The sequence below is a fragment of the Flavobacterium sp. ZT3R18 genome (genome assembly GCF_007097385.1).
Lineage (GTDB): Bacteria > Bacteroidota > Bacteroidia > Flavobacteriales > Flavobacteriaceae > Flavobacterium.
In genome coordinates this window covers 115,344-173,014 of record NZ_VJZS01000001.1, presented here as the reverse complement: position 1 = coordinate 173,014, position 57,671 = coordinate 115,344, and the positions used below count along the sequence as shown (strand labels likewise).

The following is a 57,671-nucleotide window of genomic DNA, read 5'->3' as shown; positions in this document are numbered from 1 at the left end:
CATTACCAAAAGATGCAGGTCAAATGGATATGGGAAGAATTGACTCCGAAAACATGTACGCCAAAGTGATGAAATGGGATTGGGGTAATAGCGAAAGTGACAAAATTTATCATGATCCAGAGACAAGAAGAGAAAGCTTAACCTACAGAATGAATCTATCTCGCTTGATGAACAAACTAATTGCCGAAGGAAAGATAGACAAAGCGAAAAACATCATTGAATTGTCCATGACAAAAATGCCTTTGGATAAATTTGGCTATTATTCTTTGGTTGAACCTTTCGCAAAAGGATATTATGATGTAGGCGAAAAAGCAAAAGCGCATGCTTTGCTTGAAAAATTGATTGGCAAATACACCGACAATCTTAATTATTATTCAAAATTAAGTCCGTCTGAGCAATCAGGCATCACGATGGAGATCATAACAGATCTGGAGCGTTATAGAGGATTGTTGCAAGTAATGAAAGACAGCGGAGATACAGCGTATTACAATAAAAGCAAAAAAACTTTTAATACCTATATCGAAATATTTGCTCGTTTTGGACGCGAAAAAGAATGATATAGTCATTAGCGAATAGCCATTAGTGATTAGCAACAGTTGCGTTTTATACACCAAAACAACATTGAAGTAATTTTTTTAAAAAAAATCTCGATCCCTATTTTTCGAGATTTTTTTTTGTCAACCAAAACTAATCACTAACGGCTAACTGCTAATGACTAATTTTTGTTTAAACTGTATTTAATCGTAGTATTGAAAGATGAATTTCTATTGGATCAAAACGAATTCCCTCATCAAACGAATTTTCTCCAATTACATTTGGGACATTCCCAATATGGAGAATAAAATCTACTTAACTTTTGATGATGGCCCAACGCCCGAAATAACAGAATGGGTTTTGGAAGTACTAAAAGAACACCAAATAAAAGCCACTTTTTTCTGTATTGGAAAAAATATCCAAAAACATCCAGCGATTTTTAATAAGATAATTGATAATGGACATGCAATAGGAAATCACACTTTTAACCATCTGAATGGCTGGAGGACTTTAACTGGAGAATATCTAGAGAACATCGACTTATGTAAATCCGGGCTTCGACTTCGCTCAGCCCCCGTTCGACTTCGCTCAGCCCCCGTTCGACTTCGCTCAGCCCCCGTTCGACTTCGCTCAGTTCCCGAAAATCTTAAATCTGAAATCTTAAATCTAAAATCCCCTCTCTTCCGTCCTCCTTACGGCAAAATAAAAACAACGCAGTCCAAAAAACTACGCCAATTAGGGTACAAAATAATTATGTGGGATGTTCTGAGTGCCGATTTTGACCAAAGTATTTCGCCTGAAAAATGCTTAGAAAACGTGTTGCAAAATACAAAATCAGGAAGTATAATTGTTTTTCACGACAGTGTAAAAGCATTCAAAAACTTAGAATATGCACTACCTAAAGCCATAGCAAAATTGAAACAAAAAGGATTTGAATTTGATGTAATACGATAAAAAGTGCTGAATTTAGATTTGTTCTTGAACTAGTCCGATAATCGTATTGGCATCCAGTTCTCCAGATTGCCTCCAGACCATAAGCCCCTCTTTATATATCATCAAAGTAGGAAGGCCTTTGATGCGTAGAGCATCAGCCAGTTCTTGATTTTTATCTACATCTATCTTTATTACCTTCACTTTATCGCCAAGTGCCGCCGCCACATCTTTAATAACGGGATGCATAAATACCGAAGGTTCGTTCCAATCTGTGTAAAAATCGATTAACACAGGAACTTGAGCGTTTATAAGTTCTCCAAATTTTGACATAAAACCAAAATGTTTAATTTCTAATACTTTCGAAAAGAGATATTATCCTGCAAATTTAGCATTTAAAACTAATTAAGCTAATTTTTCTCCCTTTATTAGTTTAACAACCGTTATTTCCGGCATAATTCCTACTCTTCCAGGGTAGGCGTGAAACCCAAATCCACGATTTACATACACGTATCTTCCTGCGTTTTCATACAAACCTGCCCATTGTTTGTACACATATTGAGCCAAACTCCATTTAAAATAACCCGGAATTTCTATACCAAATTGCATTCCGTGTGTATGCCCCGACAAAGTCAAGTGAAAATTCTTTTCGTCATGCTGAACTACATGATCCCAATGACTTGGGTCGTGACTCATTAGGATTTTAAAATCTTCTTTTGTTAAATGTTGCGAAGCTTTCTTTAAATCCCCAGCTTGCTTGAAGTTATGCCCCCAGTTTTCTACCCCAACCAAAGCTATTTTGTCGCCATCCTTTTCGATAAAAGTATGCTCATTCAATAATAATTCAAAACCAATTTGTCCATATAAATTCTTTATGGCATCAAAATTTTCTTGTTTAGCAACTTGAGTCGGCCATGTTACATACTCTCCGTAATCGTGATTCCCAAGAACAGAATATTTACCATATTTATGTTTTTTAATTCTATTAAAAGTTTCAATCCATGGATGCATTTCTTTGGCATGCGTATTGACAATATCCCCGGTAAACAAAATCATATCCGAATTTTGTTCATTAACCAAATCAATGGCATAGTTGATTTTCTCACGATTATCAAAACTCCCGCTGTGCACGTCTGAAATTTGTGTAATCGTAAAACCATCAAAAGCATCTGGTAAATCTGGAAAATATATCGCTTGTTTAATCACTTTATAATTATACTTCCCTTCGAAAATCCCATAAATCAAAGACAGAAAAGGAATCGCAGCCAATCCTAAACCAACTTGACTAACGAATTTACGTCTTGAAGGCAAAAAATCAGCATTAGCACTATTATCAATGAAATAATTGATTGATCCTGCAGCCAACCTGAATACATCCTCTCCCAAAAGAATAATTGACATTACAATCTTCGGAACATAAACCAAAAGCATCAATCCCATCGTAAACATAGTTTGCTTAGTTTGTCCTACAGAGCGATCGAATAGCGTAAAAGAATATATAATAAAAACAAAAAGAGCAAAACTAATTATCTGATAAGACACTAATACCCATTTCAACTTAATTAAAGTTCTAAAGGCTTGATAAGCATAAAGCTCAATAACAAATAAAACAATTCCAAAAAAGAATAAACGTAAGATCATTTTAGAAAATTTTTACACAAATTAACAAATTAAAAAAAGGATACTGATTTAAATTAATTAAAATTTAACGCTTATTGGAGTCATTAAATTATGTTTCATTATTTTTACCCCACTAAAAATAACACGCCTATTATATGTCTGCTCAAAAACGACTTTTCCTCCTCGATGCCTATGCATTAATCTTTCGTGGATATTATGCTTTTATCAAAAATCCAAGAATTAATTCCAAAGGAATGGACACCTCGGCTATTATGGGCTTTATGAACGCCTTGATGGATGTTATAAAAAGAGATAAGCCCGATCATTTAGCAGTCGCTTTTGACAAAGGCGGAAGTACATACCGATACGAAATGTACAAAGAGTACAAAGCGCATCGTGACGAAACTCCCGAAGCGATTAAAATTGCCGTTCCATACATTCAAGAATTATTGAAGGCTATGCACATTCCGATTATTGAAGTTCCCGGTTTTGAAGCCGATGACTTAATTGGAACCATTGCCAAACAAGCCGAAAAAGAAAACTACCAAGTATTTATGGTAACTCCGGATAAGGATTTTGCCCAATTGGTATCCGAAAATATATTCATGTACAAACCCGCCCGTATGGGCAATGGCATAGAAATCTGGGGAATTCCAGAAGTACTAGCCAAATTTGAAATTGAACGTCCGGAACAAGTTATCGATTTTCTAGGAATGATGGGCGATGCTGCCGACAACATTCCAGGATTACCCGGGGTTGGAGAAAAAACAGCCAAGAAATTCTTGGCAGAATACGGCTCAATGGAAAATCTTTTGGCCAACACCCATCAATTAAAAGGCGCCATAAAAGATAAAATCGAAGCCAATGCAGAGTTGGGAATTTTGTCTAAAAAATTAGCCACCATCCTACTCGATTGCCCCGTAACATTCAATGAAGCTGACTATGAATTATCAACTCCAGATGTAGAAAAAACCGATGCCTTGTTTCAGGAATTGGAATTTCGCCAGATGAAAGCGCAGTTTGATAAATTGTACAATCCAACAGCAATAGACAATGGTAATAGCAATGGCAATGAAGAAAAGGCTGTCAAAAAAGCCCCTGCTAAAAAATCTAATGAAGACCAATTTGACTTATTTGGTTTTTCCGACGAAGAGAGTGACGAAGTAAAATCGAATTCATATTACGCAACTTTAGAGAATACGGAACATTTTTACCAAAGTATCCATGGAGATTTTGCCGTAAAATTGCTTTTGCAAAACTTAATGAACCAAACTTCGGTTTGCTTTGACACTGAAACCACTGGAATTGATGCCTTGAATGCCGAATTGGTTGGGATGTCATTTGCTTTCGAAAAAGGAAAAGCATTTTACGTTCCGTTTCCAGAAAACCAAGAAGAAGCACAGGTTTTGGCCGATAAATTCAAGCCTTTTTTCGAAAGTGAAACCATCGAAAAAATTGGCCAAAATATCAAATACGATTTAAAGATTCTTTCTCATTATGGTGTTCAAATCAAAGGAAAGTTATTCGATACGATGATTGCCCATTATTTAATCAACCCAGATATGCGTCACAATATGGATGTTTTATCGGAAACGTATTTGAAATATTCGCCAAAATCTATCGAAGCTTTAATTGGCAAAAAAGGTAAAAATCAGAAATCGATGCGCGAGGTGGCTTTGGAAGAAATTAAAGAATACGCTGCCGAAGATGCTGACATTACCTATCAATTGAAGCAAAATTTCAGTCCGATTCTCGACAAAGCCGAAACCAAAAAACTATTTGACGAAATTGAGATTCCGTTAATTCCAGTTTTGGCAGCAATGGAATTAGAAGGAATCAATCTTGACGTTCCTTTTCTAAAATCGATGTCGGTTGAAATGGCTGTCGAAAGCAACGCATTGGAACAAAAAATTTACGAAACCGCTGGCGAGAAATTCAATTTGGCTTCTCCAAAACAGCTTGGCGATGTTTTATTTGACAAATTAAAAATAGGTGGAGCCAAACAAAAGAAAACCAAAACAGGTCAATATGCCACTGGCGAAGAGGTTTTATCCTATTTGGCGAATGACAACGAAATTGTTCGTGATATTCTCGAATGGCGACAAATGGTAAAATTGCAAAGTACTTATATTGATGCTTTACCCAACCAAGTTGACGCAAAAACGGGACGAGTTCACACCGATTATATGCAAACCGTTGCCGCAACTGGACGATTAAGTTCGAACAACCCTAATTTACAAAACATTCCTGTTCGTACCGAAAGAGGACGATTGATTCGAAAAGCTTTTATTCCTAGAGATGAGAACTATACTTTACTTTCTGCGGATTACTCACAAATAGAACTGCGCATCATTGCGGCATTGAGTGGTGAAGAAAATATGATCAAAGCTTTTCAGAACAACGAAGACATTCACAAATCAACGGCTTCAAAAGTGTTCAATGTACCGCTTGAAGAAGTTACAAGAGAACAAAGAAGCCATGCCAAAACGGTGAATTTTGGAATTATTTATGGGGTTTCTGCCTTTGGATTAAGCAATCAAACCTCATTATCAAGAAGTGAAAGTGCCGCTTTGATCGAGGCTTATTATCAAACCTATCCTAGATTGAAATCGTACATACAGGAACAAGTTGAATTTGCAAGAGAAAACGGCTATGTCCAAACCATATTAGGCCGTCGTCGTTATTTGAAAGACATCAATTCAGCCAATGCCATTGTTCGTGGTGGAGCAGAACGTAATGCCGTAAATGCCCCTATTCAAGGAAGCGCTGCCGATGTGATTAAAATCGCCATGATTAACATTCATAAAAAACTAACTTCAGAGAACTGGAAAAGTAAAATGTTATTGCAGGTTCATGATGAGCTTGTGTTTGACGTACACAACTCCGAATTAGAAAAAATTCAGCCCATGATTAAATATGAGATGGAAAATGCTTTTACAATGGCGGTACCATTAAATATTGAAATTGGTTTAGGTAAAAACTGGCTGGAAGCGCATTAGAAAATAGTCTTTTTACAATTTAAAATATAGATTTTGTAACTTTGTTTAAAAGTAAAAATTATGCCTGTAATAAGTTTGTTTTATGGCTTAATAATTTCAATGTACTATTTGGTAATAAGCAACATAATTTGCCCCATATTCATGTGAAATATAATGAATTTGAGGCGGTATTTTCTATACCCGACGGGGAATTATTAGAAGGAAAACTGCCTAATAATAAGACCAAACTTGTAAAAGCGTGGATTGAAATTCGACAAGAAGATTTAATGGCTGACTGGAGTCTAGCCATCAAAGGCGAGCCTGTTTTTAAAATTGAACCCTTAAGATAAATGATATGTTTCCAAAAATCACAACTGCTATACCAAAACCAGATTATAAATTAGAGATCGAATTTGACAATAAAATCTGGAAGGAATTCTCTGTCTTACCCTATCTTAATTATCCTGTTTTTCAACCCTTGAAAGACACTTCGTTTTTCAACAAAATTATTGTGAAATATGATACAGTAGTTTGGGGAAAAGAAGAGATAATAGATTTTGATCCTTTTACACTTTGGACAGAAAGTACAGAAATATCAAAAAAAAGTGCTACTACATGAAACATCTGACATAAAAAAGGCAATCTAGATAAAATATCGATTGCCTTTTTTAGTATTTTCTTTTATATTTTAATCAGAATCGTTAAACAATATAAAAAGGAATTACAATCTTCTCGTAGACTCTCGTTCCTTAAGTTTGGTTCTAATCACTAACGTTTCATACGGACTTTCCTCTTCTTCTTCAGACTCTAGTCTTTTGATAAGCAATTTAGCCGCTACTTCACCAATTTCAATTCCGTGTTGACTTACTGTGGTTAAGCTTGGCGACAAACGTCTGGAAGCAAGAATACCATCGGCAAAACCGATAATTTTAAGATCCTTTGGGATTTTATATCCTTTTTTAACGCCTATTTTTAAAGCAGCAACCGAATCATTTTCATCCAAAGCAAAAACACCGTCAACAAGATTATTGGAGTACACCTCTTCTATCTGCTCCTTCAAATCAAGTTCTGTATCGGTACGCACAATAATATTTTCATTAACTGCAATATTATTATCTTTCAGCGCTTTAAAATAACCCTCGGCTCTTAACTTACCAACACTTAAATTATCTACCGAAGAGAATAAGGCAATATTTTTACATCCTAAATCAATCAAATGCTGCGTTGCATTTAGTCCCGAATCAAAATCATCAACAATAACTTTATCACAATCTACCTCGTCTGTTGTCCTGTCAAACATAACGATTGGCGTACCATCAATAATGATTTGCTTAAAATGATTATAATCCCCTAATTTCTGAGCTTCTTCGGATATCGACAAAATAAATCCATCAATCGTACCATTGCTCAACATTTCTAGGGTATGCGCTTCTTTTTCGATCGATTCATTAGAGATACACATAATTACGTTGTATCCTTTTTTATCAGCTACTTTTTCTATACCGCTAAATACTTTTGCAAAAAATGAATTTAGAATATTGGGTATAATTACTCCAATGGTTTTGGTTTTTCTGTTTTTCAGGTTCAATCCGATAACATTGGGTTTGTAGTTTTTTAATTTTGCATATTCTTTAATTCTAATTTTTGTTTGTTCACTAATTTCTGGACTGTCATTAAGTGCTTTAGAAACGGTAGAAACCGAAACATTGAGTTCTTTTGCAATTTGTTTTAATGTAGCCTTTGCTTTCATTGGGATGTGGAATTTAGTGGTATTTAAGAAACTTTAAAAAATGAAAAAATCAGAATTTATCAATACTTAGCCATATTATTATAAAAAAACAACAAAAACACAAGCATTTAAACAGATAAAAGCGAAAAGTACAAAAAAATTACTACAACCAAAAGATTTTTGAAGCAAAATATAGCAAATAAAGATTCTTTAATAAAAACAAAAACAGAATACGATAAATATACATTTGATAATCAGCGCAAACCATATTGAAAAATAATCAATTAAGGTATTTGTATTTAAAATAATTAATTGTACTTTTGCAACCCCTTTATTGGGGATGGAATGTTTAATTAAAATATATTATTGTGAACGCATTAAGCTACAAGACAATTTCAACAACAAAAGCCAATTCTGTAAAAGAATGGATAGTTGTAGATGCTGACGGTCATAACTTAGGTCGTCTTGCTTCAAAAGTCGCTATGATTTTAAGAGGTAAGTACAAACCAAGTTACACACCACACGTGGACTGTGGAGATAACGTAATCGTTATCAACTCAGAAAAAATCAACCTAACAGGTAACAAAATGGATGAGAAAACATACATCCGTCACACTGGTTACCCTGGAGGACAAAGAACTTTAACTGCTAAAGTATTGCAAGCAAAAAACCCTGCATTATTAGTAGAGAAAGCTGTAAAAGGGATGTTACCTAAAAACAAATTAGGAGCTGAACTTTTTAGAAATTTAAATGTTGTTGTAGGATCTGAGCACAAACAAGGGGCTCAAAAACCTAGAACAGTTAACCTTAACGATCTTAAGTAATGGGAGTTATTCACAAAATCGGTAGAAGAAAGACCGCTGTTGCACGTGTTTATGTTTCTGAAGGAACAGGAGTTATCGTTGTAAACAAAAAACCATTCGCAACTTATTTCCCAACTGCTACTTTACAGTACAAAGTTATGCAACCAATGTCTATGACAGAGAACGCTACTAACTTTGACGTAAAAGTAAACGTTTACGGAGGTGGTTCAACTGGACAAGCAGAAGCTGTAAGAATGGCATTGGCACGCGTTATGTGTGAAGTAAATGCTGAAAACAGAGCTATCTTGAAACCAGAAGGTTTATTAACTAGAGATCCAAGAATGGTTGAACGTAAGAAATTCGGTCAGAAGAAAGCTCGTAAGAGATTCCAATTCTCTAAACGTTAATATTGCCTGTCTTGTTCAATTAGGACAAGACATCCTAGAATGTATTAAAAATTTTAAAACAATGTTGTTGTTGCCTACCGAGGTAGGAATTAGTTTAGCATCTAAATGGGTTGAAAAAGAGTTTAGAAGTTTAGAAGTTTAAAAGTTTAGTTGAACTAAACCTTATAAACATCCTAAATTTATAACCTTTAAAAGAACACATTGCTAATCAACAGAACGTAAACTAGTACAAAAAATGTCAAACAAAGTAGAAGTAAAAGAATTACTAGAAGCAGGTGTTCATTTTGGACACATGACTAGAAAATGGGATCCAAACATGGCTCCTTACATTTATATGGAGCGTAATGGTATACACATTATCAATCTATATAAAACTGCAGCAAAAATTGAAGAAGCTAATGAAGCTTTGAAAAAAATCGCTGCATCAGGTAGAAAAATATTATTTGTTGCTACCAAAAAACAAGCAAAAGACATCGTTGCTGAAAAAGCAAAAGCTGCAAACATGCCTTACATCACTGAAAGATGGCCTGGTGGAATGCTAACTAACTTCGTTACAATTAGAAAGGCAGTTAAAAAAATGTCTACTATTGATAAAATGAAGAAAGATGGCACATTCATGACCCTTTCTAAAAAAGAGCGTTTACAAGTTGATCGTCTTCGTGCTAAACTAGAGAAAAACTTAGGTTCAATCTCAGATATGTCTAGACTTCCTGCAGCATTGTTCGTAGTAGATATCAAAGCTGAACACATCGCAATAAAAGAAGCTCAAAAATTAAACATTCCAGTTTTTGCAATGGTTGATACTAACTCTGATCCACGTGAAGTAGATTATGTTATCCCTGCAAATGATGATGCTTCTAAATCAATTGATAAAATTTTATCTTTAGTTACTGCTTCAATTATCGACGGTCTTGCAAATAGAACTTCTGATAAAGAAACTGATGCTACTGAAGTTGTTGCTGAAGTTGAAGCTCCAGCAGCTGAAGCTCCAGCAGCTGAAACTCCAGCAGTTGAAGCTCCTGTAGCTCCAGCAACTGAAGAATAAATCAAATTTTAAATTCCAAAATTTAAATTCCAAATTCCATAAAAAATTAGAAACTATATGTTGATAATTTATTAAAATTGGAATTTAGGATTTAGAGCTTGGAATTTTTACTTTTATAACATTAAACACAAAATATTATGGCAACAATTACTGCTGCAGACGTAAATAAATTAAGAACAATCACTGGTGCAGGTATGATGGACTGCAAAAAAGCCTTGGTTGAAGCAGAAGGAGATTTCGATTTAGCAATTGAAAACTTACGTAAAAAAGGACAAAAAGTAGCTGCAAACCGTTCAGATAGAGAATCTACTGAAGGTGCTGCAATTGCTGTTGTTAATGCAGATAAAACTGCTGGTGTTGTTATCACATTAAACTGTGAGACTGACTTCGTAGGTATGAATGAAAACTTTGTAAAAATGGCTACTGAAATGGCTAATTTAGCATTGACCTTCAATACAAAAGAAGAATTTTTGGCTGCTGATTTCAACGGAATCACTGTTGCTGAAAAATTAATCGAGCAAACTGGAGTTATTGGAGAGAAATTAGAAATCAGAACTTTCGAGAAATTAGAAGGTGCTTTTATCGGTTCTTACATCCACTCTGGAAACAAAATCGCTACTTTAGTTTCTTTATCTGCAAACATCGCTGGTGCTGACGAAGTAGCTAGAAACATCGCTATGCAAGCTGCAGCTATGAACCCGATTGCTTTGAACGAAGCTGGTGTTGACGCATCAATCATCGAGAAAGAAATCGAAATTGCAAAAGACTTATTGCGCCAAGAAGGAAAACCAGAAGCTATGTTGGAAAACATTACAAAAGGTAAAATTCAACGTTTCTACAAAGACAACACCTTGGTAAATCAAGATTACATCAAAGATAACGCCTTAAGCGTTGCTGCTTATGCAAAATCTTTAGACAAAGATCTTATCGTAACAGGTTTCAAAAGAGCTGCTTTAGGATAATCTAAATTAGATTTAAAATATAAAAAAACCCATCTTGTTTCATTACGAGATGGGATTTTTGTTTAAAATCATTTCTGGAGTTTTTACAAAATGACTTTCAATTCATCCTCAAACTAGAATCCCTTGCTATAATACTCGTTTCAAGCTCGATTGTTCTAGGAATGAACACCTTCCCTTCTTTGTGGCAAAGCATTTCTTCGAGCAATAAGGCAAAAGCAGCAACTCCCATTTCATAGCTGGGCTGATCAACCGTACTTAATTTTGGTGTTATTACTTGCGACATAAACCAATTACTGAAACCAATTACCGCAATTTGATTGGGCACTTGAATCCCCTTTTCATTAAAATACGCCAAAACGCCAACCGCAACCAAATCAGTAATCACAAAAATTCCGTCCACATCTGGGTGTTCCGCAAGAATTTGTTTAGCAAACTCGACTCCTTCTTCAAAAGTGACATTCTTGCACGTATAAACCAATTTAGAATCGTAAGGAATACCATTGTTTTCCAACGCTTTTTTATAACCCAGAAAACGATCAATCGCATTTTGAGGGTTTTCAGGACCTCGAATATGCGCGATTTTTTTACATCCTTTGTCTATTAAATGCTGTACTGCTTCCATCGCCGCTTTTTGGTCTTTGATAACAACCTTTGAACTCGGAATTAATTTAGAAATTTTATCAAACTGAACGAAAGGAATCTCTTTTCTGAGGATTTCTTTGATATGAGAATCATTATTGGATTCATTAGAAAGCGACATTATAATTCCGTCAACTCTTTTATTAATTAAAAGCGCCACTTGTTTCTTCTCTAATTCCAAGGATTCATTTGATTGCAGAATAATAACCAGATACCCGTTTTTCTCGGCTTCGGCGATAATCCCGTTAATTACATTCGAGAAAAAATGATGGACTACTTCAGGAATAATTAATCCAATGGTTTTAGACTCTTTCGTCCGAAGATTTACAGCAAAACTATTGGGGGTATAATTGAGTTCTTCGGCCAAAGCAAGCACTTTTTCAATAGTTTTTTTACTAACATCGGGCTTGTTTTTTAATGCTTTCGAAACAGTGGTAATAGATATTCCTAAAGTTTCTGCAATTTCTTTTAGAGTTGTCTCTTTCATTTAACAATTATTAGATTTTTTGCAACTATTCAGCACTATAACTTTAGACACTAAGCAACCAAGTTACTAAGATTCTAAGTTAAAGAAAAAATAGCTACAAATAGCTTTATTCCTTTTTTACAAACCTGGTGTATTAATCCTAGATTTTCGAGATAATTATTTTGTTCGCTTTCAAATCCCCTCTTAAAACTGAATACTTTCTGAACACATACAATTTACTATTCAATATAAAATCGCAAACGTTTGCATAGTTTTCGCAAACGTTTGCAATAGGATTTTTGTATTATTTCTATAAGCTAAAACTACATTTACAATAAATTAACGTTAAATTTATTAATCAAACAATTTTAAACCATGAAAAAAACCATTTATTTATTAAAAAAAAGTAAATTGATTATAGCACTATTGCTATTCAATTTGGCTTTTTCCCAAAACTCCACACTATCAGGGGTTGTTACCGACGCGAAAGGTAATCCTATTGCAGGGGTAAATGTCACCATTCAAGATACAGAAAAGACAACTTCAACCAGTTTTGACGGGAAATATGAATTTTCAAATCTACAAAACGGAAACATTGTTGTCATAGCATCCTTTATTGGTTATAAAAGAAAACAAACTTCTGTCAGCGTTAACGGAAATACAACTCAAAATATCTCTATTGACGAAGACGCAAATCAATTAAACGATGTAATTATCACAGGCGTTGTTAGTCCGAGAACTAAAATCAAGTCCAGTGTATCTGTCACTTCATTAGGAGCAAGACAAATAGAACAAGCAGCACCAAGATCTACTGCTGAAATTTTTAGATCAATCCCAGGTATTCGTTCTGAATCATCTGGCGGAGAAGGAAATTCGAATATTTCTGTGCGTGGTGTACCAATTTCCTCTGGAGGATCTAAATATTTACAAATTCAAGAAGATGGACTACCAGTACTTTTGTTTGGAGACATAGCTTTTGCAACTGCCGATATTTTTACTCGATTTGACGGGAATGTAGCAAGAATTGAAGCCATTCGTGGTGGATCTGCTTCTACATTATCCTCTAACTCTCCTGGCGGAATCATCAACTTTATTAGCAAAACCGGAAAAACGGATGGCGGAATGATGAGAACCAGTTTTGGTTTGGATTACAACAATTTTAGAACCGACCTAGACTATGGCGCCAAAATTGGAGAAGGTCTTTATTTTCATGCTGGTGGGTTCTACAGAGCTGGCGAAGGCGTAAGAAAAACGGGTTCTACATCTAATAACGGCGGACAAGTAAAATTCAATATCACAAAAGAATTTCAAAAAGGGTCAGTGACTATTTATGCCAAATTCTTAAACGACAAAGCGGTTGCTTACATGCCTATGCCTGTGCAAGTAACGGGAACAAATGCAAATCCTACTTGGGAAAATGTTAGCGGTTATGATGCTACAACGGGTGCTTTGCAATCCATTTATTTGAACCATAATGTAGGACTTGGTACAGATGGCGAATTAAGAAGAGGAAAAGTTGCTGATGGAATGAACCCTGTTTCAAAATCAATTGGTGTTAGTGCTGCATTCGATTTAGATAATGGTTGGAAAATAAGCGAAAACGGTCGTTATTCTGCTAATAGTGGTGGTTTTATCGCTCCATTTCCAGCAGAAGTTAGCTCGGCTTCAGCAATTGCTACTTCCTTCGGAGCAGGATCTACTTTGACTTATGCAAATTCAGGAGCTCCCTTTGACAATCCAAATGGGTTAGTAAACAGAATACACATGTTTGACACTCAATTAAATGATTTTAATAACTTTATGAATGATTTAAGAGTAATAAAAAAATATGAGAAAATAGGAATCACTGCTGGTTACTTCAAATCTATTCAAAACATTTCGATGTCGTGGTTGTGGAACTCTTACCTTCAGGAGGTTTCGGACAATAATCCACGACTTATAAATGTAACCAATGCTGCTGGAACGCTATTGTCAGAAAACGGCTTGTATGCTTATGGCGTACCTGCTTGGGGCAACTGTTGTACCCGAAATTACGATACTCAATACAATGTTTCGGCTCCATACGTAAATATAACTGTTGATGCAACAGAAAACCTTTCGCTTGAAGGAGGTTTACGTTATGACATGGGTAAAGTTTCGGGTTCATTCGCAGGTAATTCACAAACGATCTACGACATCAACAATGACGGCGTTATTTCTACTCCAGAAAAGAGCGTTTCTGCTATAAATACAGCAAAAGAAACCGCCGTTAATTACGACTATGATTATGTGTCTTATACTTTGGGAGCTAACTATTTATTAACACCAAAACAATCTCTTTTTGCCAGATATAGTAAAGGTGCTTCTGCAAAAGCGGATCGTATTTTGTTTTCAGGATTGGATTATTTAGATGGGAATAAAATCAACGCATTAGACTTTTTGGCACAAGCTGAAATCGGTTATAAACAAAAATTCTCTAAAGGATACGTTTACGCAACTGCTTTTCATTCTAAAACAGACGAACAAGGTGGGTATGAAGCTACCTCAAACAGCATCATCAAAAACAATTATAAATCTTATGGTTTAGAGTTAGAAACATCTTATAGTGTAAATGATAATTTTAGTGTAAACGGAGCTGTAACCTACACAAAAGCAGAAATTACATCCGGCGACAACAAAGGAAACGAAGCCAGAAGACAGCCAAAACTAATGTATAATTTCATGCCGACGTACCGTTTTTTTGACAACAAAAATACAATTGGGTTGAGTTTTATTGGTCAAACCAAAGCTTTTGCTCAAGATTCAAATCTACTTGTAATGAATGGTTTTGTAATCGTAAATGGTTTTGTTGAATTTGAAATCACAAAAGGGTTTTCAATAAATCTTTCAGCAAACAACCTATTTGACACCCTAGCAATTACCGAATCCGAAGAAGGAAGTATCACAGAGAACACGGTAAACAATGTTAGAGCAAGACCTATGCCAGGAAGATCAATATCTATGGCTTTGACTTACAAATTTTAAAAGTATATTTTGTTTTAGTTAGTTGACAATTCCTGTACTTTAAAAATACAGGAATTGTTTTTAATAAAATCCATAATTCTTATGCGAAAAATGTTTTGGATTAATTGATTTACTTATAAACGGTATTATATGACCTTTAAATATATCGAAATGAAAAAAAAAGTCAGTTTGTTTTTGCTGTTTTTTACTCTTTTTCAATTTAATTTGAAAGCTCAAGCTATTGAAAAAATAGGGAAATTGAATGAAGAAACAAAAAAAGTAATCCTTATTTACGGCAGTCCAGATTGCCATTATTGTACCGATACTAAAAATATTTTAATCGAAAATAAAATCGATTTCATCTTTTACGATATCGATACAGATAAAGCAGCACTTAATGAAATGCTGGCTAAATTAAGAAAAGCCAACATAAACACAAATAATCTCGGAATTCCAGTGATTGATAAATATGGAGAAGTGTTTACAAACAACACCGCTTTTGATGATTTTATAAAAAAAATAATCCCCTAAGTTATGTTCAAAAAAGCAAAACTGAATTTTTGGCAAATATGGAATATGAATTTTGGTTTTTTCGGAATCCAGTTCAGTTTCGGATTGCAACAAAGCAATATGAGTGCCATATATAAATATTTAGGTGCAGAGGAAGCAAGCTTACCAATGCTTTGGCTGGCTGGGCCTATCACCGGTCTGATAATCCAACCTATCGTTGGCGCTATTAGTGATGGAACTTGGTCCCCAAAATTTGGTCGTAGAAAACCATTTTTTTTAATTGGGGCGTTAATTTCGAGTGTAGCATTATTGGCAATGCCATTTTCAAACACCCTTTTTATGGCAGCGAGTTTGCTGTGGATTTTAGATGCCGCAAACAATTTGGCTATGGAACCTTATCGCGCTTTTGTTGCCGATAAATTAGACCAAAAACAACAATCTTTAGGTTTTTTGATGCAGAGTTTTTTTACGGGTTTAGGTATTACTTTAGCCAATTTTACTCCGGCTATATTGGTTTCCGTAGGGATTTTGGCCATTACCGATAAACTATCCAATGGAATTCCAACCTACACCTATTGGGCGTTTTTTATTGGTGCCTTTGCGTCTATAACATCTGTTTTGCTCTCCGTAATAACAACCAAAGAATATCCGCCTACAGCTGAAGAATTAGCAGTCATTGCCGAAAAGAAAAAACAAAACATCTTTAAAACCGTTTGGGTAGATATTGCAGAAGCCTTTCGAACAATGCCTATAACGATGAAACAACTGATACCGGTAAAATTTTTCACTTGGTATGCTATGTTCTGTTATTGGCAATACATCACTTCAACGCTTTCAATTTCTATTTTTAACACTACAGATCAGGCTTCGGAAGGATTTTCGAAAGCACAATTACTAACGGGAAGTTTAAACGGAACCTATAACATTGTTTGTTTTATGGTAGCCTTTTTGCTAGTTCCATTGGCATTAAAAATTGGAGCAAAAGGAGTCCATTTTTTCGCACTGCTATTAGGCGGAATTGGCCTTTTGTGCATTCCTTTTTTAAACAATGTCGATGTACTGTTTACTATGCACAACCCGTTTGGAGAAAATGTAGCAGTAACAACTATATTTCTGTATTCATTTGGTTTGGGAATTTCTTGGGCGTCCATGATGGCGATGCCGTACCAACTTTTGGCAGGATCCATACCTAAAGATAAGACGGGAGTTTATATGGGGATTTTCAATATGTTTATTGTTATTCCAATGGCGATTCAAGTCATAACCATGCAATATTTTGTATATGATTTATTAGACAAAAATCCAGTTAACGTAATTAAATTGGCAGGTGTGTTTTTAATAATTGGGGCAGTATTAACCCTTTTTATAACCGTTAAAAACAGAAAAGAAGTAACAAACTGATGAAAGATATAGACTACATAAAAGCAATTGAATTACTCCACAACTGCTCGTCTCCCGAAGGTTTTTTGGCGAGTGCTCAAAACATTTCCAATTACAAGAGAGTTTGGGCTCGTGATGGCGTTATTTGCGGATTGGCAGCTTTGGCTTCGGGTGAGGATGATTTGATTGCTACTTTTCAAAAAACATTGGAAACATTGACAAATAACCAACATTATAACGGAACTATTCCCTCCAATGTAATGACCAATGGCCATGAAACCGAAGTAAGTTATGGTGGTTTGGCAGGAAGAGTCGATGCCGTAACTTGGTTTATCATTGGGATTTGTCAATATGCATTTTATAAAAAAGACAACACTTTCGTAAAAAAACACGAAGGAAACATTCAAAAATGCTTGCAGCTACTAGAGGCTTGGGAATTCAATAACAAGCACTTGTTGTATGTGCCACTTTCAGGAAACTGGGCAGATGAATACATTACGGATGGCTATGTCTTGTACGACCAATTACTGAGAATTTGGGCTTTGAAAAGCTATAACCATTTTGCAAAAGACACTTTTATTACAAGCAAAATTGAAAAAATAACAGAACAAATTGAAATTAATTACACCTCAAATTGTATTGGAGAGAAATACCACGAAAGAGCATATAATGAAATGAAAATTCAAAATTTCATGCCTTGCTCTTTTTCTCCTGCTGGTTATAAAACGCAATTTGATGCTTTTGCGAATTCTTTGGCTTTGTACCTGAATATTGGAAATCAAGATTTTCAAAACAGCATTTTGGATTACACTATAAAACTTACGCGTGAGAGACCATTACAATTGATTCCCGCTTTTTGGCCGCCAATTCAAGAGCAAGATTTAGATTGGAATTTACTCAAAAACAATTGCAAATATGAATTCCGGAATTATCCAAATGAGTTTCATAATGGCGGGAGCTGGCCAATGGTTAACGGTTTCTTCGGCTTGGCTTTGCTTGCCAAAGAAAAAAATGATGAAGCCGCAGCACTATTAAACGCTATAAATGAAGCCAATGCCATAGCGAATTACAGCTTCTATGAAAACTTCAACAGCGAAACAAAAGCACCGAACGGCGTCCCTTTTTGCGCTTGGAGTGGAGCGGCAACCATAATGCTGCATCAAAGTATACATACAAATTTTAAGTTTTTAGTCTAAAATGAAAAAAAAGATAGACATTATAAGTGTTGGTGAGGTACTCATCGACTTTATAGGGCATGAAGTGAATACTTCGATCAACAGGACAAAAGATTACCATCGTTTTTTGGGAGGTTCACCCACAAATGTAGCTGTTAATGCTGCGAGATTAGGATTGAAGTCTGTATTAGTCGCCACTTGCGGACAAGATGGTTTGGGAGAATACATAGTTAGAAAATTAAAAGCCAACAATGTAATTACTTCTCAAGTCAGAAAATCAGAAAATGAACCGACCTCGGTTATTTTTGTGTCAAAGTCTACCGGTACGCCTGATTTTATTCCTTATAGAGAAGCCGATTGTCAGATAGATAAGAGTCAAATTTCGGATGAACTTTTAGAATGCGCCAAGATTTTTCATACTACTTGTTTTGCTTTAAGTAAAAATCCAGCTCGTACCACAATTTTAGAAAGTGCCAAAAAAGCAAAAGTTTTAGGTTTGCAAACCAGTATTGATGTTAATTTTTCTGAAAGGATTTGGCCAGACCGAGAGGAAGCTAAGCTTGTTCTAAAGGAATACTTGTCAACGGATCCTTTAGTAAAATTAAGTACGGACGATTGTTACAGACTTTTTGCCGCGGCAAAAACGGAAGATTATATTTTCGAATATTTTCATGCATTAGGCGCCTCAACCATTTGTTTGACAAAAGGGAAAGATGGTGTTGTATTGTCAAATATCACATGTGGTATATTTCATCAAAAAGCGATACCAATTCCAGATATAAAAGACACAACCGGTGCAGGCGATGCTTTCTGGACGGGGTTTTTATACGCACAATTATTGAAGAAAGATTTTGAAGAAACAATTACTATTGCGCAAAAACTAGCCAGTATAAAGCTGCAAAACGTAGGGCGGTTGCCGGATGATATAAATATAAATGAAGAATTGAAATAAAAGAATCTAATGAAGGCGAGGAAGCATAGTCTATTAAGCAGACTTTGTAAACATAGGAGCCATCGGGAGGAGTGAGGTAACATAAAAAAACAAAAGCATCATCGAAAGTATAACCATTGCACAAAAACTGGCAAGTACAAAACTCCAAAACATTAGAACATTACCCGACCACATTGATTTTGATCGACTCTTAAAACAAGCTACTTTAGGATAGGATTTTTAAAATTAACCAATTCAGGTTTTTTGATTTCAAAGAATGTATTAACCCCATCTCGTTTCATTTACGAGATGGGGTTTTTTATTGAATTACAACTCTCTCTAAAGTCTTTTTTGCTCCTCTGTTTTCTCTTTCTCTGCCTTGTTTTTTAATATTTGATTTCCCAGATTATATTTAAAACTAATTCTAAAACTTTGGGTATCGCTGTAATCATAAAAATAATTGTTTTGGTCGGCATATTTTGTAGAAACAATGCTCTTTTCGCCTCTATAAATATCCGAGAGAATAAGCGAAACTTCGGCTTTATTATCCCAAAATTTCTTCCTGCAACTCATCTCCAAACTAGATGAACCTGTGATTGTAAAGGTACCTTGAACCGATGGCGAATCGTACCAAAAATTAACCTCGGCGGTAAAGTCTTTCTTTTTATTGAGATTAAATTGTTGATTGATACTACCATTAAAACCCCAAACATCATTTTTATACAAATTACCATCTAGTCCTTGAAATAAATCTTCTGTATATTTCATTCCTGATTGCAATGCCATTGTCCACCAAGGTTTCAACTCCAGATTACAACTAAAATCCAACCCAACGGCCTGATCTTTTTCAATATTTGTAAAATGATACACCACCATATTTGAGGCATTGTCTTGAAAAGAAATCTCCATCGACGGATTTTTTTCGTTCCTGTAGTACAAATCAAAATTATACTTGCTTTTTAGCGTGTACAGAAAACTAAAATTGTGGGTAATTGTAGGTTGCAAATTAACATCGCCTATAAAGTATGAATACTTATTATAATATGATTTTGAAGGATTCAGCCAACTGTAGTTTGGTCTTGTGATTCGTTTTCCATAGGATATTCCCATTTCATTTCCCTCCGAGGGCTTATACATAGCGTATAAAGTAGGGAAAAGTTTCAAATATTTTTGTGTATTAACTTCTTTCGGATTAACCGAAACACCTTCTAATTGGGTGTATTCGGTACGCAAACCTGCTTTCAAACTCCATTTTTTTAATTCTTTTGAGAAACTGGCATAAGCAGCAAAAATACTTTCGTTATAATCAAAAACATTACTTTTCTCCTGTTTATCAACAAGAATATCAGCTTCCTCTTCTTGAAAAAGCAATTTGTTTTTAGCCTTAACATTCCCGAATTTCAAACCAGATTCGAATGTTGATTGGTCTTTCTCTAAACTATAATCCAATTGCGAGGAGAACAAATTAATGGCCTGACGGTTATCGCTCACAAATCTTGACGTGTATTCTGGTGTCCCCAAAAAGTTAAAAACGGCATTCACATCTTGATTTAAATCATAATTATAATTGGTATAATCCGACGAAAAATTCAAAGATTCCTTTGCTGCCAATTTATGTTCAAAAGACAAATTATAGGAACTATTTCTAGATAAGGGTATCCGTTTATTACGCGTAACGTAGCTCGATTCAATTTGATTTTGATTGTTGTAAATCGTCGTAGGAACAACATAATATCCACTGTTTTTTTGACTGATATAACCATTCGTTCCAAAGGATACTGTATTCAGGCTATCAATTTCATATTCAGCATTCAAACGATAGGTGTTTTGAGATAGTGATTTATTTTTCCTGTTCATGATACTTTTCCAAGTCGTTTGTTGCTCATCAAAAACCACTACGTCTTCTCCTTGGCGCAAGTAGGTACCCGACCCAAACATATAGTTCCCCATGAAAGAAAGCTTTTTTATTTTAAAATATTGACTAGTACTAGCCACATATTTAGCATAAATACTCTGAACATACCCCGTTTTTACAGAACCTTTATAGCCTTCCTTTGTACTCTTTTTCATTTTAATATTCAAAACAGCACTTCCTGACGCTTCATATTTTGCAGGAGGATTTGTAATTACTTCAACCAATTTGATGTCATCGCCATTAGTAGCCTCTAGCATGGTTTTTAGTTCTTCGCCAGTGAGGTATATTTTTTTATCGTTAATAGTAACTAGAATACCTTTGCTTCCCCGAATAGACAAATTACCTCCAGCAACCGTTACACCAGGGGTTTTCTTAAGTATTTCCCAAGCATTATTGTTTGACAGTATCGTATTCTCCACGTTGAATTCCAATCGGTCAATTTTTCTTTCCAATGTAGGTTTTTTGGAACTGACAACCACTTCCTCTAATTTGGTTTCAAGATCATTAAGCGTAATTTCTTTGTTGCTCATATCATTTCCAATAGCGATAATTTCAGAACAAATTGCAAATCCAACTGATTTCACTTGCAACGAATAACTACCTTTTTGAATATTTCCTATTTCAAAAAACCCTTTTTCATTGGTCACTCCAACTTTCCGAACCAAAGTATCCGATTGATTCGTTAAACAAACTGAAGCGAAGGCAATCGGTAACTTTTTATTGTTCACAACGCTAACCGAAAACTTAAAATTTTGCGATAAGCACAACATTGGCATCAGCAGCAGAACAAAAACATATTTTTTCATAGTGATTTATTTTTAATGCAAATCTCAATAATCACTTCCGAAAAGAGGGTTAACAATGAGTTAACGAAGGGTTAATGGCTGTAATCACTACTTTTTAGAACAATTAAATAAACTATTTTTGTGTTATGAAAAATAAGATTTTAATTACTGGCTGCATATTTACCGTTCTTGCTTTGTTGGCAATTCAAGCCTATTTTATTTACAACACCTACCAATTGAAGGAGAATGAATTAACTGCTCAAGTTAAAAAGGTATTAGGAAAATTAGACGATCGGGAAAACAATGCAGAAAATGACTCGATAGATAGCGATTTAAAGGAAATCGTAGTTGATTTTTCGAATGGCAAAATAAACAAAAGTGAATTAGTCGCCAGTTTACAAAAAGCAGAGACTTTCTATGCCAAAACAGCAATTAACTACATCAGCAGTAAATTTAAAAAAACCAATTATCAGATCGGTTTTTCAAAGAATATTAAATCTATTATTGTAAAAAACAAGAACAGAAATGATACTATATTCAATCAAAACACAGAACTTTTTCATACCCAAGAAAAACTAAAGTACAAACATATTTTAAACACAGGAACATGGTCTAGCAGTGGCAGTATAAAAACAAAAAAAGACGGCAAACTAGCCAAAGAGCATCATTATGCATTTGAAGTTGCAAGAATTTCTTACTACAGCATCAATAATTTAAACCAACTCATTTTTTCTGAAATGATAGGCTTGCTTTTGGCTTCCTTTTTCCTGATGTTGTTCGTGATTTTACTGTTTTATTTTTCAATAAAAAATGGCATCAAACAAAAGAAAATCGCCGAAATGCAACGCGATTTCATCAATAACATTACCCACGAATTCAAAACACCTTTAGCGACTTTAAGTATTGCCACCAAAACTTTAAATAAAAATAATTTAGACGAAGAAATGGTAAAAAGTACAGTTGCCATCATTGAACGACAGAATAATCGTTTACAAAACATTGTCAATCAAGTCAATTTTGATTCGCTACTTTTGAATGTCGCCGATTTAAAATTGGAACAGAATATAAACCAAAAAAGTATCGGGAATTGCATCACGGATTTTCAAATCGCCAATCCTGCCATTAAAATCATGAGCGAATTGAATACAGCAACTATCGATTTAAAAATGAGTAAATTCCATTTTAACACCATATTGGTCAATCTTCTTGAAAATGCTGTAAAATACGGAGGTACTCAAATTACTATTACAACAAAAATCGTTGTAAACACTTTCATTTTAAGCATTAAAGACAACGGAATTGGCATTCAAAAGAAAGAACAAAACGCTATTTTTGAAAAATTCTACCGAATTCAAAATGGAGATATTCACAACACCAAGGGATTAGGATTGGGTTTGTTTTATACCCGAGAAATAATAGAAAGCCATCAAGGCAAAGTACATATTGAAAGTCAGGAAAACAAGGGAGCCACTTTTATCATTTCAATTCCAATCTAATGACATATATTCTTTTAGCCGAAGATGATTTTGATTTCGCAACTATCCTAAAACAGTACCTCGAAATTTCAGGGTTTCAAGTAACTTGGGCGAAAAATGGTGCCGAAGCGTTGGCTATTTTCAATAGCAATAGCAATTTCAATGGCAATAATAACAATAACAGCATAGACATTTGCATACTCGATGTAATGATGCCTCAAATGGACGGCTTTATGCTTGCAGAGAAAATTATTACTATAAATCCAGAAATGCCTTTTTTGTTTCTAACCGCAAAAAGTCTTAAAGAAGACAAAATAAAAGGATTAAAACTGGGTGCCGATGATTATATTTTAAAACCCTGCGAAGCTGATGAACTCGTATTGCGATTGCAAAACATATTAAAAAGAAGTCAATCGTCTAATCTAAAATCTACAGAAATAATCCCAATAGGCAAATACCAATTTGATTATCAAAATCAACAATTAATACACCTTAAAAAGACGCAAAGGCTAACCGAAAAAGAGTCTCAACTACTACTCTATTTGCTACAAAACAAAAACGGATTGATAAAAAGGGAAGCTATCCTAAATACCATCTGGGGGAATAATGATTTTTTCTCAGGACGAAGCATGGATGTATTTGTGAGCCGATTGCGAAAATATTTCTCAGAAGATTCCAATATCAAAATAGAATCTATACGAGGGCTAGGATTTGAATTCAAACTCTGTTAATTCAGCATAAGCATTTATTAACATGTCTTGTTCTCAAAAAAAAACAACGGCTAAATAATTCAAATACATACTAACTCCTAATTAAAACCATCACTTCAAAACCTAATTAAACTAGCGACTTCTAAAATAAAAAAAACAGCAGTAAACTTTCGCTTACTGCTGTCTAAAAATTTATTCTAATTATATCCTTTTTCAGGACTAGCTCTTTTTACAAACAAAACCGAATTAAGATTAAACCGTTTTATTCATCAAGAAAGATGGCATCTACTTTTCTATCCGTCTTCAATTCTTCTTTCTCAACCATAGCAAACAGCTTAAACACCAACAAAGAACCAACCATCCCAAGACCAGCCATAAACATCCAGTTAGCGTCATAACCTGACCTTTGAATGATTTCCATCCCGCTTTTGGCACTTAAGATATGTGCAAAGCTATAACTCATTGTAAAAGCCGCCATATATTTTCCTTCATGTGATTCGTAGGACCTGCCCATTGCAAATGAATTAGCAAATGGAAAAGTCAACATTACACCGAATGTCATAAGCAACATCATAGGAATCAAAGCAGCTTCCCAAGGCAATAACAAAAGCAGAAAACTAGAAGACATCAACAATAATCCTATAAAAATAACTCTGTGATTGTCTATTTTATTTTTGATTACATAATTCACAATCGGAAGCTCAAAAAGCAAAATAAGGAGTCCATTCAAACTCAAAAGTAACCCACTATCAAATTCTGACATATTAAATCGCTCTTTATGATACAATGGTAATGTGGTAAAAATCTGAAAGAACAAAATTCCAGTTATCATACAAATCAATAAATGCAACATAAACGGATGATCCTTTCTTATTGAAATCTTTTTAAAACCTTCATGATGCTTTTTCAATTTCAATGGCAACGTTTTTTCTTTAACAAAAAACATAAAAACAATTATGGCCAATATACAGGTTATACCATCAACATAAAAGATATATCCATATCCCAATTGCATGATAATTAAACCACCTAATACCGGTCCAAAAAGGAATCCTAAATTAACAGCTGCACGTGTTAATGCAAAAGCACGAGCTCTATTTTCTTTTGTGGTAAATGTCTTTAGACATACTAACATAGCTGGTCTAAACATATCAGCAATTGTTGTCAACACAAGTATGCCCATGCAAAGTTCCTCAAAAGTGGTTGCATATTGCAATAGTATAAACACAATTCCACTAGTAAATAAACTGAACACCATGACCTTATAAAAGCCAATTTTATCAGACAATTTACCACTAAGCCACGTTCCTATTATGGAACCAATTCCGAAGAAAACCATTACCCAGCCAATTTGACTGTATGAAAATTCTAAATTTTCTTTCATGTACTTTGACAGAAAGGGAATAACCATGGTCCCAGCTCTGTTGATGAATGTAATTAAAGTAAGTATCCAAATCTCTTTTGGAAAATCTTTAAAATTGTTGAGGTATTTTTTTATCATAATTAATTTTTTTTGGGGCAAAAAATTTTTCTATATTGGCAAAAATAGATTTTTTTTTAAATCAACCAACAATCAGGTTGTTAAAAAACGAAACAAACGCATAACAATTTCATAACATAAGCGCTCAGAAAAAAAACTTATATAAAAAACCGATAAAAAAAGGAATATATCGATTTTTAATATAGATTTGCAATAAGCAAAAACCCCAAACACTAATAAATATGAAAGAGAAATTTTACTTTTCGATAATTTGCCTTATCCTTTCCTACTCTTCACAGGCGCAGCTCTATGGCGGAATAGAAATAGGAAGTAAAGGTATAAAAATGACCGTTCTTGATGTAGAAAACCTTAAAAGAAACACCTACGATGTTAAGGAATTTTGGACTGAAAACGTTGGAATCGCTGCGGGTATCGGAATAGACGGTGCTCTATTACAAGAAGACATCGATAAGGCTGGTACAGTAGTTGCAAACAACTACAAAAGGATGCTTACCGACTACCGAATTGAAGACAAAAATATTTTTATTGTGGCCTCTTCGGGTGTAGGTTTAGCAAACAACACTAACGATTTAGTCTTAAAAATAAAAGAGGTAACCAATAAAAAAATAGAAATTATCTCTTCATCATTAGAAGCTAAATTACTTTTAAGAGGATGTATCCCCCCAAAAAACTATTTAAATTCTGTAATTATAGACATTGGAGGTGGAAACACTAAAGGTGGTTATGCCAAAGAAATCAATGGTTCTTCCGTATTTTTTCCGATTTCTTGTGATCTTGGAACGGTTACTTTAACTGAGCTTATCAACAAAAAATGTAAACAAAAAACGATATTCGAATTCAGCGAAAATTTATTTGACTATTTACCTACAATGAGGGAGAGTTTCAAAAAAATGTACACTAGCAGACCTGAGTCACAAGAAAAAAGTAATGTTTACATCTCCGGTGGTGCAGCTTGGGCTTTTTACACCCTAACTACGGGAATTAAAGCAGAGCAAAATTTTACGCAAGTACAATATGACGACATCCTAGCGATCAGAACCATTGCAGAAAATAATTATCAAAGATTTGTAACAGCAGCCGAAAGCAATGTCGAAATGCAGAAAGTATTAAAAACCTACCAACAAAAATCTTTAATAGCAGCTTTTAATCTTTTGGAAACTTCTCTTGAAGTTATTCCTAACGTTCAAAACAAAAAGATATTTTTTGCTAAACAAGGTCAAATTGCCTGGTTAGTGAGTTATGTATTTGATAATGCTAAAGGTGTAAAACAAATAAACTAGACCAATTTCTACTTATATTAATTAAATCCCATTCCTAATCGTTTGGGATTTTTTTATTTGTATTATTCAACAATCCTTTTTAAAAGGTTCGGAAAATAGTTTAAATTTGGACAACTATTCTGGTATTACTATACATTAACCATGAAGAATTCAAAAACGACACTTTAATTTTTGCCTTCAAACAAAATAAAACGTATGTATCTGGTGGTGCTATCAGCATCAAATACAATAAAAAATTATATACAGATTTGATACTTAACAACGGAGCAGCCAACATACCTTCTGTAAAAGGCTTCCACTGGGACATTGGAAAATAATGGAAAAAGAACTTACAAGATGTGGCTGGTGCAATTCTAGCGAATTATATCAAAGATACCACGACGAAGAATGGGGTGTTCCCGTGTATGAGGACATCAAACTATTTGAATTTTTACTCTTAGAAACTTTTCAAGCTGGATTAAGCTGGATCACAATACTCAACAAAAGAGAAAATTTCAGAGCAGCCTTTGACGCATTCGACTATAAAAAAATAGCCACTTACTCCGAAGACAAAATTCAGGATCTACTACAAGATACGGGTATCATTCGCAACCAATTAAAAGTACGTTCGGCAGTTTCTAATGCCATTGCTTTTATGAAAATACAAGAGGAATTTGGCAGTTTTTCCAAGTACATCTGGGGTTTTACAGACGAAAAACCCATTGTAAACAATCGAAAAAACCTAAGCGAAGTGCAAGCCACAACTCCCCTATCCGATGCCATCAGTAAGGATTTGAAAAAACGAGGATTCAAATTCGTGGGTTCAACAGTTGTTTACGCCCACATGCAAGCCACAGGCATGGTCGATGACCACGTAGCCGATTGCTGGAAAAGAAGTAATCAGTAATAAGTTTTCAGTCGCAGTTTTCAGTCTACAAAAATCCAACAAAAAACCTTAACCGTCTAAATTTTTAAACTATTAAACTTTCAAACTATTAAACTTTTTTAATTACATTTGCTTCCAACTTTAGGGGTGTCTACAATCGTAGGCTGAGATTTTACCCTCTGAACCTGATCTAGTTCATACTAGCGTAGGGAAAAGTAAGATGTCTTCCGTGTACCATTGCGTGTACTCCTGTAGCCATTCCTAAAGTATAACCTATACTAAATTCAAAAGGAATGGAACTGAAAATCAACAATCAAATCAAACAATTTCCCCTTGACAGTCTCACTGTACAAGCACTTCTTGACTTAGAAATTCCCGAAAAACAAAACGGAATTGCCGTAGCCATCAACGCCACTGTTATTCCAAGAATCAACTGGAATACTCATATCCTAAACCCAACAGACGACATCCTCATCATTTCTGCCACACAAGGCGGATGAGACAACAATGCCTATTTGGGCGTGCCACCATTAAGAAAAAGGGCCAACTTATAGCACCGCATATTCGGCCCTTTTCCTTAATGCTGTCGGGCTATCCGCGCTACTTCGGTAGCTAGCTTTTATCCCTCACGCAAACCCGTAGACCAAGAACTATATATTTTTAACCTAAGAAATACCTTTTCACAACAAAAAAAAACACTTAAACAATACACAACCTTATAACTATGAACAACGAAGAAAAAATATCAAGAACCCCGTTTCCTAATTCGAAAAAAGTATATATCGATGGAGAAATTCATCCGATAAAAGTAGCTATGAGAGAAATCTCCTTAGCCAACACCAAAATGTCTAACGGACGAATCGAAAAAAATCCAGCTGTTACCGTTTACGACACTTCGGGCCCATTTACAGATCCCAACATCGAAATTGACATCCGAAAAGGATTGCCAAGAATCCGTGAACAATGGATTCTAGACCGTAATGACGTCGATGTATTAACCGAAATATCATCCAATTACGGAAAAGAGCGTCTAATTGACGAAAAATTAGATCATTTACGTTTTGAATATTTACACAAACCCATGCGTGCCAAAAAAGGAGCCAATGTATCCCAATTGTATTACGCAAAACAAGGCATCATCACTCCCGAAATGGAATACATTGCCATTCGTGAAAACCAACGCATCGAACAATTGAATGAGCAAACCAAAGCCATGCAATGTCAACACGCAGGAAATAGTTTTGGTGCCAATACTCCAAAAAGCAAAATCACTCCTGAATTCGTGCGAAGCGAAGTAGCTAGAGGTCGTGCCATTATTCCAAACAACATCAACCACCCCGAAAGTGAACCGATGATTGTAGGTCGTAATTTCTTGGTGAAAATAAATGCCAATATCGGAAACAGTGCCGTGACTTCAAGCATAGAAGAAGAAGTAGAAAAAGCCGTTTGGGCTTGCCGTTGGGGAGCTGACACCATTATGGATTTATCAACCGGAAAAAACATACACGAAACCAGAGAATGGATTATCCGCAATTCGCCAGTACCTATTGGAACTGTGCCTATTTACCAAGCCCTAGAAAAAGTAAACGGAATCGCCGAAGATCTAACTTGGGAAGTGTTCCGTGACACCCTAATTGAGCAAGCAGAGCAAGGAGTTTCCTATTTTACCATTCATGCTGGAGTATTATTGCGTTACATCCATCTGACTGCCGAACGTGTAACGGGTATTGTTTCCCGTGGTGGTTCTATCATGGCTAAATGGTGTTTGTTTCACCACAAAGAAAACTTTCTTTATACCCATTTTGAAGACATTTGCGAAATCATGAAACAATACGATGTCGCTTTCTCTTTGGGAGACGGTTTGCGTCCTGGCTCTATTGCCGATGCCAATGATGCCGCACAATTTGCCGAATTGGAAACTCTTGGGGAATTGGCCAAAATTGCTTGGAAACACGATGTTCAAGTATTTATTGAGGGTCCTGGTCACGTTCCTATGCACATGATCAAGGAAAACATGGAGAAACAATTAGAACATTGTGACGAAGCTCCCTTTTACACACTAGGTCCATTAACAACAGATATTGCACCAGGTTATGACCATATCACCTCAGCTATTGGAGCGGCGATGATTGGTTGGTATGGTTGCGCGATGTTGTGTTACGTAACGCCTAAAGAACATCTTGGTTTACCCAACAAGAAAGACGTAAAAGACGGAGTGATCACCTATAAAATTGCCGCACACGCTGCCGACTTGGCCAAAGGGCATCCTGGATCACAATACCGCGACAATGCATTGAGCAAAGCGCGTTTTGAATTCCGTTGGGAAGACCAGTTCAATTTATCACTAGATCCTGATACCGCAAGGGAATTCCACGACGAAACCTTACCTGCAGAGGGTGCAAAAGTGGCTCATTTCTGTTCTATGTGTGGTCCTAAATTTTGTTCTATGAAAATATCACAAGAAATTCGTGATGTCGCCGAGGCCGAGAAAGGAATGCAAGAGCAATCAGAGAAATTCATCGAACAAGGAAAAGAGATATACGTTTAATAAAGTGGGAAGCTGGAGGTGGGAAGTTAGGAACCGGGAGTGGTGTTTTTCACTTCTAACTTCCAGCTTCTAACTTCCCTCTCCCGACTTCTAACCCTCAACTTCTAACCTAAACCATGATTGTAATTTCAAATCCAATTTCCGTAACTAATGAAATCAACACCATCCATTCTCTTTTTGAGGAAGGAATGTTGCTTTTTCATGTTCGGAAACCAAGCTTTGGAGATTGTGAAATGAAACATTTTCTATTAGGAATTAATCATCACTATAGAGAACGTTTGATTTTACACAGTCATCATCATTTAGCCGAAGAATTAGGCATAAAGCGCTTTCACTTTAGCGAAAGCGAAAGAAAAGCCGCACTAATGCTACAAAACAGAGTAACATTTGATACATACAAGAGCAAAGGATTTCTATTATCAACATCGATTCATACCATTGAAGACTTCAACACATTAGATGATCATTTCGACTATGCTTTTTTTAGCCCTGTTTTCCCCAGTATTTCCAAAGAAAATTACGCTTCGAAAACAGATTTATTTGAAGAAATAAAAAAAAGAGAAAATTTCAGAACTCAACTCGTTGCTTTGGGCGGAATGGACTCAAATACAATAAACCAAACACTGGAAAATGGCTTTGACAGAGTGGCTGTTTTAGGAATCATTTGGAATCGTAACAATCCCATCGAAAATTTTAAATTATGTCAGAGAATCGTCCAATCGTTTTAAGCATAGCGGGATTTGATCCTTCGGGTGGCGCAGGAGTTTTGGCAGACATCAAAACTTTTGAGCAACATAAGGTGTATGGATTTGCCATCAACACGGCAAATACCATACAAACCGAAAATGAATTCCATAGCATACAATGGACTCCTATTGACTTTGTCATAGAATCCATAATAACACTTTTAAATAACTATCCCGTTAAAGTGGTCAAAATTGGCATTGTGCCCTCATTGAGTTATTTGAATGAAATTATTATTTTTCTAAAAAAACATTCGCCAACTATCCAGATTATTTGGGATCCAATTTTGAAATCTTCAACCGAATTTGATTTTTTAACCCTTTCGAACCAACAAATTTTAATCGACATTTTAAATCAAATCGATTTGATCACTCCAAATTATAATGAAATGCAAAAGTTATTTCCAAACTTCGACTCCCCTCTCTTTTGGAGGGCCCCGATAGCTATCGGGAGGGGGGCGGTTTCTGTTTTACTAAAAGGCGGGCATAATCCAACCGAAATTGGTGTTGATTATTTGTTTACCCAAAAAGAAGTGTTTCGGCTTATGCCTAAAGAAACGTTATTATCAGAAAAACACGGCTCAGGTTGCGTCCTCTCCGCTGCTATTACCGCCAATCTTGCATTGGGACAAAATCTAAAAACGGCTTGCGAAAATGCAAAAATATACACAGAGAACTATCTATTATCTAACCCAACTAAACTAGGATTTCATTATGTATAATAAACTACAGTACATCTCCCAAGGAGACACGATTAAAGAGCAATTGTACAACATTCAGCAAGCTTTGGATAGCGGATGTGATTGGATTCAGCTGCGATTCAAGAATCAAAAAGCAAAAAAGTCATTTGCTTTGGCGGAAGCCGTCCATTTTTTGTGTGAAGAATACCTAGCCAACTTCATCATCAACGACGATGTGCATTTAGCCGAACAAATGGCTGCCGATGGTGTACATCTTGGTCTTACGGACATGAGTATTCTAGAAGCAAGAGCTATTTTGGGAAAAACCAAAATCATCGGAGCAACCGCAAACACCTTGGAAGACGTAACAAATCACATCAATAATGGCTGTGATTATATTGGTTTAGGGCCTTTTCAATTCACAAAAACCAAAGATAATTTAAGTCCACTTTTAGGACTTGATGGCTATCGTTCAATTATAGACCAGCTCAATACTACCCAAAAAGAAACCCCCATTTATGCCATTGGGGGTATTACATTAGAAAATGTGGATGCGCTTATGACAACAGGGATTCATGGTATTGCGGTTTCTGGAATCATTACCCAAAGCGAGCATAAAAACAAAATTATCACAGAACTTAACGAAAAATTATATGCCAATGTCATTGTTTAAAATAGGAGACAAAACGCTAGAATCCAGACTTTTTTTAGGAACTGGCAAATTTGGATCCAACACAGAAATGGAAGAAGCAATTCTGGCTTCCGAAAGCGAATTGGTAACTGTAGCGCTAAAAAGAATTGATTTAGAAACCGACACCGATGCCATTTTAAATCACTTAAGACATCCTAGAATTAACCTATTACCCAACACTTCGGGAGCACGAAATGCCAAGGAAGCGATTTTTGCCGCTCAATTGGCCAGAGAAGCTTTAGAAACCAACTGGTTAAAACTCGAAATTCACCCAGACCCGAAATACTTAATGCCCGATGCCATAGAAACCTTAAAAGCAACAGAAGCATTGGCAAAATTAGGGTTCATTGTTTTACCCTATATCCACGCCGATCCTGTTTTGTGCAAACATCTGGAAAATGCAGGAACGGCGGCGGTAATGCCATTGGGATCCCCTATTGGCAGCAACAAAGGATTAAAAACGATAGATTTTCTGGAAATAATTATCGAACAAAGTCTAGTTCCAGTTATAATTGATGCAGGTATTGGCGCTCCATCTGATGCGGCCAAAGCAATGGAACTCGGTGCCGATGCCGTACTTGTCAACACTGCAATTGCTGTAGCCGGAAATCCTAAATTAATGGCAGAGGCTTTTAAGGAAGCCGTAATCGCCGGACGAAAAGCATTTGAAGCCAAACTGGGACAGCAATACAAACAAGCGGTTGCTTCTAGCCCATTGACGGCTTTTTTGTATGAGTAAGTATCGTGAAATTAACCGCAAAGAGCGCAAAGATTTACGCAATCCCGATAGTTATCGGGACGCAAAGCTTTGCGAACATAACTTTAGATCTAAAATATAAATCTTTGCGCACCTTGCGGTAAAAAACTAAACATTATGAAAACATTCAAATCGGTTTTTGGAGATTATGATTGGGAAACCATTCAATCCAAAGTATACCAAACAACCACCAAACAAGTCGAACAGGCATTAGCAAAAAGCAAAAGAAATCTTGATGATTTTATCGCTTTGATTTCTCCTGCTGCCACAACTTATTTGGAGCAAATGGCTCAAGAGTGTCATGAATTGACCAAAAAACGTTTTGGAAAAACCATTCAGATGTATGCTCCGTTGTATTTGAGTAATGAATGCCAAAATATTTGTACCTATTGCGGATTTAGCCTGGACAACAAAATCAAACGCAAAACTTTATCGGATGCTGAAATAAAACTAGAAGTCAAAGCTTTGAAAGAAACGGGTTTTGACAGTGTGTTATTAGTTACGGGAGAAGCAAATTACACCGTAAATATCAATTATTTTCTAAATGCGATTGAACAAATAAAAAATGATTTCTCAACCATTTCAGTAGAAGTGCAACCACTATCCACCGAAGAATACCAGCAATTACACGAAGCTGGCGTTTATTCGGTTTTGGTATATCAAGAAACCTACCATCAGGAAGTGTATAAAAAGTATCATACCAAAGGCAAAAAATCCAATTTTGATTTTCGATTGGAAACACCCGACAGAATTGGAAAAGCGGGAATTCATAAGATTGGACTAGGTGTATTACTAGGTTTGGAAGATTGGCGGACGGATAGTTTTTTTAATGCCCTGCATCTAGACTATCTACAAAAAACGTATTGGCAGACCAAATATTCCGTTTCTTTTCCGAGATTGCGCCCAGCCGAGGGAATTATTGAGCCTAACTTTATCATGGACGATAAAGATTTAACCCAACTGATTTGCGCGTATCGCTTGTGGAATGAAGATTTGGAGATTTCTATATCTACCCGAGAAAACGAAAATTTCAGGAACAACATCATTCCAATTGGAGTGACTAGTATGAGTGCGGGTTCCAAAACCAATCCTGGTGGTTACGTTGTCGATCCGCAATCCTTGGAACAATTTGAGATTAGTGACGAACGCTCGGCTCAAGAAATGGCCAAAATAATTAGCGATAAAGGGTACGAAGCTGTTTGGAAAGACAATCCTTACTTAATAACCTCAGTGGGTTGAAAAGCTACTTTTTTTCAATCTTAATTCAAAAATCTAAAATCTGCAATCTAAAATCAATATGAGTATAGTTCAAGACTATTTAAGATACAACCGCCAAATGATGCTCCCCGAGATAGGAGATGCGGGACAAGAAAAATTAAAAAAAGCAAAAGTATTAGTCATTGGGGCGGGCGGATTGGGCTGTCCAATATTGCAGTATATTGCTACGGCTGGTGTGGGAACCATTGGCGTAGTTGATTTTGACAAAATTGAACTTCATAACTTACACCGTCAAATTTTATATACCCAAAACCAAGTGGGGCAAAGCAAAGCAACGACTGCAAAAAAAGCATTGGAGACTTTGAATCCTTTGATTACCGTTATAGCATTCGAAGAAAAATTAACCTCCGAAAACGCTATCCGCATCATGCAAGATTTTGATTTTATTGTGGATGGATCCGATAATTTTGAAACCCGTTATTTGGTAAACGACACTTGTGTTACTCTAGGAAAAACATTGGTTTACGGAAGCATTTTAAAATTTGAAGGACAACTGGCTGTTTTCAATCACAATGGAACAAAAAACCTTCGGGATTTATTTCCGGAACCGCCCAACCCAAAAGATGTTCCAAATTGCAACTTGAATGGAGTTTTGGGAACATTACCCGGAATCATCGGCACTATGATGGCGCATGAAACCTTAAAACTAATAATGGATTTACCCACATTAGAAAATGAATTGGTATTGTTTTCTACTTTGAATTGGAGTTTTACAAAGCTGAAGTTTTAGTTTTCAGTTTTCAGTCACAGTCACAGTTTTCAGTTTGCGGTTATGCAAAGTAACGCAAAGTGACTGCTTTTATTAATTGATTTAATCTAGTTCCAATGATCTAAAACCTGTAACTCATTTACTATAAATATTTTGCCAAGACTGAAAACTGCGACTGAGACTGAAAACTATTCACTAAGTATCCCCATAAAAGCAACTCTCTCAATCTCCCTACATCCCAAACTTTCGAGATGTTCATTATATACTTGACAATCCAAAAGTCGGTAATTGTCTTTTTTGAGTTGGTTCGCCAAAGCAATAAAAGCAACTTTAGAAGCATTGGAAACCAACGAAAACATGCTTTCTCCACAGAAAATATGACCCAAATCTATTCCATAAAGTCCGCCAACCAATTGATCGTTTTGCCAAACTTCTATCGATTTTGCCATGCCCAATTCGTTGAGCTTACAATAAGCCTCGATCATTTCATTGGTGATCCAAGTTCCGGTTTGTCCATCACGTTTTACCTGTTGGCAATGAGAGATGACGTCTCTAAAATTCTGATTGAAAGTAACTGTAAAATGATTCCGATTCAGAATGTTTCGCATACTCTTGGAAACAATCAATTCATCTAGAAACAACACCATTCTAGGATTGGGCGACCACCAAATAATGGGTTCCCCTTCGTTAAACCAAGGGAAAATTCCGCTTTTATAAGCAAGTTGCAAACGCTCTGGAGACAAATCGCCACCAAAGGCAAGAATTCCATCACTATCGGCGTGAGAAACTGGTGGAAAGAATAAAGCTTTAGATAAGTAATACATTTTCAATTTCAAAAATCATTTTCAATTTCAATTTCAATGGCAATGGCAATTTCAAAAACAAAAAAGTCAGAAATTCAAGTAAACTCAAACTTCTGACTTCTAACTTCTGACTTCTTTATTTTTTAGAATGGCAAATCGTCTGCTTCTTCTTCATTTAAATTTGTTGCTGGTGCAAAAGCTGCTGCAGCTGGCATTGGAGGTGCTTGTTGAGCTGGTGCATCTGCAGCCATTCTTTCAATTCTCCATCCTTGAATACTATTAAAATATTTGGTCTCTCCTTGTGGATTGATCCATTCTCTTCCTCTCAAATTGATAGAAACTTTTACAGCCTCTCCTATGTTATAACTGCTTAACAAGTCACATTTATCCTGAGTAAATTCAATCATAATGTGCTGTGGATACTGCTCATCAGTCGTAACAACCAATTCTCTTTTTTTGAATGCTGCACTTACTTGTTGCTCTGGATTAACAACTTTAATTTTTCCTAATACTTCCATCTTCTTTTTGTTTTATTATTGTTACTTTGAATTTATTTTTTTGGCTAAAAGCACTTTCCAAGACGAAAGCACATCATTATCTAGAAGATACCTTTTGGCTTCTAAGTGCACTTTTTCCTGATCATCCGAACTCAAAACTGCCTTTACAGCAAAATTTTGGTTTACAAAGATACTAACTTCTTCGGTAGTAGGCAAGGCTTCTATATTCCCTAGCATTCCTAAATCGTTTCCGTCAAAAACAGGACTGTTTTTGACAAAACTAGGTATGGCGTCTACTCCAATTCCTAATGTTGTCAGCGGCTTTGGCACTTCAAACAAACCTTGATTTGATCTAGAATACCAATTAGCTCCCAATCTAGAAACCAAGTCAATTTTATGTTGATCGATGGCACCGTTTTCATTCAGAATCGCCTCACTTATGTGCATACGAACCACTTCACAAAGGATTAAATTTCCAGCTCCTCCTTCAGTCCCTAACGGAATGATTTGAGTCACTTTGCATTCAAATTGCACTGGAGATTCCTTAACTCTAAAAGGTTTTACCACATCAGACGGTACTGGCGTTAGCCCCGATTTCAAAAACTCATCTACTCCATCGGCATATTCTGTACTTGCCAAAGAGGTTTGCTGTACTATATCATAATTTACTACATTAATTACGACTTCTCCAGTGGCTTCGGCATTGATTAAAGTGTGTTTAATCGTATTGTCACGTACTCTTCTGGCAGGCGAAAAAATAAGTATGGGCGGATTGGCGCTAAATACATTAAAAAAGCTAAATGGAGATAAATTAGGAACTCCGTTCGCTCCCATAGTACTAGCAAAAGCAATAGGTCGAGGCCCGACTGAACTTTGCAAATACCCTTGTAATTTTACAGTGTCTATGCTTTTTGGATCAATAGTAATCATAAAATTTTTATTTGGACAAAAATAGTAAAATTGGACTAAGATTCTAGTCTATTTGAAAGATTATATTATGGAAAACAAATACCCTAGCCTGATCTTTTTTTATTACACCTGACGGGTTTCTAAAACCCGTCAGGTGTAATAAAAAAAAGATCAAGACAATCTCACTTCCATTATTTCGTTATATTTATACCACAAATTTACATTTATGAATTTTTCGCAAAGCAACAACCCCATTCGTTGGATTATCGTTTTTATTTCCTTTCTGATTATCTCCATTATCCTTTGGAATACCTATACTTTTTTTCAAATATTCAAAAATGAGGAACGGATAAAAATGAATCTTTGGGCAACCGCACAAAAAACGTTAATCAATGCCGGAGAAAACACCGAAGTCGATTTACCTCTTCAAATATTTAGCAACAACACCACGATTCCGTTAATTCTAACAGAGCATGACAGCATTATCAATTCTGTTAATATTGACGATGCCATTATAAAAGACAAAGTAAAAGCCCAAGATTTTTTAGATGAATTGAAAAGTGAAAATGAGCCTATCAAAATCATTTACGCACCCGGAAAATCGCAAGAATTATATTACGGCGACTCCTCCTTAATAGACAAACTAAAATATTACCCTATTGCATTGTCGCTTATTATCATTTTGATCGCTTTTTTAATCTATAATTTCTACCAAAGTAACAAAGTGGCGACCCAAAACAAACTTTGGGCTGGTATGGCCAAAGAAACGGCGCACCAAATAGGAACACCTCTTTCCTCCTTAATCGGTTGGTTAGAAATTTTAAAACTGGATAATGTAGACGAATCCATAACGACAGAAATCGAAAAGGACATCGAACGCTTGCAAACGATAACGGATCGTTTCTCTAAAATTGGATCGGAACCTAAATTGGAGAATAAAGACATCATTGAAGAAACCAAAAATTCTTTTGACTATTTAATTTCTCGTTTTTCGAACCAAATCGATTTCACATTCAAGTCGCCACAGACTCCAATAAATGTGCTACTTAATCCAGCACTACACAGTTGGACGATAGAAAATCTAGTCAAAAACGCCATTGATGCCATGAAAGGAAGGGGCAAATTAGCATTAGAAATTGAGGAAGACGCCCATTTTGTAAAAATAAACGTTATCGATTCCGGAAGTGGTATACCCAAAAAAGAATTCAGACAAATATTCGAAACGGGGTTTACCACCAAAAAAAGAGGTTGGGGATTGGGTCTTTCGCTAACCAAAAGAATTGTAGAGAAATACCACAAAGGACACATAAAAGTATTAAGCTCCGAGATTGGAAAAGGAACTACGATGCAGATTAGTTTTAGAAAAGCACAAACTTCTATCTCACAGGAATACCAAAAAATGTCACTGTACTAAACATTGATTTTCTAGCCGATTTGCTTTTGCCCAAATAATCATTTACGAATTTTTCGTGCCCTTCTATTTGTTTAAGGATATCAATTATTGCATTTTTCAACGATTTTACAGCAGCAATATTAGCATCATTATACGCACCAATGGCATAAATCCGTTTTTGACAATCGACTACTTTTTCTTTTGGAGTTTCAATCATTGCCTTAATAGCTTCATCTGGCAAGGCTGGTTTGAATTTATTATTTCGATAGAAAATAAAATCATTGAACATCGCTATCGCTTGATTGTAATCGTCGCTAATGGATTGCAACTTAGCCATCGCTTCATTATTCTGAACGGCATCGACTTCACTCTTTTTCGAAAGGGTCATCTCGCGTATTAAATTATTTTTAATGCCATTTTTCTCCATTCGGATTAAAGTCGCTCTTGCTTGATCTAAATCTGATAAACGGTCATACTCCTCAATTTGAGTTGCAAAATCAAAATTGGGTTTCGTTTTGTTCAATTTTGTTTTCCCATCAATAAACTCTTGATTCGTAACTGGATAATTTAAAAACTGCCACAAATAATCAAAAGGCATGTGAGTTGCAATATATTGACTTGGAGCAACCTTATAATGGAGGTTATTTATTTTCTTGAAAAACTTCTTTTTATCAACATAACCGGCTCCCCAAGTGGGATCAAAAAGCCACCAAGTGTTATCTATTTTGGCAGCACACCAAGCGTGTGCCAGTATGTCTATTTTTCCGTTTTGTTTGGTATATCCGTAAATGAGATAGGACTTAACACCCACTCTTTTGGCAATATCATTAAAGACTTCCGCATAATGAATACAAACTCCCTTCTTGGTCAGTACCGCATTTTTTATTTTGTCTTGGGAGATTTCTTTATAATCAATGGATTCTATATTCTCAATATCATATCTAATATTTGATGCTGCCCAATAAAAAGCAGCTCTTACTTTATCATTATCCGATTTAAAACTGGTATTAATATATTCTGCAATTCCAGTTGTGGTAGTACTTAAATCGTGAGGGATTTTATCCATTTTAGAATCCACCAAAGTATAAGTCACTTTTGTTTGACCAAAAGCAATAACCGTAAACATTAAAAACCAAAATACAACCTTCATAGCTTTCATTTTTTGGCATAAAAAAACACGAATCTTTTTAATTGCTCATTAAAGGATTCGTGCTCTTAACCATTATATATTTTATAAATTCTCTTGAATACTTTTAGCCAAAGCTTCAAATTCTTCTTTTGTCAAACTCACTTTGTGCTTGAATGTCATTTCTCCCATTTCGTTCAAAGGGATCAAGTGTACGTGCGCGTGAGGAACTTCAAGGCCAATTACTGCCATTCCAATTCTTTTACAAGGAACTGTTTTCTCTAGGGCAATGGCCACTTTTTTAGAGAATCGCATCAAACCAAGATACAAATTATCTTCGATGTCAAAAAACTTATCTATTTCTTGCTTAGGAATACAAAGCGTATGCCCTTTTGCATTGGGATTTACATCCAGAAAAGCCAAAAAGTTTTCATCCTCGGCAACTTTGTAACATGGAATTTCTCCGTCAATTATTTTTTTAAAAATAGAACTCATGGCAAGTTTAGATTTAAGTCCCGATAGCTATCGGGATAGATTTTCGAATAAAGAAAATAGAGTGTAGAAAAAAGATTAAAGACAAAAAAATTGAAATTTCAGAACTTAAAAGCTTTCCTCTGATCATTAAAAAACTCCCGATAACTATCGGAACTGACTACTAAATATTACTCTCTAGAAATCTCTAGAATTTCAAATTTCAAAACACCGTTAGGCACTGTAATTTCGGCAACTTCGCCTACTTTTTTTCCTAACAAACCTTTTCCGATAGGAGAAGTAACCGATATTTTTCCGCTTTTCAAGTCGGCTTCGCTTTCGGCAACAAGCGTGTATTTCATCTCCATTCCATTGGTTTGGTTCTTGATTTTCACAATCGACAAAACCAACACTTTAGAAAGATCTAAATGTGTTTCGTCAATCAATCTGGCGTTAGAGTGCACCTCTTCCAGCTTAGCGATTCTCATCTCCAGCATACCTTGGGCTTCTTTGGCCGCATCGTACTCTGCATTTTCAGAAAGATCCCCTTTATCTCTTGCCTCAGCTATATCCGCAGATGCTTTTGGACGCATCACGCTTTTTAAATGATCTAATTCTTCTCTTAATTTTTTCAACCCTTCGGCTGTGTAATACGATATTGCGCTCATAATTTGGTCATTTATATAAATAGAAAAAATCCCATCAGGACGGGATTTCTTTCCACAAAGATACTATAATTTTGTTTCAGTCTATAATTATATGTTAATCATATCTATTTCAAAGTTAAATAAATTAAATTTGTTTCACTAATACTTTTTACTAAATTTAAATGATAAAAAAAGCACTCCTCCTGATAATTGCACTCCCCTTTTTTATAAATTGTAGCAATAACGAAAATTCTAATGCAAATCCGTACATCCCCAATTACAGCTTCTCTGTAGAACTAAACACGAATTTACCTAGCTATTCTACATTAAAATACGTGAGCAACTCCGTTTATTACCCTGATGCTGGAGCCCGTGGCATTATTGTTTTTAACACCAACGGCAATACCTATAATGCCTTCGATGCCGCCTGTCCCAATCAGGAATTGAGCAGTTGTTCTACCATGACCATCAAAGGAATCAATGCCGTTTGCGCTTGTGACAGTAAGGAATACAGTTTATTTACAGGACTAGGAAACATGCAATATCCCATGAAACAATACCGAGTAGAAGTAAACGGGAATATTATTAGAGTTTATAATTAAGATCATTTACTTCGTCAGTTCGCTTAAGCTCGTGTGGGCGTGCCACCAGTAGAAAAAAGGGGCAACCAAGCAAACCGCCTATTCGCCCTTTTTCTCTACTGCTGTCAGGCTATCCGCGCTACTTCGGTAGCTAGCTTCTATCCTTCACGCGTGACCTACAACATCGTTTAAAAGCAAAAAATCCTGAAAGTCTACTTTCAGGATTTTTGGTTTAGAATACTAAACTACTAAAACTTCAACGTCAGTCCAGCCAAAAAGTTAATTCCTGCTTGTGGATAATAGCCCGCACCTTCTATTGTTGTTATCGCCGGCGGATTACTATAATCATCATCATAAGTATAGAAATACCCATTGCTTACATATTTCAGATTAAAGACATTATTAACCAGAGCTGACACCAAAATAGACTTGAAGATAGTTTTTGGTCTAAACTCATACGACACATTCAAATCATTAACAAAATAGCTTTCTAATTTTGATCCTTCCGAATCAATGTTTGCCATATACTGTTCTCCAACAAATTTGGAATACAATGACATTTGAAGATCTTTAACAGGGATAAACGACAAACGATTTCCAGCAACAACATTTGGAGAATAAGCAATATTAGTATTTCCTAAATTTTGCAAAACGCCGTCCCTTGTAAAATAGAAATCATTGTTTTTGTTCTGACTCAAAGTCACATTAGGTTGCAAAACCCATTTTTCCGAAAGCTGTAAAGTAGCATCCAACTCTACCCCAAGTCTGTAACTATCACCACTATTGGTACGTATTGTTGAACCAACATCATTCAATTCTCCTGTCAAAACCAATTGGTCTTGGTATTTCATATAATATGCATTGGCGTTCAGCTTTATTTTATCCGAAAGATAACGCCACCCCAATTCAAAATCATTTAGCTTTTCTGGTTTTGGACTTCCGTTTTCGTAATCCGTACGATTTGGCTCTCTATTGGCTCTCGCATACGAAAAATACAGACTATTGATTTCATTCAATTCATAAGTCACACCTGCTTTTGGATTAAAGAAATTAAAGTTATCATCAACCAAACCTGTTTCTGACGAATTGGCTTTATAAGTAACATTTCTCAATTGCAAATCCCCGAACAAACTCCATTTATCTGACACTTTATAGTTGGCTTTGGCAAAAATATTACCGTCGGTTTTGGTTGCAAAATCATCATAATAATGATCCCCCAACTCACTTTTCGAAGCATATCTTGCCCAGATCACTTTCCCAAAATGATCCCCTTCATATTTATTCCATCCTCCCCCTAAAATAACATCCCAGTTATCTTCTTTGTAGTTAGCCGAGAAAGTGGTACCGTAAAAATCATTATCCAACCATTTTTGACGCACGAGATCAGTAGTATTTACAGTTGGCGCAGCAGCAATTGGCGTTAAACCATAGTCTACAAAATCTTGGTCTTCTTTATATTCTTCATAATATCCTTTTCCTTTTGTATAATGAAATGCTAAGTTCGTATTCCAATTTTCAGAAATTCTTTCATTCCAATGCAATTGATAATGATCTTGTTGGTAATTATCGGTTTGATTGTCATAAAAACGTTTATTTCCTGATTCATCTGTAAACATTCCGGCAGCATTGAATGTTCTATCACTTTCTAAAGTTGCTGCATCCACTCCAAACCAAGATTGGTAGGTTTTTTCAGTGCCACCAAAAGTCAGTGCCTTAATCAAGGTTGTTTTCCCCACATAAGTCCCTTGAAGAAAATACGATTTCAAATCAGAACTCGCTCGGTCTACATATCCAGCTGATTTTAATGCTGACAAACGACCCGCAATTTCAAAATGGTCATTCATCAAACCCGTACTGAATTTTACGGTATTTTTAAAAGTATTAAAACTTCCGTATGAACTAGAAATTTCACCCGAAGGGTTGTCCGAATAGGAATCAGTCAACATATTCAAACTCGCTCCAAAAGCCGCAGCACCATTGGTAGAAGTTCCTACCCCACGCTGCAGTTGCAAACTCTCTACCGAAGAGGCAAAATCAGGCATGTTTACCCAAAACGTCCCTTGACTTTCGGAATCATTGTATGGAATTCCGTTGATGGTCACATTCACACGAGTAGCATCACTACCACGCACTCGAATACCGGTGTAGCCCACTCCGTTTCCAGCATCCGAAGTCGTTACCACAGATGGTAAATAATTCATCAAAATAGGAATGTCTTGACCTAAATTTCGAAATTTAATGTCTTTTTTATCCAAATTACTAAACGTTACTGGGGTTTTTGAGGTAACCCGTATAGCCGAAACCAACACTTCGTCGAGTTGATTCACTTTTGTAGTGTCTTTTACTTGAGAGAAAGAGAGGATAGATGTTAGAGAAAAGAAAATAGAAAATAGAAAACGTTTTGAGAATTGAGCCGTTTTCGTGTTGATGCCTTTTAGGCTAATAAAATGAATTGAAAATTTCATCCGTAAAAAGTTTACGAATAAAAGGGGGAATTATTCTTTTGTTTAAATTAAAAATGATTGTTCCTACGGCAAACAGTTAGCAAAAATGCTGATTTTTGTCGTTTTTTCCCTTGACAGCATTACCCGTCCAGGTTCTTTGGGTATGATCTCAGCTCTCCCGATAGTTATCGGGAATATAGCACCCCTTTGAGACAGCGTAAAGATAGTGTTAAAAATTTCAAAAATCAATTTCAATTTCAAAAACCAATACCGTTTTACTCATTTTTGTCATTCCGACGAAGGAGGAATCACATGAAACTCTCATCTTGCGTGATTCCTCCTTCGTCGGAATGACAAACTGTACTTGTTCTATACGTATAGTCTAAATTTTTTCTAGGCATTTAACCAAGATTCAAAAACAACTAACCCTTTTCGCTTCCTCCCTACAACTCCGGTTTTCTGCGATTTTTCTTCACCTCCGACACGTTTTTTTTATCCTTAATCCTTTTTCGAATCACTGATTTTGGGATTTTAGTTGGTTTTCGTTCTTTGGGGACATGCAATCCTTTTTTTATAATATCCAAAAAACGTTTGGTAACTATCTCTTTATTTTTGAGTTGGCTTCGGTCTTCATCGCAATTCAATATCAACACCAAATCTGCAGTTAGTCGATTTTGTAAATTGGTTTCCAAAAGCAGTTTTTCCTCCTCAGAGAAAGCTTGTGAATTAGACAAGTCAAAAGTCAGCACTACTTTAGACGAAACTTTATTTACGTTTTGTCCGCCAGCACCACTGCTTCTTACTGCTTTATATTTTACCTCCGAGAGGATCGCTTGAATTTTCATTTTATAATGGTTGATGGGCTGGTTTTAATAAATCATTTACATTTTTCACTGGATTGAAAGTAAACAATGGAACCTCTACAAAAACGGTCAGCCAATTCGCCATGGCACCGTTCCAGAGACCTGGTAATTCATAGGCTTTCAGTTCAATTCCAGCATTATTTTTATGCACTATAAAACCACTATTAGAATCAATGAACTGCTTTAAATTGAATTTGTCGTTTTGATAATTTTTCAACCCACAAACTAAGTCCACAGGATTAAAGTGGGTTGCACTAGATAGAATTTTCATCTGACCTCTATTGGTCAAATCAACTTGAGACCTTTCTACAATTTGCAGAGAAACAGTACCGTCAATGCCTCTTACCCAAAAAGGACCACCACCAGGTTCCCCTTCGTTTTTTACCATACCGCAAACTCGTATAGGCCTGTTTAATGTTTCTTTTAATGTACTAATTTGACTATTCAGTTTGAATTTGTGAAAATCGTCATTCAACTCAATATTCAATTGATTCCTAAGAAAAGCCAAAATTTCATTTATCCTTTCCGGATTCATTTCTTGGCTATCCAATACTTTCAAATAGTCAAAGATTTGATGTTGCAATTCTATCAAAATACCTGCCAAAGCTTTTTTATAAAAGGAAATTTGCTGAATATTATTTTGAATCACATTGTCAATATTTTTGACAAAAACTACGTCAGCATCAATAGCATTTAGATTCTCTATTAAAGCACCGTGCCCTCCAGGTCTAAAAACCAACTTACCCTTATCATTCCGGAAAGGCCAATTTTCAATATCTACTGCTATAGAATCTGTTTCCTTTTTTTGATACGAATACGTAACATTTATAGTTGAATTCGATTTTACTTCAATACCTCTTTTTACCTCTTCAATGATTTTTTCAAATTGCGCTTGGTGGTTTTCAGAAACCGTTAAATGCAAATCAGACCCATTACTTGAAGTTGCGTAATAAGCACATTCGTACAAATGCTCCTCAATAGGAGCAGCAATATGAGTCTCGTATTTATGAAACGGAAGAATCCCCTTGGGTTTATTTGCAAAATCAAAATACTCAGTAGACAAGAGTGTTTTTATAAAATAATAGTTTTTATAGTCTCGATCTAAAGTATTAAAATCAGGATATATTTCTTTTAACTTTTCATCAACCGATTTAAAAAAAGAAAATTTATCCATACCAATAATAAAAAGTGCTAATTCAGTATCTTTTTTCCTGTTGATATAAGCATTAATACTTTCATTCCCAAAATCAAATTCATTCAGAAAAGTGGTCAAAAATTTAAACATTCTTGAAGCAGCACCTGAAGCTGGAACAAATTTCTTTAATTTTAATTTTGATTTATTACCATCAAAATAATTTGCTTTTTGTTCAAAAGCAGCATCCGTTAACTTTAAGATTCCATGATTTAAAGTCGCTGGATTCACCAAAACACTTTTTAAAACCCCATCATTAAAAATACTCAATTGTTTTTTAATCTTTTCTAACGGAATGCCGCGCTCATAAATTTGTAAAAAATCGAGAGACGAAAATCCCATTTGCAAAGCCATCGTCAAACCCTCAATAACACTAACCGCTTTTTTTAGGCGAGTTTCTTTATCCCCGGAAATGGTTATAAATGGTTTTTTATTATCAATTAAAGATTGTTTAAAAACCTCGAAAATGGTTTCTCTACCCTTTGGGCTATCCCTTAAACCATCTCCTTCCCAAGGCACATCAATATCGGTCAAGAAAAATAAATCATATTGATGCGTACGAGCCGCTTTATCCAATGACGGATCACAAAAACCATAACACATCTCCGAAAAAACTTTGGTTACCAATAAATTAGTATCACAAAAAAGATATTTATTAGCGATCAATGTGCTTGCGTTTTCCTGTTTTGTTTGCCCATACGCAATAGGGAGCATATCCCTTATATCGCAAATACCACGACCGCTATCTAACTTTTCTTGTAGATAATCACGTGCAAACTCGGGAACCCAAACCGTTTTATAATACTCGGCGAGTTGTGTTGCCAATGTGGTTTTGCCAGTCGATTCTGGTCCAAATATGGCAATCTTTATAATTGGCGTAGCTCCAGATTTTGCGAGCTGTTGAAGATTTTCTTCCATTCTAAATAGCCATAAACGGCAATAATTGTAAATACTAAATATTGAAAACTGGTAAAAGTATATCCTTTTGCAAAATAAAGCGGAACTGATATCAAATCTCCAACGATCCAAAAGATCCAGTTTTCGATTTTTCTTTTAGCCATTAGCCACATTCCCACAAAAAACAGTCCTGTCAAAAGGGTATCCACATACGAGTACCAAGTTGTAAATTTATTAAAATAAAGATATACCATGACAACAAAAACAAGTGTTGCCACAAAAATGAACATTCCTATAATTTTTTCTTTATTTGTTACTACCGAAATTGGAAACTCATCGACCTCCCCTTTTTTACGAGTCCAATGGTACCAACCGTAAATACTCATTATAAAATAATATACATTTATCATGGAATCACCCAGCAAACTCCATTGCCAAAGCAAATAAGCATAAATAAACGTACTAATTAATCCTGTGGGAAAAACCCAAATATGATCTTTCTTGGCGCACCAAACACTCCAAAGCCCGAAAAAAACAGCAATAAGTTCTAAGTAAACTTCATGGATAGGATAACCTTTGTATTGGGCAAAAAAATAGTCGAACATTTGATTTTAGATTTCTGTCCCGAAAGCTTTCGGGAGATGATTAACGATTGTAGATTTTTGTGCCTGATAATCAAAAAAATTATGATCATTCTCAAAAGCGGTTCCTATTACCACCAAGTCGGCACCAGCATCATAGGCTTTTTGAATGCCCTGCAAATCTATAATTCCCCCACCAACAATTAGAGGAATTTCAATATTATTTGATACTTTTTTTATCATTTCATAAGTAACGGCTTGTTTGGCACCACTTCCCGCTTCGAGATAAATGAGTTTATGACCCAACATTTCCCCAGCTTGTGCGGTATGCATCGCATAATCGTTATTCTTTCTATCCAAAGGCTTTGTCTCACTCACTCTGGCAACGGCAGTTTCATTACCGCTTTCGATTAAGATATAACCGGTAGAAATAATTTCGAGTTGGGTTTTCTTTAAAATAGGCACGGCCTTTACCTGATGTTCTATCAAATAATCCGGATTACGTCCTGATATTAAGGACAGGAACAAAATCGCATCGGCTTTTGCAGAAATTTGAGAGGAGTTTCCAGGAAAAAGAACGATTGGCAAACTTACTTTTTGCTTTAAGCTAAAAATTAATTCATCCAGAATATTATTTTGAACATGACTCCCGCCAATGAATATATGAGTTGCAGGAGATTGATTTATTTTTTGAATTAACAATGCGACACTATTCAAATCTATTTTATCTGGATCGAGGAGAATAGCAAGTAATTTTTGACCATCCGCTTTCGCTTGAATGATATCTTTATAAATATTTGTCATAGGCAGTTACACAGAGATTCGCTGAGCAGACGCAAAGCTACACAAAGATTTAAAATTATTTTTCTATTATTCAAAAGCATAAACAAGAGTGAATTTTTGTTCAAAACCTTTAGCATCATTTGATTCAAATTCCTCAAAACAAACTTTAAAATCTCTAATTATACCATCAAAGTGAAGTTCGGTTTTGGTTTGCGCATCATTCATTTCAAAAGTATCGACTTTAATATGGTCTTTGAAACTGATTCCTTTTTCGTTTCTAATTTTAAAAACAGCTTCTTTGGCTCCCCAAATCACTGTCAATTTCCTGATGTATTCTGCTTTTTCTTCTGGTTTTAAAAAAGAGAACTCAGTATCGGCAAATTTATCGGCAATGCGAATGATTTTTTCCCGTTGCAATTCGATATCAATTCCAACGACTTCATTACTTAAAATTATAGCCGAAAATTGATGCGAATGCGTAATCGAAATGTAGGCGTTCCCCTGAGCTTGTCGAAGGGTATCGTGCAAATGCGGCTTTCCGAATTCGTCATAATACAAATCAAAATCCGTGTAACCGGCTTCCTGAAACAGTTTACGAACACTCAAGAAAGCGCGTTGATGCATTTCGGACTTCATTCCATTTAACCGAATGACATTACTCTCATTAAGAACAACCGTCTCGAAAAGCTCTTGAAAAGATTCAGTGATTTCCCAAACCAAGATTTGAGTTGATGGATTAACGTTTATGGTTTTGTATAATGGCATTGCGATTTTTGATTTCAGATTAACAATAATTAATTTGTGATTGCAGATTAACGATTTGTGATTTCGGATTTTAGTTCCGAACTACAACTCAAAAACAAGTGTTTCATTTTTAACCTTTTAAAATCAACAATCTATAATCATTAATCCTAAATCTTAAATCACAAATCTCTTATAAATTAGTTTATTTCTAAACTTATTGCGTAATTTTGCAAAAAAAATTTACGCCCGAGCCTGGAAGGCGAACGGACGAAGTAATTACAAATATACTATAAATGAGTACAACGACTATGCCTTTTGTGGCTTTCAAAGTAAAAGACATTTCTCTAGCAGCCTGGGGAAGAAAAGAAATTGAACTAGCTGAAGCTGAAATGCCAGGATTAATGGCGCTTCGTTCAGAATACAAAGACGAACAACCACTTGCTGGCGCTCGTATTGCTGGATGTTTGCACATGACGATTCAAACTGCGGTTTTGATCGAAACATTAATCGCCCTTGGTGCTGAAGTAACTTGGAGTTCTTGCAATATTTTCTCTACTCAAGATCAAGCTGCTGCTGCTATTGCTGCTGCCGGAATTCAAGTTTATGCTTGGAAAGGTTTGAACGAAGTGGATTTTGACTGGTGTATTGAGCAAACATTGTTCTTTGGTGAAGACAGAAAACCATTGAACATGATTCTTGATGACGGTGGAGATTTGACAAATATGGTTATTGACCGTTTCCCAGAATTGGTTGCTGGAATCAAAGGATTGTCTGAAGAAACTACTACTGGTGTTCACAGATTGTACGAAAGAGTAAAAGCTGGAACATTACCAATGCCTGCTATTAACGTTAATGACTCAGTTACTAAATCGAAATTTGACAACAAATACGGTTGTAAAGAATCGGCTGTAGATGCAGTTCGTCGTGCAACTGACATTATGTTGGCTGGAAAAAGAGTAATCGTTTGCGGATATGGTGATGTTGGAAAAGGAACTGCTGCTTCTTTTAGAGGTGCAGGATCTATTGTAACAGTTACTGAAATTGACCCAATTTGTGCTTTACAAGCTGCAATGGACGGTTTTGAAGTTAAAAAATTAAACACAGTTGTTGCTAATGCTGATATCATCATCACTACTACTGGAAATAAAGATATCGTTCTTGGAAGTCACTTTGAGCAAATGAAAGATAAAACTATCGTTTGTAACATCGGACACTTTGACAACGAAATTGATATGGCTTGGTTGAACAAAAACCACGGTGCATCAAAAATCGAAATCAAACCGCAAGTTGACAAATATACTATCGCTGGAAAAGACATTCTTATCTTGGCAGAAGGTCGTTTGGTAAACTTAGGTTGTGCTACAGGTCACCCAAGTTTTGTAATGAGTAACTCATTTACAAACCAAACCTTAGCTCAAATCGAATTATGGAAAAACAGCGCGGCATACAACAATGACGTGTATATGTTACCAAAACACTTGGATGAAAAAGTGGCTTTCTTGCACCTTGCAAAATTAGGTGTTGAATTAGAAACTTTACGTGACGATCAAGCTGCTTATATTGGAGTTGAAGTTGACGGTCCATTCAAACCAGAATATTACAGATACTAGATCTATTTTAGATTTCTGATTTTAGATTTTAGATTTATAGAACCCTTGCAGAAATGCGAGGGTTTTTTTGTTTTTACATTGAAATACGACAATCAACCTCCCATCTCTCCCCATAAATACCTTTCTTAAGAACAACTGTTTACCTCCCTTTTTTGAAATAAAAGCATATGTGTCTTACAAAAAAACAGTAAGTTTACAAATCAGTCGACTATTTTTCAAGAAACAAAACAGCTCTATCTCTGAACATTATCAAATTATACGACATTGAAAAAAACATCCTATTTATTCGTCTTATTGTTTTTATTAATCCTCCCACAAATAATTTTTGCGCAAGAAAAAAAACCTAAGGTAGTTTTGGTTTTGAGTGGTGGAGGAGCCAAAGGAGTTGCACACATTCCACTTTTGCAAGCATTAGATTCCTTACACATTGTTCCCGATCTTATCGTTGGAAACAGTATGGGAAGTGTTATTGGCGGTTTGTATGCCATGGGATATTCCGGAGACAGCATCGAAAAAATAACCAAAAACATAGATTGGGACAAACTTCTGGGAGGAAGTATGTCTTTGAAAAATGTAAGCGCCGAAGAAAAAAGTGAGTTTCAAAGATATTTAGTCGGAATTGGCATAAAAGACGGAAAACCAACAAGTGTCAGCTCGCTATTAAGCGATCAAAATTTAAGAGAATACCTTTCAGAACTAACCTTCCCTGTCTACAATGTCAAAGATTTTGACGACCTATCGATACCATTCAGAGCAATGGCAACAGATTTAGTAAACGGAAAAGAAATTATACTAAGCAAAGGAAGTTTAGCCTTTGCCATGAGAGCCAGTATGTCTTTACCCGCAGTTTTCAAGCCCATGCCTTACGAAGAGACAATCTTGGTAGATGGAGGTGTAATGAATAATTTCCCAACTGATATTGCTAAACAAATGGGTGCCGACATCATAATTGGCAGTGATGTTGGAGGAGGAATGGAACCCAAAGACAAACTAGATAGTTTTGTGACCGTATTGATGCAAACCAGCATGTTTCCAAGCAATATAAAAGATCCAGAGAACCGAAAACGCTGCACTATATTAGTAGATCATCTACCAAACTTGAGATTTTCTACCGCCGATTTTGCAGAAAGCAACGAAATTTACAAAGACGGTAAAATTGCGACAACACTTAACCTAAATGCTTTAGCAGCACTAGCCGAAAAATTAAAAGGATACAAACAAAGAACTCACGAACTACCAAAGATTTCCAACGAATTTACCGTAGACACTATTGTTTACAAAAACATCAGTACCGAAAACATCCCGCTTGTAATTGCCCGAACTAATATCAAAACGCATACAAAATACACCACTAGCGACTTAATAGAAGGCATCAATAGAGCCATGGGCACCAATCTTTTTAATCAAATTACGTACAGCTATTTCATAAAAGATGGAGATAAATTGGGGCTAGTTTTAAACGGATTTGAGTATTCTAAAAACCAACTCAATGCATCGCTGCATTATGATTCTTACAGAGGTGTTGGATTAATTCTTAATTACACCGCCAGAAACATTCTTGCTCAATCTTCCCGCCTAGTCGTTACTGCCGATATTGCAGAACAACCAAGAGCCAGAATAGATTTTCAGAAAAATTTCGGCAAGAACAAAGACTGGTGGTGGGGGTCTGAAGCCTATGGCGCATTCCTAAATCAGGAAATTTTCATAGATGGGAAATCAGCAGACAATATGCTTTACAACGCTTTCGAATTCAACAATGAGGCAAACCGAAATTTGAATTCCTTAAAAAGCTACGCAGGACTAGGGCTAAACTACAATTACACTGAGGTAAAACCCAAAAACGACCCCAATTTAAATCCTAATGTACTACTACTCAAAAACTATAATTTTGAAGATATCGAAGTAAATGCCCACTACTCCTACAATGACATGGACAAAGTTTTCTTTGCTACAAACGGAACTATTTTAAAAGCAAATATAAACCGTTCACTATTGAGCGACGTTAACATAGCCTTTACGGATGTAAATTTAACCGATTTCTCGGGTCCAACAAATGGCTTCACTAAACTAGGATTCGGACTTGAAAAAAGATTGCAGCTAAAGAAGAAAGTTACCTGCATAATGGGCTTTGACGCCAACTTTATTTTTGAAGACAAACTCAAAGATAATAACGTTTCTTTTTCTGGTTATGGCTATGCAGCAAAATATTTTCTTGGAGGCATTATCCCTACTTCCGGCAATAACCGCTTTTCATTTCCTGGTTTAAACGAAGACGAACTCAACGTCTCACAATTTATGGCAATCAAACTTGGAGCACAAATTAATCCAATGGGTAAACTCTATTTAACGCCACATTTCAATATCGCATCCGTTGGCTTTGCTAATTTTAACGAATACATAGGCGACGCTTTTTCTCCTAAAGGAAATTGGGACCGCGGCAAAGAAACCAGTCTTTTATTTTCAGGAGGAGCAGCTATCTCTTATCAATCTATTTTAGGCCCTATTCATTTTGACACTTCATGGATCAACAATATCGATAACGTGAGATTATTTTTTAGCGTTGGATTTTCATTCAATCCATCTAATTAAACATATAACTTACCATAACCACCTATTACAACTGCCTCGGAAATACAATTTCGAGGCAGTTTTTTTTATTTAAAACATATTAGAATCTACCTTATTATTAATTCTAAACCCAAAACAGAAGAAATTGATTTTTTTTTCCAAACTACCTATACTGTTTTACTGCCTATTATTCACGATACTATATACAGTTTTGTGTGTCAATGTCGCTTCCTTAAGGTTTGTTTTTGTCATTTCGACGAAGGAGAAATCACATATCGATTACGCAATGTGATTTCTCCTTCGTCGAAATGACAAACTGGAGGTGATTAAATTCTTAAGGAAACCACATTGATTTGCATATATGCAAATCTGTATAACAAAACAATGTCAAAAACAAAAAACCCGTTTCTTTCGAAACGGGTTTTGTAATAATATAAAATCTGTATGATTATGCTTCGAATGGAAGTATAGAAACATAAGATTTATTATCTTTTTTCTTTTGGAAGAAAACAACACCATCAACTCTTGCATGTAAAGTATGATCTTTACTAATGTAAACATTTGCACCTGGATTATGTTTTGAACCTCTTTGTCTTACGATGATGTTCCCAGCAATAGCAGCTTGACCACCAAAAATCTTAACGCCTAAACGTTTTGATTCTGATTCTCTACCATTCTTAGAACTACCGACACCTTTCTTGTGAGCCATGACGTATTAGTTTATTTTGTTATTATTCTTGTGTATCTTCTTTTTTAGCTTTTGGAGCTTTTTTTACTTTAGGAGCTACTGCTTCTTCTGTAGTTGCTTCAACGGCTGCTTTTTTTGGAGCTGCTTTTTTAGCTGTTCCACCTACAGTAATACCTTCAATTACAATTTGAGTAAGATATTGTCTGTGACCATTTCTCTTTTTGTATCCTTTTCTTCTTTTCTTTTTGAAAATGATAACTTTATCTCCTTTTAAGTGTTGTAACACTTTAGCTTCTACTGAAGCACCTTCTATAGCTGGGGCGCCTATTGAGATTGAACCGTTATCATCTACCAAATAAACTTTATCAAAAGAAACTTTTGATCCTTCTTCATTTGTCAAACGATTAACGTAAACCTTTAGGTCTTTGCTTACTTTAAACTGTTGCCCTGCTATCTCTACGATTGCATACATACTGAATTGTTTTAATAATTTTTAAGGTTGCAAATATACAATTAAATATTTACCTCGCAATCCTTTAGCAAAAAAAAATAATTACATTAATTTCCAACTCTAAACAGCGTATTTTCAGACACATCAATTCATCTATTTCACAATAAAGTATTAAAAAACAACAAAAGTAGAATTTACTTACGCCAAAACCATGAAAAAAGGTATTTTTGACGTAACAACAATCTGTTTTCTATTACTAATAGAAAATAAAATTATTAATCTCTATGAAAAAATCAATAATGATGTTAAGTGCAGCTTTAATGCTAGGCGGAGTAGCTTCGGCCCAAAAAGTAGCTTTCGAAGAATACGATTTAGATAACGGTATGCACGTTATTTTGCATCATGATGCTTCTGCTCCCGTCGTGATTACCTCTGTTATGTATCATGTAGGTGCCAAAGACGAAAATCCGGATCGTACTGGTTTTGCTCACTTTTTTGAACATTTATTGTTTGAAGGAACCGAAAACATCAAAAGAGGCGAATGGTTTAAGATTGTCACTTCAAATGGAGGGACTAATAATGCCAATACTACTGATGACAGAACGTATTATTACGAAATATTCCCATCAAACAATTTAGAATTGGGACTTTGGATGGAATCCGAAAGATTAATGCACCCAATAATCAACAAAATTGGAGTTGATACCCAAAACGAAGTCGTAAAAGAAGAAAAAAGAACCAGCTACGACAATAGACCTTACGGAAACATCCTTACCGCGGTAAAAGAAAACATGTTCAAAAACCACCCATACCGATGGACAACCATTGGCGCTATGAAAGATTTGGACGCCGCTACTCTTGAAGAATTCCAAGCCTTCAACAAAAAATTCTACTTACCTAATAATGCCGTTTTAGTCGTTGCAGGTGATTTTGAAAAGAAGCAAGCCAAAGAATGGATTCAAAAATACTTTGGACCTATTGCCAAAGGAGAAGTTGTTCCTAAAAAAACCTACTTAGAAGAACCTATTACTCAAACCATCAAAGCAACCTACGAGGATCCTAACATTCAAATTCCAATGTTGGTAGCTTCTTATCGTACTCCTTCGATGAAAACTAGAGACGCAAGAGTATTAGATTTAATCTCTTCGTATTTAAGTGATGGAAAAAGTTCTAAATTATACAAAAAAGTAGTTGATGAGAAAAAAATGGCTTTGCAAGTTGGGGCGGTAGGTTTTAGTCAAGAAGATTACGGCATGTACATATTATATGGTTTGCCAATGGGAACTTTCACTACGACAGACATCCTAAAAGAAATCGACGAAGAAATTGTAAAAATCCAAACCGATTTGATTTCTGAAAACGATTATCAAAAACTACAAAACAAGTTTGATAATAGCTTTGTAGACACCAACTCCACTATAGAAGGAATTGCCAATAACCTTGCTTCATTTTATCTATTGTACAAAGATGTAAATCTAATCAATACAGAAATCGAACTGTACCATTCTATTACTCGTGAAGAAATAAGAGAAGTGGCTAAAAAATACCTAAATACAAATCAACGTTTACTTTTAGATTATATCCCGGCCAAAGCAAAACCTCTTAACTAAATAAACCGATATCATGAAAAAAACAACTTTAGTATTCATCCTTTTATTGTTAACAGGAATCATGCAAGCACAAGATCGTACGCAACCCAAACCCGGTAAACCACCCGTAATAAATATCAAAAAACCACAAACTTTTGTTTTGGCAAATGGTATGAAAGTATTAGTCGTAGAAAATCATAAATTACCAAGAGTATCCTTTAACCTAACCTTAGACAACGCACCATTTGCTGAAGGAAACAAAAAAGGAGTAGATCAGCTAACCAGTAACTTAATTGGTAATGGTAGCAAAAAAACAACAAAAGTAGCTTTCAATGAAGAAATCGACTTTCTAGGAGCCGAAATCAATTTTAGTTCACATGGAGCTACTGCAAATTCACTTTCTAAATACAGCGGAAGAATTTTAGAATTGATGGCCGAAGGAGCTTTAAACCCTAATTTCACTCAAGAAGAATTTGACAAAGAAAAAGCCAAATTAACCGAAGGAATGAAAGCGGAAGAGAAAAGCGTTCCCGTTATTGCTACTCGCGTGGTAGATGTTTTGGCTTATGGCAAAAACCATCCTTCTGGGGAGTATATGACTGAGGCAACACTAAACAACACAACCCTTGCCGATGTAGAAACCAATTACAAAAACTACTTCGTTCCAGAAAATGCTTATCTAGTAATTATAGGTGACATTAAATACAACAATGTAAAAGTAGCTGTAGAAAAACTATTTGGTACTTGGGAGAAAAAAAACGCTCCAAAAACATCGTATGACGCTCCCGCAAACGTTTCGAATCTTCAAATTAACTTAGTAGATGTACCCAATGCGGTTCAGTCTGAAATCACATTGGTGAATACCGTCGATTTAAAAATGGGAGACCCCGATTTTTTCCCAGCAGTAATTGCCAATCAAATCCTTGGAGGAGATTTTAACAGTTATTTGAACATGAATTTACGTGAAAAACACGCTTGGACGTATGGCGCAAGATCAGGCGTAGGAGCTGGAAAATACACCACTAAATTCTTCGCTAAATCTGCCGTCAGAAATGCCGTTACTGATAGTGCCGTGGTAGAATTCGTTAAAGAAATAAAAAGAATTCGTACCGAAAAAGTAACTGACGAAGTACTTAAAACCGTAAAAGCGGGTTACATCGGAAGATTTGTAATGCAAGTAGAAAAACCACAAACCGTAGCTCGCTATGCATTAAACATAGAAACCGAAAAACTTCCAGCTGATTTTTACGAGAAATACATTCAAACCATCAACGCCGTAACTACTGATGACATATTGCGTGTTGCCAACAAATATTTCTTGATAGACAATATCCGAATTGTAATAGCAGGTAAAGGATCTGAGATTGCACCAGGATTAGAAAGTCTAAAAATCCCGATGTTCTATTTTGACAAATACGGAACTCCTGTAGAAAAACCAGTATTGAAAAAAGAAATCCCAGCGGGAATCACTGCCAAAAATGTATTCGAAAACTACATCAAAGCAATTGGTGGAGAAAAAGCAGTTTCGGCTGTGAAATCTATAGCCATGACAGGATCAACAACTATCCCACAAGCTCCAGCTCCATTAACATACACTTCAAAAATGGACTCCAAAGGAAATTCAATGGTAGAAATCGCCATGGGAGCCATGAGCATGATGAAACAAGTAATCAACCAAAAAGGAGCTTATGCCGTACAACAAGGACAACGCAAGGACTTTACCGGAGCTGAATTGGCCGAAATGAAAGCTTCTGCAACTCCATTTGAAGAGCTACTTTTATTAAAAAACCCAGCCCTTACCATTGA

Annotated in this window: 52 protein-coding genes and 1 riboswitch (2 of these 53 cut by a window edge); of the genes, 32 read left to right on the top strand and 20 right to left on the bottom strand. The window is 35.6% G+C overall.

What is annotated here, in order from left to right:
• Both FNW52_RS00735 and FNW52_RS00730 read left to right on the top strand, forming a co-directional pair.
• Positions 1-557, top strand: partial view of a DUF2723 domain-containing protein gene (locus FNW52_RS00735; RefSeq protein ID WP_143375496.1) — the 3' portion only. It extends 2,719 nt beyond the left edge of the window; only the last 557 of its 3,276 coding nucleotides appear in the window; its start codon lies off the left edge, out of view; its stop codon occupies positions 555-557.
• Positions 558-756: 199 nt separating this feature from the next.
• Entirely contained in the window at positions 757-1,488 is a 732-nt protein-coding gene (locus FNW52_RS00730; RefSeq protein ID WP_143375495.1) for a polysaccharide deacetylase family protein, read from the top strand.
• 12 nt (positions 1,489-1,500) lie between these two features.
• Here FNW52_RS00730 and FNW52_RS00725 read toward each other — a convergent pair whose 3' ends face one another.
• Both FNW52_RS00725 and FNW52_RS00720 read right to left on the bottom strand, forming a co-directional pair.
• Positions 1,501-1,797, bottom strand: a complete 297-nt coding sequence (locus FNW52_RS00725; protein WP_143375494.1) for a co-chaperone YbbN — start codon at positions 1,795-1,797, stop codon at positions 1,501-1,503.
• Positions 1,798-1,869: 72 nt separating this feature from the next.
• Entirely contained in the window at positions 1,870-3,105 is a 1,236-nt protein-coding gene (locus FNW52_RS00720; RefSeq protein ID WP_143375493.1) for a metallophosphoesterase, read from the bottom strand.
• 134 nt (positions 3,106-3,239) lie between these two features.
• Here FNW52_RS00720 and polA point away from each other — a divergent pair, with 134 nt between their 5' ends.
• From polA to FNW52_RS00705, 3 genes are read left to right on the top strand one after another with little or no spacing between them, the layout of a single operon-like run.
• Positions 3,240-6,083 (top strand): DNA polymerase I, encoded by a 2,844-nt coding sequence (gene polA, locus FNW52_RS00715; RefSeq protein ID WP_143375492.1) that lies wholly within the window; start codon positions 3,240-3,242, stop codon positions 6,081-6,083.
• A gap of 41 nt (positions 6,084-6,124) precedes the next feature.
• Positions 6,125-6,412 carry a DUF4160 domain-containing protein gene (locus FNW52_RS00710; RefSeq protein WP_221933376.1) on the top strand — a complete coding sequence of 96 codons (288 nt, stop codon included), beginning with the start codon at positions 6,125-6,127 and terminating at the stop codon, positions 6,410-6,412.
• A gap of 5 nt (positions 6,413-6,417) precedes the next feature.
• The gene (locus FNW52_RS00705) at positions 6,418-6,681 is read left to right on the top strand and encodes a DUF2442 domain-containing protein (protein WP_143375491.1); all 264 of its coding nucleotides are present in this window, start codon (positions 6,418-6,420) and stop codon (positions 6,679-6,681) included.
• Between the two features lie 102 nt (positions 6,682-6,783).
• Here FNW52_RS00705 and FNW52_RS00700 read toward each other — a convergent pair whose 3' ends face one another.
• Positions 6,784-7,812 (bottom strand): LacI family DNA-binding transcriptional regulator, encoded by a 1,029-nt coding sequence (locus FNW52_RS00700; protein ID WP_143375490.1) that lies wholly within the window; start codon positions 7,810-7,812, stop codon positions 6,784-6,786.
• A 347-nt stretch (positions 7,813-8,159) separates the two neighbouring features.
• Between FNW52_RS00700 and rplM the strand changes: the two genes are divergently transcribed.
• The 4 genes from rplM (at position 8,160) to tsf (ending at position 11,008) form a co-directional block, all read left to right on the top strand.
• Positions 8,160-8,615 (top strand): 50S ribosomal protein L13, encoded by a 456-nt coding sequence (rplM, locus tag FNW52_RS00695; RefSeq protein ID WP_116761469.1) that lies wholly within the window; start codon positions 8,160-8,162, stop codon positions 8,613-8,615.
• Complete coding sequence (gene rpsI, locus FNW52_RS00690; protein ID WP_143375489.1) at positions 8,615-9,001, top strand: 30S ribosomal protein S9; 387 nt, start codon at positions 8,615-8,617, stop codon at positions 8,999-9,001. The genes rplM and rpsI overlap by 1 nt, the downstream gene beginning before the upstream one ends.
• 235 nt (positions 9,002-9,236) lie before the next feature.
• Positions 9,237-10,046, top strand: coding sequence for a 30S ribosomal protein S2 (gene rpsB, locus FNW52_RS00685; RefSeq protein WP_143375488.1), 810 nt, complete (start codon positions 9,237-9,239; stop codon positions 10,044-10,046).
• 137 nt (positions 10,047-10,183) lie between these two features.
• Positions 10,184-11,008 (top strand): translation elongation factor Ts, encoded by an 825-nt coding sequence (gene tsf / locus FNW52_RS00680; RefSeq protein WP_143375487.1) that lies wholly within the window; start codon positions 10,184-10,186, stop codon positions 11,006-11,008.
• Between the two features lie 97 nt (positions 11,009-11,105).
• On the opposite strand, the gene FNW52_RS00675 is transcribed toward tsf, so the two are convergent.
• Positions 11,106-12,134, bottom strand: a complete 1,029-nt coding sequence (locus tag FNW52_RS00675) for a LacI family DNA-binding transcriptional regulator (protein WP_143375486.1) — start codon at positions 12,132-12,134, stop codon at positions 11,106-11,108.
• Between the two features lie 354 nt (positions 12,135-12,488).
• Between FNW52_RS00675 and FNW52_RS00670 the strand changes: the two genes are divergently transcribed.
• The 5 genes from FNW52_RS00670 to FNW52_RS00650 all read left to right on the top strand — a co-directional run bounded on the left by FNW52_RS00670 (position 12,489) and on the right by FNW52_RS00650 (position 19,112).
• Positions 12,489-15,116: a TonB-dependent receptor gene (locus FNW52_RS00670; protein WP_143375485.1), complete on the top strand. Its 2,628-nt coding sequence runs from the start codon at positions 12,489-12,491 to the stop codon at positions 15,114-15,116.
• Between the two features lie 150 nt (positions 15,117-15,266).
• A complete protein-coding gene (locus FNW52_RS00665; protein ID WP_185965888.1) occupies positions 15,267-15,626 on the top strand; it encodes a glutaredoxin family protein in 360 nt (119 codons plus the stop codon).
• Between the two features lie 3 nt (positions 15,627-15,629).
• The gene (locus tag FNW52_RS00660; protein ID WP_143375483.1) at positions 15,630-17,006 is read left to right on the top strand and encodes an MFS transporter; all 1,377 of its coding nucleotides are present in this window, start codon (positions 15,630-15,632) and stop codon (positions 17,004-17,006) included.
• Entirely contained in the window at positions 17,006-18,181 is a 1,176-nt protein-coding gene (locus tag FNW52_RS00655) for a glycoside hydrolase 100 family protein (protein WP_143375482.1), read from the top strand. The genes FNW52_RS00660 and FNW52_RS00655 overlap by 1 nt, the downstream gene beginning before the upstream one ends.
• Before the next feature lies 1 nt (position 18,182).
• Entirely contained in the window at positions 18,183-19,112 is a 930-nt protein-coding gene (locus FNW52_RS00650; protein WP_143375481.1) for a carbohydrate kinase family protein, read from the top strand.
• Positions 19,113-19,430: 318 nt separating this feature from the next.
• Here the strand turns inward: FNW52_RS00650 and FNW52_RS00645 are convergent, their stop codons facing one another.
• Positions 19,431-21,812, bottom strand: a complete 2,382-nt coding sequence (locus FNW52_RS00645; RefSeq protein ID WP_143375480.1) for an outer membrane beta-barrel family protein — start codon at positions 21,810-21,812, stop codon at positions 19,431-19,433.
• A 125-nt stretch (positions 21,813-21,937) separates the two neighbouring features.
• Between FNW52_RS00645 and FNW52_RS00640 the strand changes: the two genes are divergently transcribed.
• Both FNW52_RS00640 and FNW52_RS00635 read left to right on the top strand, forming a co-directional pair.
• On the top strand, positions 21,938-23,287 hold the full coding sequence (locus FNW52_RS00640) for a sensor histidine kinase KdpD (protein ID WP_143375479.1): 1,350 nt from the start codon (positions 21,938-21,940) through the stop codon (positions 23,285-23,287).
• Positions 23,287-23,997, top strand: coding sequence for a response regulator transcription factor (locus FNW52_RS00635; RefSeq protein WP_143375478.1), 711 nt, complete (start codon positions 23,287-23,289; stop codon positions 23,995-23,997). Before FNW52_RS00640 ends, FNW52_RS00635 begins: the two co-directional genes overlap by 1 nt.
• 241 nt (positions 23,998-24,238) lie before the next feature.
• Here FNW52_RS00635 and FNW52_RS00630 read toward each other — a convergent pair whose 3' ends face one another.
• Entirely contained in the window at positions 24,239-25,477 is a 1,239-nt protein-coding gene (locus FNW52_RS00630) for an MFS transporter (protein WP_143375477.1), read from the bottom strand.
• 221 nt (positions 25,478-25,698) lie between these two features.
• Between FNW52_RS00630 and FNW52_RS00625 the strand changes: the two genes are divergently transcribed.
• The 10 genes from FNW52_RS00625 to FNW52_RS00580 all read left to right on the top strand — a co-directional run bounded on the left by FNW52_RS00625 (position 25,699) and on the right by FNW52_RS00580 (position 35,049).
• A complete protein-coding gene (locus FNW52_RS00625) occupies positions 25,699-26,757 on the top strand; it encodes an exopolyphosphatase (protein WP_143375476.1) in 1,059 nt (352 codons plus the stop codon).
• A gap of 316 nt (positions 26,758-27,073) precedes the next feature.
• Positions 27,074-27,643, top strand: coding sequence for a DNA-3-methyladenine glycosylase I (locus FNW52_RS00620; RefSeq protein ID WP_143375475.1), 570 nt, complete (start codon positions 27,074-27,076; stop codon positions 27,641-27,643).
• Positions 27,644-27,755: 112 nt separating this feature from the next.
• Positions 27,756-27,851, top strand: a riboswitch (TPP riboswitch).
• 64 nt (positions 27,852-27,915) lie between these two features.
• Positions 27,916-28,122, top strand: coding sequence for a sulfur carrier protein ThiS (gene thiS / locus FNW52_RS00615; RefSeq protein WP_143375474.1), 207 nt, complete (start codon positions 27,916-27,918; stop codon positions 28,120-28,122).
• A gap of 224 nt (positions 28,123-28,346) precedes the next feature.
• On the top strand, positions 28,347-30,170 hold the full coding sequence (thiC, locus tag FNW52_RS00610) for a phosphomethylpyrimidine synthase ThiC (protein WP_143375473.1): 1,824 nt from the start codon (positions 28,347-28,349) through the stop codon (positions 30,168-30,170).
• Positions 30,171-30,286: 116 nt separating this feature from the next.
• Positions 30,287-30,898, top strand: coding sequence for a thiamine phosphate synthase (locus tag FNW52_RS00605; RefSeq protein ID WP_143375472.1), 612 nt, complete (start codon positions 30,287-30,289; stop codon positions 30,896-30,898).
• Entirely contained in the window at positions 30,871-31,635 is a 765-nt protein-coding gene (locus FNW52_RS00600) for a hydroxymethylpyrimidine/phosphomethylpyrimidine kinase (RefSeq protein ID WP_143375471.1), read from the top strand. The genes FNW52_RS00605 and FNW52_RS00600 overlap by 28 nt, the downstream gene beginning before the upstream one ends.
• A complete protein-coding gene (locus tag FNW52_RS00595; protein ID WP_143375470.1) occupies positions 31,628-32,266 on the top strand; it encodes a thiamine phosphate synthase in 639 nt (212 codons plus the stop codon). Before FNW52_RS00600 ends, FNW52_RS00595 begins: the two co-directional genes overlap by 8 nt.
• Positions 32,247-33,023 carry a thiazole synthase gene (locus FNW52_RS00590; RefSeq protein ID WP_370511556.1) on the top strand — a complete coding sequence of 259 codons (777 nt, stop codon included), beginning with the start codon at positions 32,247-32,249 and terminating at the stop codon, positions 33,021-33,023. Before FNW52_RS00595 ends, FNW52_RS00590 begins: the two co-directional genes overlap by 20 nt.
• A 135-nt stretch (positions 33,024-33,158) precedes the next feature.
• On the top strand, positions 33,159-34,280 hold the full coding sequence (thiH, locus tag FNW52_RS00585; RefSeq protein WP_143375468.1) for a 2-iminoacetate synthase ThiH: 1,122 nt from the start codon (positions 33,159-33,161) through the stop codon (positions 34,278-34,280).
• Positions 34,281-34,338: 58 nt separating this feature from the next.
• Positions 34,339-35,049 (top strand): HesA/MoeB/ThiF family protein, encoded by a 711-nt coding sequence (locus FNW52_RS00580; RefSeq protein ID WP_143375467.1) that lies wholly within the window; start codon positions 34,339-34,341, stop codon positions 35,047-35,049.
• 167 nt (positions 35,050-35,216) lie between these two features.
• On the opposite strand, the gene aat is transcribed toward FNW52_RS00580, so the two are convergent.
• The 3 genes from aat to FNW52_RS00565 form a co-directional block, all read right to left on the bottom strand.
• Positions 35,217-35,852: a leucyl/phenylalanyl-tRNA--protein transferase gene (gene aat / locus FNW52_RS00575; protein WP_143375466.1), complete on the bottom strand. Its 636-nt coding sequence runs from the start codon at positions 35,850-35,852 to the stop codon at positions 35,217-35,219.
• 122 nt (positions 35,853-35,974) lie between these two features.
• Positions 35,975-36,349: a DUF3127 domain-containing protein gene (locus FNW52_RS00570; protein WP_143375465.1), complete on the bottom strand. Its 375-nt coding sequence runs from the start codon at positions 36,347-36,349 to the stop codon at positions 35,975-35,977.
• Positions 36,350-36,370: 21 nt separating this feature from the next.
• Positions 36,371-37,258: a flavin reductase family protein gene (locus FNW52_RS00565; RefSeq protein ID WP_143375464.1), complete on the bottom strand. Its 888-nt coding sequence runs from the start codon at positions 37,256-37,258 to the stop codon at positions 36,371-36,373.
• 205 nt (positions 37,259-37,463) lie between these two features.
• On the opposite strand from FNW52_RS00565, the gene FNW52_RS00560 reads away from it, so the two are divergent.
• Positions 37,464-38,651, top strand: a complete 1,188-nt coding sequence (locus FNW52_RS00560; protein WP_143375463.1) for a HAMP domain-containing sensor histidine kinase — start codon at positions 37,464-37,466, stop codon at positions 38,649-38,651.
• Here FNW52_RS00560 and FNW52_RS00555 read toward each other — a convergent pair.
• From FNW52_RS00555 to greA, 3 genes are all read right to left on the bottom strand, one after another.
• Positions 38,614-39,780: a transglutaminase domain-containing protein gene (locus tag FNW52_RS00555; RefSeq protein WP_185965887.1), complete on the bottom strand. Its 1,167-nt coding sequence runs from the start codon at positions 39,778-39,780 to the stop codon at positions 38,614-38,616. The genes FNW52_RS00560 and FNW52_RS00555 overlap by 38 nt on opposite strands.
• Positions 39,781-39,861: 81 nt before the next feature.
• Positions 39,862-40,251 carry an HIT family protein gene (locus FNW52_RS00550; protein ID WP_143375461.1) on the bottom strand — a complete coding sequence of 130 codons (390 nt, stop codon included), beginning with the start codon at positions 40,249-40,251 and terminating at the stop codon, positions 39,862-39,864.
• Positions 40,252-40,418: 167 nt separating this feature from the next.
• Entirely contained in the window at positions 40,419-40,895 is a 477-nt protein-coding gene (gene greA, locus FNW52_RS00545) for a transcription elongation factor GreA (protein WP_143375460.1), read from the bottom strand.
• Between the two features lie 161 nt (positions 40,896-41,056).
• On the opposite strand from greA, the gene FNW52_RS00540 reads away from it, so the two are divergent.
• Complete coding sequence (locus FNW52_RS00540; protein ID WP_370511555.1) at positions 41,057-41,476, top strand: Rieske (2Fe-2S) protein; 420 nt, start codon at positions 41,057-41,059, stop codon at positions 41,474-41,476.
• 227 nt (positions 41,477-41,703) lie between these two features.
• Here FNW52_RS00540 and FNW52_RS00535 read toward each other — a convergent pair whose 3' ends face one another.
• From FNW52_RS00535 to FNW52_RS00510, 6 genes are all read right to left on the bottom strand, one after another.
• Positions 41,704-43,920, bottom strand: coding sequence for a TonB-dependent receptor (locus FNW52_RS00535; protein WP_143375459.1), 2,217 nt, complete (start codon positions 43,918-43,920; stop codon positions 41,704-41,706).
• A 422-nt stretch (positions 43,921-44,342) separates the two neighbouring features.
• Positions 44,343-44,744: an alternative ribosome rescue aminoacyl-tRNA hydrolase ArfB gene (gene arfB / locus FNW52_RS00530; RefSeq protein ID WP_143375458.1), complete on the bottom strand. Its 402-nt coding sequence runs from the start codon at positions 44,742-44,744 to the stop codon at positions 44,343-44,345.
• A 1-nt stretch (position 44,745) separates the two neighbouring features.
• The gene (locus FNW52_RS00525; protein ID WP_143375457.1) at positions 44,746-46,872 is read right to left on the bottom strand and encodes a DUF4301 family protein; all 2,127 of its coding nucleotides are present in this window, start codon (positions 46,870-46,872) and stop codon (positions 44,746-44,748) included.
• Complete coding sequence (gene pnuC / locus FNW52_RS00520; RefSeq protein WP_143375456.1) at positions 46,821-47,456, bottom strand: nicotinamide riboside transporter PnuC; 636 nt, start codon at positions 47,454-47,456, stop codon at positions 46,821-46,823. The genes FNW52_RS00525 and pnuC overlap by 52 nt, the downstream gene beginning before the upstream one ends.
• Positions 47,457-47,462: 6 nt before the next feature.
• On the bottom strand, positions 47,463-48,236 hold the full coding sequence (locus FNW52_RS00515) for a geranylgeranylglyceryl/heptaprenylglyceryl phosphate synthase (RefSeq protein WP_143375455.1): 774 nt from the start codon (positions 48,234-48,236) through the stop codon (positions 47,463-47,465).
• A gap of 66 nt (positions 48,237-48,302) precedes the next feature.
• Positions 48,303-48,980 carry a 4'-phosphopantetheinyl transferase superfamily protein gene (locus FNW52_RS00510; protein ID WP_143375454.1) on the bottom strand — a complete coding sequence of 226 codons (678 nt, stop codon included), beginning with the start codon at positions 48,978-48,980 and terminating at the stop codon, positions 48,303-48,305.
• A 272-nt stretch (positions 48,981-49,252) separates the two neighbouring features.
• Between FNW52_RS00510 and ahcY the strand changes: the two genes are divergently transcribed.
• On the top strand, positions 49,253-50,569 hold the full coding sequence (gene ahcY / locus FNW52_RS00505; RefSeq protein WP_143375453.1) for an adenosylhomocysteinase: 1,317 nt from the start codon (positions 49,253-49,255) through the stop codon (positions 50,567-50,569).
• A gap of 264 nt (positions 50,570-50,833) precedes the next feature.
• Positions 50,834-53,158, top strand: a complete 2,325-nt coding sequence (locus FNW52_RS00500) for a patatin-like phospholipase family protein (RefSeq protein WP_143375452.1) — start codon at positions 50,834-50,836, stop codon at positions 53,156-53,158.
• 427 nt (positions 53,159-53,585) lie between these two features.
• Here the strand turns inward: FNW52_RS00500 and rpmA are convergent, their stop codons facing one another.
• Together rpmA and rplU are read right to left on the bottom strand one after the other, a co-directional pair.
• Positions 53,586-53,846, bottom strand: coding sequence for a 50S ribosomal protein L27 (rpmA, locus tag FNW52_RS00495; RefSeq protein WP_143375451.1), 261 nt, complete (start codon positions 53,844-53,846; stop codon positions 53,586-53,588).
• 22 nt (positions 53,847-53,868) lie between these two features.
• Entirely contained in the window at positions 53,869-54,297 is a 429-nt protein-coding gene (rplU, locus tag FNW52_RS00490; protein ID WP_143375450.1) for a 50S ribosomal protein L21, read from the bottom strand.
• Between the two features lie 263 nt (positions 54,298-54,560).
• Between rplU and FNW52_RS00485 the strand changes: the two genes are divergently transcribed.
• Both FNW52_RS00485 and FNW52_RS00480 read left to right on the top strand, forming a co-directional pair.
• The gene (locus tag FNW52_RS00485; protein ID WP_143375449.1) at positions 54,561-55,886 is read left to right on the top strand and encodes a pitrilysin family protein; all 1,326 of its coding nucleotides are present in this window, start codon (positions 54,561-54,563) and stop codon (positions 55,884-55,886) included.
• A 13-nt stretch (positions 55,887-55,899) separates the two neighbouring features.
• Positions 55,900-57,671, top strand: partial view of a pitrilysin family protein gene (locus FNW52_RS00480; RefSeq protein WP_255515429.1) — the 5' portion only. The gene runs 277 nt beyond the window's last position; 1,772 of the gene's 2,049 nt are visible here — the first part of the coding sequence; it begins with the start codon at positions 55,900-55,902; its stop codon lies off the right edge, out of view.

Coding starts and splice junctions, on each gene's coding strand:
- FNW52_RS00675 (WP_143375486.1), bottom strand. CDS start 12,134: ATGAAAGAGACAACTCTAAAAGAAATTGCAGAAACTTTAGGAATATCT.
- thiS (WP_143375474.1), top strand. CDS start 27,916: ATGGAACTGAAAATCAACAATCAAATCAAACAATTTCCCCTTGACAGT.
- FNW52_RS00600 (WP_143375471.1), top strand. CDS start 30,871: ATGTCAGAGAATCGTCCAATCGTTTTAAGCATAGCGGGATTTGATCCT.
- FNW52_RS00655 (WP_143375482.1), top strand. CDS start 17,006: ATGAAAGATATAGACTACATAAAAGCAATTGAATTACTCCACAACTGC.
- FNW52_RS00730 (WP_143375495.1), top strand. CDS start 757: ATGAATTTCTATTGGATCAAAACGAATTCCCTCATCAAACGAATTTTC.
- FNW52_RS00565 (WP_143375464.1), bottom strand. CDS start 37,258: ATGATTACTATTGATCCAAAAAGCATAGACACTGTAAAATTACAAGGG.
- rplU (WP_143375450.1), bottom strand. CDS start 54,297: ATGTATGCAATCGTAGAGATAGCAGGGCAACAGTTTAAAGTAAGCAAA.
- FNW52_RS00725 (WP_143375494.1), bottom strand. CDS start 1,797: ATGTCAAAATTTGGAGAACTTATAAACGCTCAAGTTCCTGTGTTAATC.
- FNW52_RS00645 (WP_143375480.1), bottom strand. CDS start 21,812: ATGAAAAAATATGTTTTTGTTCTGCTGCTGATGCCAATGTTGTGCTTA.
- tsf (WP_143375487.1), top strand. CDS start 10,184: ATGGCAACAATTACTGCTGCAGACGTAAATAAATTAAGAACAATCACT.
- thiH (WP_143375468.1), top strand. CDS start 33,159: ATGAAAACATTCAAATCGGTTTTTGGAGATTATGATTGGGAAACCATT.
- arfB (WP_143375458.1), bottom strand. CDS start 44,744: ATGAAAATTCAAGCGATCCTCTCGGAGGTAAAATATAAAGCAGTAAGA.
- FNW52_RS00540 (WP_370511555.1), top strand. CDS start 41,057: ATGATAAAAAAAGCACTCCTCCTGATAATTGCACTCCCCTTTTTTATA.
- FNW52_RS00705 (WP_143375491.1), top strand. CDS start 6,418: ATGTTTCCAAAAATCACAACTGCTATACCAAAACCAGATTATAAATTA.
- FNW52_RS00650 (WP_143375481.1), top strand. CDS start 18,183: ATGAAAAAAAAGATAGACATTATAAGTGTTGGTGAGGTACTCATCGAC.
- FNW52_RS00555 (WP_185965887.1), bottom strand. CDS start 39,780: ATGAAGGTTGTATTTTGGTTTTTAATGTTTACGGTTATTGCTTTTGGT.
- FNW52_RS00570 (WP_143375465.1), bottom strand. CDS start 36,349: ATGGAAGTATTAGGAAAAATTAAAGTTGTTAATCCAGAGCAACAAGTA.
- FNW52_RS00670 (WP_143375485.1), top strand. CDS start 12,489: ATGAAAAAAACCATTTATTTATTAAAAAAAAGTAAATTGATTATAGCA.
- FNW52_RS00535 (WP_143375459.1), bottom strand. CDS start 43,920: ATGAAATTTTCAATTCATTTTATTAGCCTAAAAGGCATCAACACGAAA.
- FNW52_RS00620 (WP_143375475.1), top strand. CDS start 27,074: ATGGAAAAAGAACTTACAAGATGTGGCTGGTGCAATTCTAGCGAATTA.
- rpsB (WP_143375488.1), top strand. CDS start 9,237: ATGTCAAACAAAGTAGAAGTAAAAGAATTACTAGAAGCAGGTGTTCAT.
- FNW52_RS00525 (WP_143375457.1), bottom strand. CDS start 46,872: ATGGAAGAAAATCTTCAACAGCTCGCAAAATCTGGAGCTACGCCAATT.
- polA (WP_143375492.1), top strand. CDS start 3,240: ATGTCTGCTCAAAAACGACTTTTCCTCCTCGATGCCTATGCATTAATC.
- rpsI (WP_143375489.1), top strand. CDS start 8,615: ATGGGAGTTATTCACAAAATCGGTAGAAGAAAGACCGCTGTTGCACGT.
- greA (WP_143375460.1), bottom strand. CDS start 40,895: ATGAGCGCAATATCGTATTACACAGCCGAAGGGTTGAAAAAATTAAGA.
- ahcY (WP_143375453.1), top strand. CDS start 49,253: ATGAGTACAACGACTATGCCTTTTGTGGCTTTCAAAGTAAAAGACATT.
- thiC (WP_143375473.1), top strand. CDS start 28,347: ATGAACAACGAAGAAAAAATATCAAGAACCCCGTTTCCTAATTCGAAA.
- FNW52_RS00640 (WP_143375479.1), top strand. CDS start 21,938: ATGAAAAATAAGATTTTAATTACTGGCTGCATATTTACCGTTCTTGCT.
- FNW52_RS00635 (WP_143375478.1), top strand. CDS start 23,287: ATGACATATATTCTTTTAGCCGAAGATGATTTTGATTTCGCAACTATC.
- FNW52_RS00660 (WP_143375483.1), top strand. CDS start 15,630: ATGTTCAAAAAAGCAAAACTGAATTTTTGGCAAATATGGAATATGAAT.
- FNW52_RS00560 (WP_143375463.1), top strand. CDS start 37,464: ATGAATTTTTCGCAAAGCAACAACCCCATTCGTTGGATTATCGTTTTT.
- FNW52_RS00485 (WP_143375449.1), top strand. CDS start 54,561: ATGAAAAAATCAATAATGATGTTAAGTGCAGCTTTAATGCTAGGCGGA.
- rpmA (WP_143375451.1), bottom strand. CDS start 53,846: ATGGCTCACAAGAAAGGTGTCGGTAGTTCTAAGAATGGTAGAGAATCA.
- FNW52_RS00550 (WP_143375461.1), bottom strand. CDS start 40,251: ATGAGTTCTATTTTTAAAAAAATAATTGACGGAGAAATTCCATGTTAC.
- aat (WP_143375466.1), bottom strand. CDS start 35,852: ATGTATTACTTATCTAAAGCTTTATTCTTTCCACCAGTTTCTCACGCC.
- pnuC (WP_143375456.1), bottom strand. CDS start 47,456: ATGTTCGACTATTTTTTTGCCCAATACAAAGGTTATCCTATCCATGAA.
- FNW52_RS00595 (WP_143375470.1), top strand. CDS start 31,628: ATGTATAATAAACTACAGTACATCTCCCAAGGAGACACGATTAAAGAG.
- FNW52_RS00665 (WP_185965888.1), top strand. CDS start 15,267: ATGAAAAAAAAAGTCAGTTTGTTTTTGCTGTTTTTTACTCTTTTTCAA.
- FNW52_RS00700 (WP_143375490.1), bottom strand. CDS start 7,812: ATGAAAGCAAAGGCTACATTAAAACAAATTGCAAAAGAACTCAATGTT.
- FNW52_RS00605 (WP_143375472.1), top strand. CDS start 30,287: ATGATTGTAATTTCAAATCCAATTTCCGTAACTAATGAAATCAACACC.
- FNW52_RS00515 (WP_143375455.1), bottom strand. CDS start 48,236: ATGACAAATATTTATAAAGATATCATTCAAGCGAAAGCGGATGGTCAA.
- FNW52_RS00510 (WP_143375454.1), bottom strand. CDS start 48,980: ATGCCATTATACAAAACCATAAACGTTAATCCATCAACTCAAATCTTG.
- FNW52_RS00720 (WP_143375493.1), bottom strand. CDS start 3,105: ATGATCTTACGTTTATTCTTTTTTGGAATTGTTTTATTTGTTATTGAG.
- FNW52_RS00580 (WP_143375467.1), top strand. CDS start 34,339: ATGAGTATAGTTCAAGACTATTTAAGATACAACCGCCAAATGATGCTC.
- FNW52_RS00590 (WP_370511556.1), top strand. CDS start 32,247: ATGCCAATGTCATTGTTTAAAATAGGAGACAAAACGCTAGAATCCAGA.
- FNW52_RS00625 (WP_143375476.1), top strand. CDS start 25,699: ATGAAAGAGAAATTTTACTTTTCGATAATTTGCCTTATCCTTTCCTAC.
- FNW52_RS00630 (WP_143375477.1), bottom strand. CDS start 25,477: ATGATAAAAAAATACCTCAACAATTTTAAAGATTTTCCAAAAGAGATT.